The organism is Rhodanobacter soli (assembly GCF_039523495.1).
In the GTDB taxonomy this organism is placed as follows: Bacteria; Pseudomonadota; Gammaproteobacteria; order Xanthomonadales; family Rhodanobacteraceae; genus Rhodanobacter; species Rhodanobacter soli.
The window spans coordinates 2,924,587-2,966,016 of record NZ_BAAAFK010000001.1; the positions used below are offsets into that span (position 1 = coordinate 2,924,587).

Consider the following 41,430-nt stretch of genomic DNA (forward strand, 5'->3'; position numbering starts at 1 on the left):
GGCACCGGCGTGGCCACCGCGTTGCCGCGGATCATCGCCGAGGAACTCGACGCCGACTGGAAAAACGTCCGCGTGGTACCGCTCGGCCTCGGCGTGGGCAACGACAATGGCAAGCCGCGCTGGACCTACGGCCGTCAGCTCGGCGGCAGCGGCGGCTCGATCCCCGCCGCGTGGAACGACCTGCGCCAGGTCGGCGCGGTGGCGCGCTGGCTGCTGCTGCAGGCAGCGGCCCGCCGGCTCGGCGTGCCGGCCAGCCGCCTGCGTTGCGACGCCGGCACGGTGATCGCGCCGGACGGCCGCCGCTTCGGCTACGGCAGCCTGGCCGCGGACGCCAGCAAGATCGCCCTGCCCGCCAACGTGCCGCCGCTGAAGAACGCGACCGACTACAAGCTGATCGGCCAGGGCGCGGGTGACGTCGACGCGCGCGCGCTCGTCACCGGCCAGGCGCGCTACGCGATCGACCACCACTACGGCGACGCCTTGGTCGCCGTGCTGGCGCACTGCCCGTGGCCGGACGGCACGCTGGCGCACGTCGACACCACCGACACACTCGCCGTCCAGGGCGTGCTGAAAGTAGTGCAGCTGAAACCCGAGGCCGGCCAGTCGCCGGGCAACACGGTGATCGCCCCGGCCGTGGCGGTGCTGGCCGAGAACACCTGGGCCGCGTTGCAGGGTCGCGACAAGCTCAAGCTCGAATGGAAGCCCGGCGCCAGCAGCAGCGAGAACAGCGCCGCGCTGGAGCAGCAGGCGCTCGCCCTGCTCGCCGGCAAGACCGACCCCACCAGCCGCGTGCGCAACGACGGCGACGTCGACGCCGCCGGCAGGAAAGCCGCGCGCCGGCTCGACGCCACCTACATCCAGCCGTGCCTGGCGCATGCCACCGCCGAACCGATGAACTGCCTGGTGCGGCTGGACAAGGATCGCGCCAGCCTGGTCGTGCCGACCCAGGCGCCGCAGAGGGCCTGGGCCGTGGTGCAGCGCCTGACCGGCCTCGCCGCCGACCAGATCGACATCCGCGTACCACGCGTCGGCGGCGGTTACGGCCGCCGGCTCGACCACGACTACGTCGCCGAGGCGGTGATGCTGGCCAAGGCCGTCAACAAGCCGGTGCGCCTGCTGTGGACGCGCGAGCAGGACTTCGGCCACGACTACTACCGCGCCGGCAGCGTGCACCAGATCAGCGCGGTCATCGACCGCAAGCGCCAGCTGCTGGCCTGGAACCAGCGCATGGCCAGCGCCTCCGCACTGACCCATCGCGGCTTGCCGGACGACCGCCTGTGGACGTCCGAACTGCAGGCCGACCAGTTGCCCGCCGCGCTGGTGCCGAACTACCGCAGCGACTGGTACGCGCTCGAGTCGGCGATCCCGCGCGGCCCCGCGCGCGGCATGCCGCACCTCAGCAACGCGTTCGCGGTGGAAAGCTTCATCGACGAGATCGCGCACACGATGCGCGAGGACCCGCTGAAAACGCGCCTGCGCATTCTCGGCGAACCGCGCTCGTTGCCGCTGAGCGGCGGCGGCACGCTGGACACCGCCCGCCTGGCCAACGTGCTCAAGCTGGTCGCCGACCGCATTGAATGGAAGAACTGGCTGCGCACCGTCAACGGCCTCGGCATCGCCTGTTGGCACGTCAACGGCGCCTACGTGGCGCACGCAATCGAGGTGGCGATGCAGGGCGAGCAGTTGGTCATCGAGCGCGTCGTCTGCGCCGTCGACGTCGGTCGCGTGATCAACCCGCTCGGGCTGGAAGGCCAGGTGGCCGGCGCCACGCTGGATGCGTTGTCCATCGCGCTGAACGCGGCGATCACCATCAAGGGCGGCCAGGTGCAGCAGCGCAACTACAAGGATTACCCGCTGGCCAGCATGGCGCAGCTGCCGAACGACGTCGAAGTCATCACCGTCGCCGACGACCGCGCGCCGGCCGGCGCCAGCTTTCTCGCCATGCCCACCGCCGCCCCCGCGCTGGCCAATGCGGTGTTCCGCGCCAGCGCCGTGCGCGTGCGCCGGCTGCCGCTGATGAAGGAGCTGCTGCGCATGCTGTGAGCGCCGGACTCAACCGGCCTTCATGCAGCCGCCCGGCTTGTACACGCGCTCCGCCGACGGCGGGTACTTGCCGAGCAGCTCCGCCGCACGCGGCGGGCGCGGGCTGAAACCGCCGCCGCAGTTCGGGCACCTCCCGTGCAGCACCGTCTCCACGCACGACGTGCAGAACGTGCACTCGAACGAACAGATCATCGCCCCGCCGGCATCCGCCGGCAGGTCGCGGTTGCAGCACTCGCAATTCGGGCGCATCTGCAGCATGGGGTTCTCCGATATGCCTGAAAATATTCAGTCCATACGCACGAACAACTCGCGCACGTCGAGCGTGTGCCGCCTCAGGCCGGGGAGTTCACCCAAGTGCACGGCAGTGGCCTTGAATTCGTCGCTGTAGCGAGTGGTGGTTCGCGGGCCTGGCTTGGGCATGGAACACTCCTGAAATGTTAGTTCAGGGTGTCCACTAAAGCGGAGGAACTATCCCGTCCGCCTTGAACGACCTGTTAGCGCGCCGGCGGATGCTCCAAAGAAGGGCGCGGAAGGGCAAATATCTTTGCCCAGTTTGTTTGTGGATTATTAATGAAGTCCCAGAATTCTTTTGGTAGCCAGCCAGACGTGTTGATGGCGTCGGCTTCAATAACGATAAATAGGTTGTCTCCAAAATGGCTATGAAGAACCGCCGCCAATTCCGAGCAAGTTAGTCGAGAGACCAAAATCACAGAGTAAGGGAGTGGAGACAGCCAATTCTCAATAGAGTTTGAGTTGTTTAGAACGCTATACACATAAGATTGTTCGAGTACGCTTGAAAAATTTAAGAGGAAGGCTTTCACTAGACTCCTCCTTTTGACAGTTGACGGTGCAAATTAACTGACTCCAGCGTCGGCATTGGATTGCTCGGATTTGAAATGGGATCTGTGAGGTTCAATTCACTGAGCGGCACCGGTGTCGAAAGCTCTTTTGCTGCAACCACCTGAATTTTTTTCATCTCATATCGATACTCTTCTGACTGAAGTCGATCAGGGTCTGATTTCGCAAAGTTCGAGAATTGCCGAAAGTATTCGATCACCATACCCATCGGCGCTAGAACCAATATCGCGGAGATCCAAGGAGTTCCGCTGAATAGGTAGGCGCAACCAAGAAAGATAGGCACCAGGAAAAGCATCGGGACCAAAGGCCCCATCGCCGTACCTCGACGTATCAATAGATCAGACGCGTGCTGCAAGCCCTGAGACCATGCACGCGATGTCTTTTCGTGAATCATGAGCTTCCCTGTAATTGAGCTAACGCTGGAGTTAAGCGGCTCGCGGTTTTTCGCGCGTCCGCTTGGACGACTGGTTAGGCCCGCTTACGAGTACTGGCCCCAGTCGCGCCCGACGACCCAATTTGGGTTCCAAGTGACAAAGCCTGATGGATCAAATGTTTCTGGCAAGACCTCGATGCTGATCACTTGCTCGGGCAACAAACTCAAGGTATGCCGCGCAGCGTCGCTGTCATAGTCCCAGGAATGGAAGCGATCGCTCTTGTCGTGCGCCCGCGTGCTGGGACCATAGTCCATTGGCGCACACAAACGGGTAAGGGCATGGCCGTCTTCTTTTGAATGGAACGTAAGGCGGATCTTATTCTTGGAATGAATAGCACCGACAAATTCCTCTTTCATGACGAACTCCTGTGGTGGTAGTTAAGTTCCTAACGCCAAGTAGATTTCAAAGTGCAGTCTAATCCCGCAGCCTATCCGGTGGCATGGCTTTCGACCGGAACTGTCCAACCACAGGAATCAACCACTTGTCCCCTTCGACGCAGCCTAATCCGGCAACCTAATTCCACCATGTTTGCGTGGATGGCTAACGTCGCCGTCAGTCTTTCACCGGAAGGAGCCCGAGGCAAGCGACACGATGGGAATTGCCGGAGTGCGGGATTGTGCGGGGGTACGCGCGTCACTGCACCCCTACGATTTTCCTAGCGCAAGGCGACTGGGGTTTCCCGGATTGGCTTCAGTGGAACTGGTCGCTCGCCGGTACCCACGAGCTGGATGACGACGCGGGTGCGGCCGGCTTGACCGGCAGCACGATGCCTTCGCAGCCGGGCGGTGGCGGGCTGCCGGCGACGCGGGCGGCGGCGCATTCGGCGCTGTTGTCGAACTTGACCATCGGTGCCGGGCTGGCGCTGCTGGCAGCCGGTGCCGGTGTTGCCACCGGGTTGGCAGGAGCGAGATGCAGGCGTTCGTAGACTTTCGCGTCGAGCGGCTTCGCCGGCGGATCGGGATTCTTGCAACCGAGCAATGACATCGGCAGCAGCGGCATCACCGCGCACTCCACGCGTACGCCGCGCGGCAGGTGGAAGGTGTGACTGACCGTGGTTTTCTCGACGGCGCGACGCAGCGCGGTGTCGATCGAACTTTCGCCTTCGGGCGCCCAGTCCTGTTCGAAGCGGGTCGGCTTGTAGCCGATGTTCGGCGTGCCATGGCTCATGATCTCGGTGTCGCCGCTCGGCTTCAGTTGCACGTAGCCGCCCAGCGCGCCCTGCTTTTCGCCCTGCTCCGCACCGGGCTGGTTGCCACCGGGCTGACCTTCGCCCGGCTGCTTGCCGCTGCGGCCGCGATCGCTGCCCTGCCGCGCCGCGGGCTGTGCAGCGGCAGTGCTGGTGCTGGCGCTTTCCGGCGCGGCGACCACGCCTTCGGGCTTGCCGGGCGTGGCCAGGTCGCTGCCTTGCGGCGTGGCGTCAGGGGCGCGGCTGACATCGCGCCCGCGGATGGTTTCCGTCGGGCTGGGCGCAGCCTGCTCGGTCGCAGCGACTGTCGCGGGCGACGACGACTCCGCCGGCGGACTTGTTGCTGGCGAGGCCGGCGTGGCCGCGGCGGCGATGGCCGACGGCGCGCTCAACTGCGGTCGCTCGATGGACGGCTGGACGGCTGTTTGCCGCGCCGCGTCGGCGACCTCGATCTTCGCACTCGGCGCCTGCGGTTCGATTCGTGCCGGTGCCGCCGGCGCCAGCGGCACCGCCTCGAGTTCCGCCTCGGCCACGGCGACCGCCGGTGCCTGCAGCTGTGGTTTCTCGATCGATACGGTCGGCGTCGGTACGCTCAATGGCGCCTGCACGTTCACGCTCGGCGACGCCTGCGCGGGCAGCGGGATGGGTTGCAGTTCGGGTACCGGCGGCGCGGCGGGAAGCTGCGCCCGGGCCGGCGTCACGCTGGCCGGCGCGCTGGACCTGGGCACCTCGGTGTTCAGCGCGATGCTCGACACGGTGATCGGCGGCGCGGCCTGCGGCGGTACTTCCGGCAGTGCCAGCGACGGCGGTGGCGGCATCGGGCGGTTGCCTTCCAGTTGCGGCCTGCGCAGCGACTCGGGCTGGAATTTCGGCGGCACCGGCGGTTGCATGGCCGGCGTCGGCAGCGTCACGGCCGGCGGCTCGCCGGCCAGCGGAACGGGCTGCAGTTCCGGCGTCGGCGCCGGTTGCGGCAGGCTCACCGGCGCCGGTGGGGCAGCGACCGGTTTCGGTGTCGGCGCATGCGGCTTCGCGGCCTTCGCGATCACCGGCGTCGCGGCGGCAGCCGGCTTCGGCGCGATCACGGCCGTGGTGTTCGCGCTGCGCTCGCTACTCGGTGCGGGCCGGCTGCTGCGGCCCTGGTGGCGCGGGCCAAGCTCCTTCGGCGGGGTACCGCGCACCGGCGGCGGTGGCGGCGGTTCGGGCGGCTCGATCAGGCGTACCTGCAGCAATTGCAGCTTCGATTCGGGCGGCGGTTTCAGTTCATAGGCCGGGCCGAGCACGAAGGCGAACAGACAGAACAAGTGCACCAGCAACGTGCCCACCGCCGCAACCACGTGCAGGCCGCGTTCGCGCGGGCGCGGACGGGTACGCTGGTGATAAACCCGGGCCCGGGTGGCCGCCGCCAGCGGCGAATTCAGCATCACCCGCGCAGGATTGGCGGGGCGGCCGGCGGCAGGTTGATCCGGGGGTGGCAAGGGCATGCGGCCAGTGTAATGGGCGCATCTGCTCTTAGTGTTGCCTGGCGGCTCCCGCGGCGCGCTCGCGCAGTTCGGCGTCGACCGCGCGATTCGGCGTGTCGACCGGGCAGCCCCAGGCCAGCGGTTTGCCGGCACGGTACATCGCGATGCACGCCTCCTCACTCGGTTTCAGTGGCGCATACGCGTCGCCGGCCAGTGGCTTGGTCGGCGCCATGCTGAGGCGCGCGTCGCCGCCCTTGGCCGAAGGCGGTGGCGGCGGTTCGCCGCCGCAGCCGCCGGCCAGCATGGCAAGCGAGACGCCGCAGTGGATGCGCACGCCGCCGGGCAGGCGGATGGTCTTCTTCACCGTGGTCTTGTCCACCAGCTTCTGCAGCGCGCTGTCAATCGCATTGCTGTTGCTGTCCCAGTCCTTCTCGAAGCGCGTGGCCTGATAGGTGACCGGGCTGCGGTGCTGCATGATCCGCGGGTCGCCCTGCGGCAGGCGCTGCACGTAGCCGGGCGCAGGCACGCTGGCGGCGGCTGCGGGCAGCAACGGCTGGCCGTGTTCGTCATACAGGCGGGGCGTGGCGACCGGTGCCGGCGTGGGCAACTGCAAGGTCATCGCGTCCTTCGCCGGCGGCTCGTGCGGCCGGGGCGGCGTGCGCGGTTTCGGCGGCACCGGCGTGGCCGGTGGCGGCGGCGCGGCCGCGGTGTTCGGTGCGCGCGTGATGAAACGCACCTGCAGCACGTCATCCAGCTGCATGTGCACCACGGTCCGGATCGTCGGCGGCCGCATCTGCTGCCAGATCACCAGCACGAACAGCACATGCAGCAGGACGGCCAGCGCCAGCGCCAACCAGTGCTGACGATGCTCGTGCCGTGGTTCATGCCAGCGCCGTTGTCGCAGCAGCGCCCGCGCTGCCCCATCCAGCGGACTCAGGCCGCGACCCGGCTGCTCCGCGGGTTCCGGGTCCGGCGACAGTGGGCGGTGCTGGGCAAGCTGCTGCGGAGGGACGATGACGGTGCCTCGTGGACAAGGTGACGGCGGACAGGATGACCGATGATGCTTGAACCCCCGCCCAGCGCCGATTGACATCCGGCCGGACGATGGCCGCTGCAGTCACGACGTTCTTCTGGGACCGCCGCGACGCGGCGCCGGTTCCCCGCACTGCAGCTTGACCGTACCGGTGGTTCGCTCAAGGCTAGGCGGACGGCGCCACGCGCCGTCTCTCCGCCATGACCGCCCTTGCCTGGTGCACGCCACGCCCTGCACCCGTGCAAGACGACCATGACGGCCCGCCATCGTCAGCCGCCACTGCGCGGCCTCGTGCGGCGCCGTTCATGCCACGAGGCCGCGCCCTGCATGGGAGGGTCGCATCGTGACGTATTCCACGGAAAGCATCCGCAACATCGCGCTCGCCGGGCACGCCGGCGTGGGCAAGACCACGTTGTTCGAAGCGCTGCTGCTGGCCGGCGGCGTGATCCAGGCGCCGGGTACGGTCGAGCGCGGCACGACGGTGTCGGACAGCGACGCGCAGGAAAAGGCGCGCGTGCATTCCATCGACAGCTGCATCGCGCACCTCGATCACGGCGACTGCCACCTCAACCTGATCGACACCGCCGGCTACGCCGACTTCCGCGGTGGCACCTTGGCCGCGCTGTCGGCGGTGGAAAGCGTGGCGATCGTGGTCAATGCGGTCAACGGCATCGAGCACGGCACCCGCCGCATGATGATGCACGCAAAGGCACGTGGCCTGGCGCGCGTGCTGGTGATCAACAAGATCGACTACGACGGCGCCAAACTGGCCGCCTTGGTGGACGCGTTGCGCGAGGAATTCGGCAACGAATGCCTGCCGGTGAACCTGCCCGCCAACCGTGGCAACCGGGTGCTGGATTGCTTCTTTCACACCGAGGGCGCCACTGATTTTTCCTCGCTGGCGGAGGCGCATCAGCGCATCCTGGACCAGGTGGTCGAGGTCGACGAAACCGTGATGGACCGCTACCTGGATGCCGGCGAGGGCGCGCTGACGCCGCAGCAGCTGCACGACGCATTCGAGCAGTGCCTGCGCGAAGGCCACCTGGTGCCGATCTGCTTCGTCAGCGCGCGCACCGGCGCGGGCGTGTCCGAACTGCTGGACGTCTCCGCGCGCCTGCTGCCGAATCCGGCCGAGGGCAACCCGCCGCCGTTTGCACGCGGCGACGGCACGCCGCTCACGATCAGCGCCGATCCCGCGGCCCACGTGATCGCCGACGTGTTCAAGATCGTCAACGATCCGTTCGTGGGCAAGCTCGGCGTGTTCCGCGTGTGGCAGGGCACGATCCGCCGCGACAGCCAGCTGCTGGTCGACGACGGCCGCAAGCCGTTCAAGGTCGGTCACCTGTTCCGCCTGCAGGGCAGGAGCCACGTGGAGATCGAGGCGGCGATTCCCGGCGACATCGCCGCCGTGGCGAAGGTGGAGGAAATCCATTTCGACGCGGTGCTGCACGATTCGCACGACGAGGACCTGATCACGCTGGCGCCGCTGGCGTTTCCCTCGCCGATGTTCGGCCTGGCGCTGGAGCCGCGGCACAAGGGCCAGGAGCAGAAACTCTCCAGCGCACTGGCGCGGCTGGCCGAGGAAGACCCGTGCTTTCGCGTCGAGCATCACAAGGAGCTCAACGAGACGGTGGTGCGCGGCTTGTCCGACCTGCACCTGAAGGTGATGCTGGAACGCATGCGCGAGCGCTACGGCGTCGAGGTGGACTCGCACCCGCCGCGGATCGCCTACCGCGAAACCATCGCCGGCCAGGCCGAAGGTCATCACAAGCACAAGAAGCAGACCGGCGGCGCCGGCCAGTTCGGCGAGGTGTTCCTGCGCATCGAGCCGCTCGAGCGCGGCGCCGGTTTCGAGTTCGTCGACGCGGTGAAGGGCGGCGTGATCCCCGGGCAGTTCCTGCCGGCGATCGAGAAAGGCGTGCGCCAGGCGATGGAACATGGCGCCGTCGCCGGCTATCCGCTGCAGGATCTGCGGGTGACCGTGTACGACGGCAAGTACCACCCGGTCGACTCGAAGGAAGTCGCCTTCATCAGCGCGGGCAAGAAGGCGTTCCTCGACGCCGTCGGCAAGGCGAAGCCGATCGTGCTGGAGCCGATCGTCAACGTCGAGGTGGCGATTCCCGAGAACAGCGTGGGCGACGTCACCGGCGGCCTCGCCGGCAAACGCGCGCGCATCCTGGGTACCGACACCCAGCGCGGCGGCGAGCTGGTGATCAAGGCACAGGCACCGCTGGCCGAACTGATCGACTACCCCACCGAACTGAAGTCGATGACCGGCGGCCGCGGCCGCTATAGCCTCGATCTCAGCCACTACGAAGCGGTGCCGCCGACCGTGCAGAAGCAGCTCAGCGAGGCGTGGAAGCCACACGTGGAAGAGGATTGAGGCGGTGTTCTTCGCACTGGCGCCGTGTGATGTTGCAGAAAACGCAGCGCCTTCTGAAGTCGTCATTCCGGCGAAGGCAGGAATCGCTCTTGTCCTTCGCAACAATAAACATGGACGGATGGCCAGGCGTAAAGCGAATCCGGCCTTAGCCGGAATGACGACAAGGGGGAATGACGGATGATGGTGATGAGCAGCGAAGTCGATCGGAGAACGTGAAGTTTGCTACAGCCGGCTGCTGCGTTTCACGGCGAGGTAGTGCTCGATCAGCGCGCCGGACAACTCGCTGCAGCTGACGTCGAGCGTGTTCACGCCTTCGCGGCGCAGCACCTCATGCGCGCGTTCGCGCTCGGCCAGGTAGTGCATCGCGGCGGCGCTGCGGATGCCGGTTTCGAGTTCATCGCCCGGTTCGACCGCGGCGCGGTCCAGCGCGAGTTCGCGCAGGCTGACCAGCATCACCAGGTGGCGTTTGGACAACATGGTCACGGCCATGCGCAGCTCCACGTCGTCCTCGTCGCGCACGTTGGTGATCAGCACCACCAGTGCGCGGCGCCGCTGGTGCGCCTGCAATGCGCTGGCGGCGGCGAGGTAGTCGGTGGCCAGCGGCATCGCCTGCAGGTCGTAGCCGGCGCCCAGCAGCATGTCCATGCCGCCGCTGCCCTGCTGCGGCGGCAACCAGCGTTGCTGCTGGCCGGTGCAGGCCAGCAGGCCGACCGCGTCACCCTGGCGCAGCGCGATGCTGGCCAAGGCCAGCGAGGCATTCAGCACGTGGTCGAAGTGCACCAGCTGATCGTCCTGCGCCAGCATGCGGCGACCGCAGTCGAGCATCAGCACTACCTGCTGGTTGCGCTCGTCGCGGTACTCGCGCGAGATCAGCCGGCTGCTGCGCGCGGTGGCCTTCCAGTCGATCTTGCGCAGGCTGTCGCCGACGCGGTAGTCGCGCAGTTCCTGGAACTCGGTGCCCTCGCCGCGGCGCCGCTGCAGCCGCGCGCCGACGCTGCGCGAGGCCAATTCCACGCTCAGCCCGGCCAGCTCGGCCAGCGCGGCGAAATTCGGATACACCCGCACCGTCGACGCCGCGCCGAGCACGCGGCGCGAAGACCAGCAGTGCCACGGCGAACGCAGTTGCACGTGGCAGCCGTCAAAGGTGAACTGGCCGCGCGCGTCGGGGGTGACCGCGTAGTCGAGCAGCACGTCGCTGCCCGACGGCAACGACACACGGCGCGGCATGCCGCGCACCGCCCAGCCGCCCGGATGCAGGTCGTGCAGGCGCAAGTTCTGCGCTTGCGCGGTGGCGCCGCGCAAGCGCAGGCCGACCCGCGCTTCCGGACCCAGCGGCATCACCGGCGTCACCTCGCGCTGCACGCTGGGCGATGGCATGCGCCGCAGACGCCAGCTGTCGACCAGCGCCAGCGCCGCGATCGCACCGCCGCACGCCAACCATGCCGTGACCGGCAGCCGGCCGAGACTGGCCAGCACGCCGAGCACGGTCCAGCCGAGCAGCAGCCACAGCAGCGCGGGCGCGGGTCGCATCATTGGCGCGGTGCCGGCACCTTGTGCAGCAGCGCCTTGAGTACGTCGTCGGGTCGCTGGCGTTCGAGCAGCGCCTCGGGCGCCAGCAGCAGGCGATGGCGCAAGGCCGGCAGCGCCACCGCGCGCACGTCGTCGGGGGTGACGAAATCGCGTCCGTCGATCGCCGCCTGCGCGCGCGCCAGCCGCGCCAGCGCCAACCCGCCGCGCGGGCCGGCGCCGCCGATCACGCCCGGCCATTCGCGCGTGGTGCGCACGATGCGCACGGCGTAGTCGGTCACCGCCGCGTCCATGCGGATCGCCGCGACGCCCTGCTGCAGGGCCACCAGCCCGGCCTGCTCCAACACCGGTTTCACCTGCGCCACGTCGAGGTCGGCGGCGACCTTGCCGTTGACCACGCTGGCGACCATGCGGCGCTCGTCCTCCAGCGTGGGATAGCCGATCGTCACCTTGATCAGGAAGCGGTCGAGCTGCGCCTCGGGCAGCGGATAGGTGCCTTCCTGCTCGATCGGGTTCTGCGTGGCCACCACCATGAACGGCGCCGGCAACGGGAAGCGGCGGCCCTCGATGGTCACCTGCCCTTCCTGCATCGATTCGAGCAGCGCGGCCTGGGTCTTCGCCGGCGCGCGGTTGATCTCGTCGGCCAGCAGCAGGTTGGCGAACACCGGGCCGCGACGGATCTGGAAGCGCTCGGTCTTCGGGTCGTAGATCGCGTGGCCGGTGACGTCGGCCGGCATCAGGTCGGGAGTGAACTGCACGCGACCGAAACTGCAGCCGACCGACGCGGCCAGCGCACGCACCAGCAGGGTCTTGCCCAGTCCGGGCACGCCTTCGATCAGCACATGGCCGGCCGCCAGCAAGGCCAGCAGCACCTGGTCGAACACCTCGGTCTGGCCGATGAAGGCGCGCGCTACCTGCGTGCGCAGGGCGCGTGCGTGCTCGCCGAGTTCGGCGATCGAAAGCGGTGCCGGCGGCGTGGCCGGAGCGGCGAGGGTCTCGGTGGTCATGGACGGCTCCTGAGTCGGGCCAGGGTGATGATGGAAGCGCGAAACGCCGGCGCGTTCGCGGGTGACTGGAAGGCCTGGGCGATCTGCGCGGCGTCCAGCTCGCTGCGCTCGGCCAGGCGCGCGTACAAGGCATCGCCGTTGAGCATCGCGCAGGCCGGGTCGCGTCGGCGCAGGCGCGCCAGTACCGTCTGGCAGGCCAGGTTGTGCAGGCTGCGGCCGCCGTCGCGGCGATACAGGAACTCGCCGGCGGCCTGCACGTGTTCGAGCAGCGCGCGTCGATGCAGCGCCGGCGCCGGCATCAGCGGACCCAGCCGCGCGCTGCGCATCGCCATCCACGCGGCCAGCAGCACGGCCAGCGCCAGCAACGCGGGCCAGCCCTTGATCGACAGCCACGTCAGGAAGGCGGGGCCGTCCAGTGCGTAGACCAGATAGATCATCCCGTGCCCGCGGTTCGGCGCCAGCAGGCGCCAGGCGAACTGCTGGGCCGCAGCCTGTTTCAGCTGGTTGCGCGAGAGCGTGTTGAAGCTGGTCAATACGCTGACCGTGCCCTTGCCCAGCCGGGTGCGCGCGAACAGATAGCCGTCCCGCGCGTCACCGATCGCCACATCCACTGCCGCGCCGGCCGGCTTGAGCCGGAAACGCTGGCCGCAGAGTGAAACACCATCCTTGTCGTCCGCGACCGCTGCTACGCGGAGCGCGCTGCAGGCATAGTCTGCCGGGCGCGGATCGAGCAGGCCCAGCGTCTCGAACAAAGGCGTGCGTGCGGCCGCGGCGGTGGCTCCCGGCGACAGCAACAGATGGCCACCGCCATGCACCCACGCGGCGATCCGCGCAGCATCGTCCACATCGACCCGGTCCGCCTCGTCGCCAAGCAGCAGGGTGTCGCCGGGCTTCAGCGGCATCTGCTGCGGGTCCAGGGTGGTCAGCGAGCGCGTCGGCAGGTTCAGCCGGTTCAACGTCCGCTCCAGCGCGAAGAAGCGGTTGTAGCGCGCTTCGCCATGCGCGGCCACCGGCTCGGTGATGTCCTTGCGCTCGAACGTGGCGAAAAAGCCGCCGACCAGCAGCAACGCGCCCAGCACCAGCAGGCTCACCAGGAGCGTCTTGCGATTCATGTCGACGCCCCCGTCTGCGCCGGCCAGCCGCTCAGCAGTTGCTCGATCGCGGCGTCGTCCGGATAGCGTCCCGCATACGCGGCGAACTGCCAGGTGCGCACGATCGCGACGACGCGTTGCGCACGCGCGGAGTCTTCGATCGCCGCGGCCTGGCGCAACCAGTCCGCCTCGGTCGCCTCCGCCGACAGCGGCAGTTGCAACAGCTGCGCGGTGTGCTCCACGCAGCCGCGATACAGCAGCGCCAGCGCCTCGCGCCGGCGTCGCGCCTGCCACAGTGCGCGGGTCGCACCGGCCAGGTCGGCCGGCAGCGGCGCCGGTGCCTCGGCGCTCACCTGCAGGCCGTGCGACAACGCCAGTGCCGGCGCGTCCGCTGCCGGCGCCAGCAGTCCGCGCCAGCGCCAGGCGAACCACGCCAGCGCTGCGCCGGCAGCGATCAGCAGCAGCCACAGCAGCCCCTTGAACACCGCCGCCAGCACGCGAGCCAGGAGCGGGAACGGCATCTCCTGCACGCGCGTGTCGGGCTTCGGCGTGTACTTGAACATCCAGCGCCGAACCTTGCGCTCGCCGCCGAAACGCGGGTCGCGATAGACCTCCGTGGCGGCTTCGGCGAAGCGCCGGTCCTCGCTGTCTGGCGCCTGCCCGAACACCTTGTCCAGGCTGGACACGACCGGTTTCGGTGTTTCCGCAGCCGCCGCATGGACGGACAGCGGCAACGCGCCGGCGCACAGCAGCAGCACGCCGAGCACCTTGCCCAGCCCCTGCAGCCGCGCACGCAGGCGGCGGAACGCCAGGTCGATGTCCCACGCTTCAAGTTGCGTGCGCCGGTTCAGATACAGTGCGAAGCCGCAGGCCACGTACAGCGGCTCGATGGCGCTCATCGCCAGATAGGCCACGGTCGCACCCAGCAGGATCCAGCGGGTCGATGCGTCGTGTACGTCGCGGCCGAAGAAATCGGACAGCGATTCCGGCCGCCATTCGTGCGGTATCAGCAGCAAGGCCAGCAACCAGACACTGAGGAACAACACCAGCTCGAACTGCAGGCAACCGTAGGTGAGCAGGCTGGTGTCCGCCACGATGCGCCGGCGCAGCACCTTCCAGCGTGCCGAGCGCTGTTTGCGCGGTGCACCTTCGAGCAGGTCCAGCGGCAGGCGCAGCGCGCGGTTGCTGTCGATGCGCAGCCAGCTCAGCCCGGCCAGCGTGCTGCGCCAGCTCCACTGGCGCTGGCCGCGCAGGGTTTCGCGCCAGGTCGGTGCGCGATCGAAGACCGCGCGCGACAGCACGTACAGCGGCAACCGATCGAACAGCGGCTTCAGCCACCACACCAGCACCAGGCCCAGCCACGGCAGCCCCAGCAGCACGCCCAGCGCATTGCACAGCACGAACACCGGCACGGTGAACGCGAACCAGGCGGACCACACCGCCGCCGCATTCGCGCGCAGCATCGCGGCGCCCAGGTCCAGCGCCTCGCGCGGCGCGCGCGGCCGCAACACCACGCTGATCCGTTCAAGCTCCATGCGTGCCCGCCCGGCCGCCACGCCACAACCAGCCCAGCACCAGCACCCACAGCAACGCGCCGCTACCGAACTTCAGCGCATCCGGCAAGGCGGCGATCGACGACCAGTACGCCTCGATGAAAGCCGCCACCAGCAGCATCGCGAACGCGCCCAGCGCCAGTTGCGCGCCGACCCAGCCGGCCGCGACCAGCGCCGGCCCGCGGCGTTGCCGGCCCGGCGCCAGCAGGGTCAGGCCGAGCTGCAGGCCGGCGCCGCCGGCGATCACCAGCGCGCTCAGTTCGAACGCCGAATGGCCCACCACGAAGCGCCAGAACGGCCCGCCGTAGCCGATCGCGGTGAGATGCCCGGCGACGCCGCCGATCAGCACGCCGTTGGCGCCGAGTACGTAGATCGCGCCGACGCCGAAGAACAGGCCCGAGGCAAACGTGCGGAACGCGATGCTCACGTTGTTCATCACGTAGTAGCCGAACATCTGCAGGTCGGTGCCGCTGCTGCGTCCGATGTACGCGTTCGCCGGGTCGTACATCTTCTCGAACTGTGCCAACTGGGTGCTGCTGAAGAGCGTGTGCGCCAGCTCCGGGCGCAACTGCAGCAGCATCAGGATGAACAGCGCCGGCAGGTAGAACAGCGCCGCCGCCACGGCCATGCAGCGCCACTGCGCACGCACCAGCCGCGGAAATCCGGCCACCAGGAAACCGGCCACGCGATGCCAGCGCGGCGCCGGTGGCCGATACAGCACGCGATGCCCCTGCTGCACGATGCGCTGCAGCCGTTCGGTGACTTCACGGCTGTAGCCGCGCCCGCGCGCCAGTGCCAGGTGGTGGCACAGGCGGCGGTACGACGGCGCGAAATCCAGCGTCTGTTCCTGCCGCAGGGTGCGTTTCGGCTGGCGGTCCAGCGCGCTCAGCCACGACTGCAGGCTGTCCCACTCGCGGCTGTGCAGGGCGACGAAGCGCTCCTGCTTCATGCCCGCCCCAGCAGCCAGTTGGCATGTGCGACCAGCCGCCGTATCGCGGCGGTGTCGCGCTGCCCGGTCAACGGCGTGAGCAGGTTGGCCAGTTCCTCCTGCCGCTGCACGGTGAGCTGGCCGGCGCGCTCGGCAAACTCCACCAGCGCCGCCTGCTCGTCAGCCGCCAGTACCAGCGGCAGCGGCACCGCAGCCAGCGTCGGCACCTGCTGGCCGGCCGGCAGGTCCTGCGCGTGGATCACCATGGTGCCCGCCACGATGTCGCCGAGCCGGCGCGCATGCGGATCGATCAGCGTGCTGGCCAGGCCCACGCCGTACACGCCCGGCAAGGCATCCACCACGCGCAGCAGGTTGCGCACCACCGACGGCAGCCAGGTCACCGGCGTGCCGTCCGCGTTGACCACGCGCAGGCCCAGCGCGCGCTTGCCCAGGGTCTGCCCGTCCAGCCACACCTCGCACACCACCGAGTACGCCCACAGCAGCGCGAACATCAGCAGCATGGCCAGCCCGCTGCCGCCCTTGCCGAACAGCGACAGCGGAATCATCGCGATGAAGAACACCACCAGGCGCAGGAACAGGTCGACCGTCCACGCCTGCGCGCGCGGCAGTGCGCCGGCCGCACGCAGGCGCAGCGAGACGCCTTCGGGCGTCTCGATCTCGCGCACGGTGTCGATCATCAGATGTCGACGACGATGGTGTCGGCGATCAGGTCGTGCAGGCAGCGGCGGTCCTTGCCGAAGATCAGCAGCGGGTCGACCAGCGAAACCAGCCAGCCCACGTACGGAATCGCGCCAAGCAGGCCCACCGGCAGCACCCGGATGAAGATGTAGCGCAACAGTCCGATGCGGCTGCCGTCGGTGCGCACGATGGCAATGTCCAGCGCCCGCTTGCCGATGGTCTGCCCGTGCCGGTGCAGCAGCACGCAGTTGATCACGAAGATCGCCACCAGCAGCGCGAAGCCCAGCAGCATCACGCCAATCATCGGCGCGGCTGGCTTGAGCCCCTTGTTGACGTCGCCCACCATGGTGGCGCCCCAGAAAACCGGGAGAGCCCAGATCAGGTTGGCCAGGCCATCCAGCAGCGCCGCGCCGAGGCGCTTGCCGCGGCCGGCCTTGCGGTTTTCCAGATCGTACGCATCCCACGCGGCCACATCGTCGACCACGGCCGCAGGCGCGGCATATGGATTGGTTTCCATCGCTTCCTTCCCCTTGTTGCTGTCCTGGTTGCCCTCCCCCATGTCGGGCAACGTTGGCGAGTATAGAAGCGAATTTTGACCGCTGGCTACCGCTTCGGCTTGAGCAGGGTGCCGCTGCATTTCGGCGACCCGCACAGGCACTTCCACAGCTTCTTCAGGCGCGCCGTGTGCGGCACGTCGAGCACGATGCCGTAGTCGTAGGTGAGCTCCTCGCCCGGCTTGATGTTGCGGATCGCCTCGATCACCACGCGGTCCCGGCGCGGGTCACCGCTGGCGCTTTCCTCGACCAGCGCGCGGCAGTTCGGCGCGCAGCTGTGGTTGATCCAGCGCGCGCTGTTGCCGCCCTGGTTGGCGTCGATGATGTAGTCGTCGTTCAGCGTGAACAGGAAGGTGTGCCCGGTCTCGCCGCCGTCGCCGTACAGATCATCGGCCTGCGCATGGGTCAGCAGCTTGCCCTTGTATTCGATGATTTCCTCGCCCTTGGCGATCAGGGCGGTGGCGAACACGCCGTTGCCGTGGATCGGCGAGCGGCGTGCAACAAAGCGTCGTGACATGCGGTGAAACCCTGCAGGTGAAAGTGGAAGCGGCGATGATGCCCGTTTGCGGGTGACCGCGAAACCTTCGCCGGGCGCGCCGCGCGATCACGTCGGTACGGTCGAACTCCATGATGGTTTCGCCCGCGCTGTCGGCAGCCCTTCGCCACGACTGGCGCCAACCCCCTCGATCGCGGTTAGAATCAGTATTCAAACGATCGTTTGGAGAGCCGCGATGCGTCTGCTGCGCTGGATCATCCCCGTCCTGCTGCTGGGCCTAGCCGCCTGTGGCCCGGCGAAGAAGAGCGTGTACCCGCCGACCCTGAGCATCCAGCAACTGGTGGTGCTGCCGAGCGGGCAGTGGCAGCTGACCGTGCGCATCCAGAACAACAGCTACGGCGGGATGGACTTCAAGTCGCTGGACGGCCAGCTGCAGCTCGCCGAGTTGGTGCCGGTGCGGCTGCACGCCAGCTTCGACCTCGACATTCCCGAGCTTGCCGGTGACGTGATCCAGCTCAACGTGCTGCCCACCGCAGCGATGACCCAGGCCCTGCAGGCGATCGCCGCCAAGGGCAGCGCCGGCGCACTGGCCTATCGCGTCAGCGGCAGCGCCAGCGCCAAGCCCGAGCAGGAAGCCAAGCCGCGCTCGTTCGATTTCAACGGCAACGACTGGATCTCGCCGGTGCCGGGCATCCCCAACACGTATCGCTAGACATCCCCGCTTTCCACCGAAGGAATCACCATGACCGCTTACAAGGCTCCCCTCGACGACCTGCGCTTCGCCCTGTTCGACGTGCTGAACGCCGAACCGACCCTCACCGCGCTGCAGGGTGGCGAAGCGCACAGCCGCGACCTGCTCGACGCGGTGCTGGAGGAAGCCGGCCGCCTCAGCGAGCAGTTGCTGGCGCCGACCAACGCGCCCGCCGACGCGGAAGGCTGCCACTACGACAAGGCCAGCCAGACGGTGACCACGCCGAAGGGTTTCAAGGAAGCGTTCAAGGCCTTCGCCGAAGGCGGCTGGACCGGCCTGACCAACCCCGAAACCTACGGCGGCCAGGCGCTGCCCGGCGTGCTCGGCACCGCCACCACCGAGATATTCCAGTCCGGCAACCTGGCCTGGAGCCTGTACCCGCTGCTGTCCGAAGGCGCCACCCACGCGCTGGAAATCCACGGCGAGGCATGGCAGCGCGAGCGCTTCATGAAGCCGATCATCGCAGGCCGCTGGACCGGCACCATGTGCCTGACCGAGCCGCAGGCCGGCTCTGACCTCGGCCTGCTGAAGACTCGCGCCGAGCCCGGCGAAGGCAACAGCTACAAGATCACCGGAACAAAGATCTTCATCAGCGCCGGCGAGCACGACCTCACCGAGAACATCGTGCATCTGGTGCTGGCGCGCCTGCCCGACGCGCCGGAAGGCAGCCGCGGCATCTCGATGTTCATCGTGCCGAAATTCAGGGTCAACGAAGACGGTTCGCTGGGCGAACGCAACACGGTCGCCGCCGGCGCGATCGAGCACAAGATGGGCATCCATGCCTGCTCCACCTGCGTGATGAACTTCGACGGCGCCGAGGGCTACCTGATCGGCAAGCCGCACAAGGGCCTGATGGCCATGTTCACCATGATGAATGCGGCGCGCCTGTCGGTTGGCGTGCAGGGCCTGGCGCTGGCCGAGCGCGCGCTGCAGAACAGCCTCAACTACGCGCGCGAGCGGCTGCAGTCGCGCGCGCTGTCCGGCCCGAAATTCCCGAACAAGCCGGCCGACAACCTGCTGGTGCAGCCGGACGTGCGCCGCATGCTGCTGACCCAGCGCGCGTTCGTCGAGGGTTCGCGCGCGCTGGTGCTGTACACCGCGCTGCAGACCGACATCGAGCATCGCGCGACGGACGCAGCCGCCCGGCAGAAGGCCGGCGAGCTGGTCGCGTTCCTGATCCCGATCGCCAAGGGCATGACCACCGAACTGGCGCAGGAGTGCACCAAGGAAGCGCTGCAGATCTACGGCGGCCACGGCTACATCGCCGAGAACGGCATGGAGCAGTTCGTGCGCGATGCCCGCATCATCACCTTGTACGAAGGCACCACCGGGATCCAGGCCGCCGACCTGCTGGGCCGCAAGATTCTCCAGCTGCAGGGTGTGGGTGCGAAACATTTCCTGCAGGAGATCAGCGCGTTCTGCCAGCAGCACAGTGCAGATGCCGCCTTGCGCCACCTGATCGGGCCGCTGGCCATCGCCACGAAGGAATGGAGCGATCTCACCGTGAGCCTGGCCCAGCGCGCGCAGGCCAACCCGGAGGAACTCGGCGCCGCCGCCACCGACTACCTCTACTACTCCGGCTACGTCACCCTCGCCTATCTGTGGGCGCGCAGCGTGGCCGCGGCCGAAGCCGGCAATCAATCGGCTGCGTTCAAGCAGGCCAAGCGCGACACCGCGGCGTTCTACTTCGCCCGCATCCTGCCGCGCACCCTGATGCACAAGGCGGCGATTGAAGCCGGCGTGGACACCCTGCCGGCGATCATCTAAGCCATCGCCGAACCATCCGGCAAACCATAGCCCGGGCCAGCCCCGGGCTTTTCATGGGTCGACGGGCAGCCGAATGTGTCCAATCGGGTCAGCTTTTGCTCTGCAACGACAGGCGCCTCACGGGCTGCCATGGGCGCTGCTCTGCGTGTGCAGGTATTGCCTGATCCACTCCTCGTGGGTTTCGGCAACCTGCAGCAGCTCCCGCGCCAGGGCGGCCTGGGCAGCGGCAACGCCCAGCGGAACCGGTGCCGCCGGCACGGCCCTGGCCACGCGCAGCGCCGGCGCCGGCGCCGCGGCCGGTTCGCTCTCGATCAGGTAGCTGATGTCGTAGGCAAGGTCACTCATGCCCTGAACCAAGCAACAGGCTTGCCAACATGGGCCGGCACCCACCGGAACCGCCGTTGCGGTTACCCTGCACTGCGTTGTCCACCCGGGGAGCCACCATGACGTCGAGTCGATTCGTTGCCGGCCTGAGGCCTGCGCTGTTCGCCCTGCTGCTCGCGACGGGCGGCCTGCTGCAAGCCACCGGTGCACCGCAGGCGAAGTACCCGAATTACCCCAGCGAGACGCCGGCGAAGTTCGTGCCGGTCACCGACAGCTTCGACTACGTGTCACGCGACGTGATGATCCCGATGCGCGACGGCGTGAAGCTGCACACCATCATCCTGATCCCCAAAAGCATCCAGCACGCCGGCGCCCGCCACGCCGGCATCCTGCTCACCCGCACGCCGTACGACGCCAAGGCGCTGACCACGCACACCATGAGCGGTCGCCTCGGCCCGATGCTTCAGGGCTACGACAACGCCGCCGACATCATCGTCGAGGACGGCTACATCCGCGTGGTGCAGGACGTGCGCGGCAAGTACGGCTCCGAAGGCGACTACGTGATGAACCGGCCGCTGCACGGCCCGTTGAATCCCACCCCGGTGGACGACGCCACTGACACCTGGGACACCATCGACTGGCTGGTGAAGAACACCCCCGAGTCGAACGGCAAGGTCGGCATCCTGGGCATTTCTTACGACGGCTTCGAACCGCTGATGGCGCTGTTCAACCCGCATCCGGCGCTGAAGGTTTCCGTGCCGATGAACCCGATGGTGGACGGCTGGATGGGCGACGACTGGTTCCACCACGGTGCGTTCCGCCAGCAGAACCTGGCCTACATGTACGAGCAGACCGCCAGCCGCGACAACAGCATCAAGTGGTGGACCAGCTACCACGACGAGTACGACTTATTTCTGCACCACGGCTCCGCCGGCGCGCTTGCCGACGCCTACGGCATGCGCCAGCTCGGCTTCTGGAACAAGCTGCTGGCGCACCCGGCCTACGACAGTTTCTGGAGCGACCAGGCCGTCGACAAGCTGCTCGCCGCGCAGCCGCTGAAGGTGCCGGTGATGCTGGTGCACAGCCTGTGGGACCAGGAAGACATCTACGGCGCGCTGGCCGTGTATCGCGCGATCAAGCCGAAGGACGGCAGCGGCAGCATGGTCAAGCTGGTGATGGGCCCGTGGCACCACGGCCAGGAGATCGACGAAGGCAGCTCGCTCGGCGCGATCCGCTTCGGCAGCGACACTGCGAAGTATTTCCGCGAAAAAATCCTGCGCCCGTATCTCGCCCAGTACCTGAAGGACGGCGCACCGAAGGCCGACCTCGCGCCGGTCACCGCGTACCAGACCGGCAGCAACCAGTGGCAGCGGCTGCCGCGCTGGCCACTCGCCTGCGAGAACGGCTGCGCCACGAAAAGCCGGGCGCTGTATCTGCAGGCCAATCACCGACTCGGCTTCGACGCGCCGGCCGGTGACGCCGCCTACGACGAATACGTGTCCGATCCCGCGCGACCGGTGCCGTTCCGTGCGCGCCCGATCCAGCCGATCGGCTATGGCGACGGCCAGAGCTGGTCGCAATGGCTGGTCGACGACCAGCGCGAAGCCTCCGGCCGCACCGACGTGATCACCTACGTGAGCGACGTGCTCACCGCGCCGCTCACCATCAGCGGCGCGCCCGAAGTGAACCTGGTCGCCTCCACCAGCGGCACCGACAGCGACTGGGTGGTCAAGCTGATCGACGTCTACCCCGACCAGGTCGCCGAACAACCCGAGATGGGCGGCTACCAGCTCGCCGTGGCGATGGACATCTTCCGCGGCCGCTACCGCGAAGGCTTCATCGAAGCCAAGCCGATCGCCGCCAACCGGCCGCTGCCCTACCGCTTCGCCCTGCCCGCGGCCAACCACGTGTTCCTGCCCGGCCACCGCATCATGGTGCAGGTGCAATCCAGCTGGTTCCCGCTGTACGACCGCAACCCGCAGACCTTCGTGCCGAACATCTTCCTGGCCAAGCCAGCGGATTACATGAAGGCCACGCAGCGCGTGTACCACGCACCGACGCAGGCGAGCTTTGTTGCGTTGCCGGTGGTGGGGGACTGAGAGCGCGGCATTGACGGGAAGCCTCATGCGGAGAAGTTCTGATTCATGGTGGGATCCCCTGAAGGTAACCGCCTCCAATGACGGGCGCCGCCGCACAATGCAGCGACGCGACTTGATACCGCGCGCCGCTGATCATGCACCGTCAGGGAACTACGCAGCGCGGTGCGTCTGCGCCGAAGCGATCGCGCGCAGCGCAGCCGCACCGCGACATCGCCTCGGCGCGACCATCTCAACTGCGCGCGCACTCCTGGGTGCGGTTGCGCTGACGCAGCGCCCCCGTCCGCGCGCGTCAACGCAAGGACGTCTGGTTATTCGCCCTGCTCAGGACCGGGCGGCTTTGGTTTCGGCACCACCACGATCTCCACGCAGATCTTCGGTGGCGGTTTCGGCACCACGATGGTGTTGACGCTGATTTTCTCGACGTTGTCGTAGTCGCGGAGTTGGATCTCGTAGGTGCCGGGTTCGAGGGTGGAGTTGTTAGTCATGTCGTCCTCCAGGTGGGTGCCCCGTGCTCGTGCGCGGGGCGGGGGGTTCCGTGCCAGTCCCCTTGCCCGTCGCCCCCAGTGGAGACAACAGGCCCAGACGACGGAAGGTGAGATTGCTCGCGATCACCGTTTCGGGGATGCCGCCGGCACGGGCTGTTGCCAGCCGTTGGCGCGCCGGTTCGATATCGCCCAGCAGCGCCAGCGTTTCCGCGTTCACCAAGGCCACTGCACCAGGCTGGCCGGGGAGCGATTCGGCGCGCTTGACCAGCATCCGGGCACTGGCCACGTCGCCCAGCACGGCCCGGTAAAGGCCCAGCGAGGCGACCGCGAGGGCATCGTTCGGCAGGACCTTCAGGTAAGCCTCGGCGCGTACCGCGGCTTGCTCATACGCTTTGTGTACATCCGCTGCGCTGGCCTGCGGATCCGCCCGCAATGCGGCGCCCAGATTGTCCCAGGTGGTGTAATCCTGCGGATCCAGCGCGATCGCCTGGCGCTCCAGATCGACCGCCGCGGCGTAGTCGCCTGCCTGATACTTGAGCAAGCCAAGATTGACCAAGGTGACGGCTGCCGGCTCGATCGCGATCGCATGCAACAGCGCTTGCTCGGCCTCGGCATTGTTGCCCGCTGCTATGTAAATCCCGCCCAGCGTGTTCCACAGATTGGCGTCGCCCGGCCGCAGCCTCACCGCTTCGCGCAAAGAGGCCACTGCCTGCGACAGGTTGCCATCGAGATACTGCTGATAGCCGACCTGGGCCAGCACACCGGGATCGCCGGGGCTCAGTTGCAGCGCCTGCTGGAATTCCTGCACAGACAGATCGTGCTGGCCACGGGCCGCGTAGACCTGGGCGGCAACGATATGCGCTTTAACCCGCATGGCCGGTGACCGCAAACTTTTGCGGTAGTACTGCAACGCGCGCTCGGAATCACCGGCCACGCGGTACAGGTCGCCCATCGCCAGATCCACCTCGGCCAGCGTCGGATCCATCTGCGCGGCGCGCTGGCAGGCGAGCTTGGCGTTGTCGAAAGCCTCGGCGCTGTGCTTGCTTTCCAGGCGCCAGATTTCGGCCCGGCAGATTCCCGCTTGCGCCTTGGCGAACCCGCTGTCCTGCTTCAGCGCCTGGCCGAAGCGCTCGATCGCCTTGTCGGCAGCGTCGGCTGTCTGGGCCTTGTGCAGCAGATTCAGGCCCTGCAGGTAGATGTCGAACGCGGCCTCGTTGTGCGTGGGCGTCAGCCGCTTCGTCAAGGCATCGCTCTCGCCGGGAATCGCCCCCAGCAGCGCATGCACCACCTCGCCGGCAATCTCGCTCTGGGTGGCGAATACGCCGGAGAGCTCGCGATCGTAGGTATGGCTCCACAGCGTGAACCCGCTGGCGGTGTCGGACAGGCGAGCGGTGATGCGGATGCGCGGACCTTCGCGGCGAACGCTGGCATCCAGGATCGTGGCCACCCCGAGCCTGGCTCCCAGGGCCTTGGCGTCGGCGGCACCCTCCCTTGCACCCGGCGAGGTCGGTGCGGCGACCTTCAAACCCTTCACACCAGCCAGCGCATCGCGCATCTCTTCGGCCAATCCTTCGGCGAAGTAATCGTCGTTGCGATCGTTGCTGAGGCTGGTGAAAGGCATCACGGCGATCGACGCGGCGAGTCGCGGTGCCGGTGCCATGACCCGCTGGATCACAGCCCAGGTCACCAGCGCGCAAGCCAGCAGCACCATCAGTGCCAGCCAGGGGCGTTGCTTCCAGCGCCGATCGATGACCAGCCCATGCGTCGGTGTCAACTCGGGGGCGCTCCACGCCGATTCCAGATCGGCCCGCTCCTGTCGGGGCGATCCCACTTGCTCATGTCGGCTCGTCGGCAACGCCGGCGGCGCGACCTGCAACCCGGTTGCCGGAAGGTCATCGGCGCCGGTCTGGTCCGGCGCAGGCGCTGACGGAGTCCCGGTATCCGCATCGTCCTGCAGCTGTCCGATGAAGCTGTAGCCCAGGGCGTGCCGGGTCTGGATGTAGCGTGGCTGCTGGGGATCATCGCCCAGCGCGTGGCGCAACTGCGCGATCACCCGGGTCAGCACGCCCGGCGTGACATGACGATGGCCCCAGACCAGGTCGAGCAGGTCGTCGCGACCGATCAGTTCGCCGGGGTGCTGCAGCAGCGCGAGCAGCACGGCGAAGGCCTTGGGCTCCACCGGCTGGGGCACGCCCGCACGCAGCAGGCTGTGCGCGGCCGGGTCGACCACGATGTCGTCAAAGCGATAAGGCGTAGCTCCCCCGCCGCGCGCGCCCGATTCCATCCGGTTCATCGGGAAGACCTCAGGCGATCACATAAACCTCAGTGTTCGCTCATACAAGCCCTGCATGTCCATCATGACTCAAACCGCCGTGCGGTGGAATCTGATCCTGCGCCGCATTCCGTGGCGCCACCACCCGAGGATCTGCCATGAATGCCCAGATTGCCACCTTGCAACCCCTGTCAGCCGCCCTGCAGTCGCCCGCATGGACGAACCTGAACCGCCCTGCCCGGCGTCACTTCGTCGGAGGCTTCCTGCCCGAAGCCGAGGCGCTGGCCCATTTCAACCAACTGCTGGAACGTCTGCATCACTTCCCGCTCGACTGCGACCAGCTGGCCACGGCGTCGCGCGAGCTGGCAAGTCGATCGGCCGACAACCGGCGTCCGGCGAGCATCGACCAACGCCTGCAACTGGCCAGCGCGGTCGACCGGATGATCACCGACGCGACCTGGCAACCGGCCAGCGAAGCCGTCGAGCCGGCCCGTGTGGTGATGGACTACGTGCACGGTGATCACGCCCTGATTCCGGACAGCGTGCCGCTGGTCGGGCAACTCGACGACGCCATCCTGATCGATGCCGCCTGGCCGCACCTGGCCGGCGAGGTCGACTGCTACCTCGACTATTGCCGCGTGCGCGCGATCGAAGCCGAGCTGCGCGGCTGCGCAGTCGGCGAGTTTGCGTTCACGCGTGAGGACTGGCAGCAGGCCCGCCGCGCCGAAGCCGGCCTGATCGCCCATTGCCGCCGGGTGGGCGAAGAAAGCTACCTGCCTTCGTCGGCGCCGGCATACTTCCATGTGCACTGATGTGGCTTCCCTGTCGCGGGGAAGTCAGGCGGGGTTCGCTTCCGAGCCGGACGACCGGATCAAGAGCAACCCCTCGCCCGAAGGACTCCCTTCGGTCGCCCAACCCTCCCTTGCCTTGCAAGGGAGGGAGCGCGGCGAGCAACGATCGCGACGCTGTTCCTGCGCAACCGCGCCGTCTGGTTCATCGCACGCGTTTCACGACCGCTACCTTCGTGACCTTTCGTGCTCCGCCTGCACCTGCACGCCGCCCCGTCACTCCGCCAGTTCGAAACGCGTCACGCGCCTGACCGGATCGGCCTCGACCAGGCTCACCCTGACGTCGGCGCCGAGAGGAAGACTCGCGTTGCCGAATACGCTGGCCTCGATCGCCGGATCGCGCACGATGACCGTGCCCTTGCCCGGATCGTCGTGCGCGACCTCGACGATCGCGCCGTTGAAGACTTCGCCCACGCGCGGCGCCAGCACGGCGGCTTCGGCCAGATTGAGCACGGCTCTTTCGTACTGGCCGGCGCGATGGCCGGAGGCCTGCATGGTGACCGGCAGGCCCGGCAACGCAGCCAGCGCCCACTCGGGTATCGGCTGCTTCGCGCACAACGCCACGCAGATCTCGCCGGTGTAGCGATCGACCAGCCGGCGCAGCGGCGCAGTGGCGTGGGTATATTGCGCGGCCAGCGCCGAGTGCATCGGCTGCGCGGGCAGCGCGCCGTCGAATGCCGCGTAGCCGGCTCCGCGCAGCACGCTGGTACAGGCGGTCAGCATCGCCACATGCACGTCGTTCGACGGATCCAGCGAACGGATGAAGCCGGGATAATCCAGCCCGGACGGCCAGGCGATGCCGAGCGCCCGCGCGGTGACGCGCAGGCGCTCGATCGCGCGCGGATCGGCCGGCGGCAAGGTCCGCAGCAGGCCGACCTTGGCCTGCACCATCAGGTGCGCCGCGGCCATCCCGGTCAGCAGCGAGATCTGCTCGTTCCAGTCCTCGATCGGCATGCGCGCACGAAATGCCAGCGTCCAGCGGCCATCGACCACGCTGACTTCCTGCTCCGGCAGCGGCAGGCTGACGCCGCCGCGGGCGAACTCGCGCTGCCGGCGCAGCTCGCCGATCTCGCGCAACACCGCCCACATCGGCTCGGCCGCGCCGGCGTCGATGCGTTGCTGCACGCTCGCGTAGTCGAGCCGGGCGCGGCTGCTGACCTTCGCGCGCCGCACGTCGACGGCGATGCCTTCGCCGGTCCGGTCCAGGTCGAGCGTCCACAACAGCGCCGGCCGCAGCTGGCCGGGCAACAACGAGGCAGCACCTTCGGACAACACCTTCGGGTGCAGCGGGATCTTCGCGTCCGCGCCGTACAGCGTCTCGCCACGCCGGTTCGCTTCCAGATCGACCGGGTCGCCGGCGCCGACGAAGGCGGCGACGTCGGCGATCGCGTAGTACACCCGGTAGCCGCCGTCGGTGCGCTCGACATGCATCGCCTGGTCCAGGTCCATCGAGCCGGACGGGTCGATGGTCACCAGGGCGATGTCGCTGCGATCCAGCGTCGGCAGCCGCGGGTTCGCGGCCGCCCGCGCCGCGGCGGCCTCGACTTCGGGCGGGAACGCCGACGGCAGCTTCAGGTCGTCGTGGATGTCGCGCATGCCCTGCGCGAGCACCGGATCCCCGGCAGGCTGGATGTGGAGGCGGCGGGTGGTCGACATGGGCGATTTCCTTGCGTGGATGCCGTTCGGCAAGACGAGGCCGATGTATCGCCTCCGGCATTTGTCGCGCTCCGCAAAATATACACGTGCCGGCAGGGACTACCGCGACCATCATGCAAGGTGTAGAAACGGCACCGTCACCCAGCCACCGACCCGATCCCCATGACCGACATGTCCCTGCTGATCCGCCTGGCCGAAGAAGACGACGACGATTTCATCCTCGAGCAGGTGCCGCGTTTCGTGGATTTCACGCTGCCGCCGTGGCGGCGCCGCCACGAATGCATCGAGGGCATCCGCAACGACCTGCTGCGCCATCTGGAGGACCAGCCGGCGAACAGCTACCTGTTCGTGGCCGAGGATGAAGACGGTGAACGGGCCGGCTTCATCCACCTGCAGCGCACCGCGGATTTCTTCACCGGGCGCAGCAATTGCCACATCTCCGACATCGCGGTGGCGCCGCAGCACGAGGACCGTGGCGTCGGCAAGGCGCTGCTGGCGCATGCCGAGACTTGGGCCCGCGAACACCAGTGCCAGTTGGTGACGCTGGCGGTGTTTCCCGGCAACGAGCGCGCCCGCGCCCTGTACGAAGCTTCCGGCTATGCGCCCGACCTGCTGCGGCTGGCCAAGCCGGTCCGCTGAGCGCGCCAACGAAAGAAGCCGCCCGAGGGCGGCTTCCTTGTGATCAGCGGAATGAAACGATCAGTTCGTGATCGTGCCGGCAGCCGCTTCGGCCTGCTCGCGCACATCCAGCCGACGGGCCAGGCGATCGATATTGGTCAGCGACAGCAGGTGCGCATAGATCCAGCCGAACATGCCTTCGCGCAGGAACTCCTGGCAAGTCTTCTCGTCCAGCGTACGCAGCTTCTCCTCGTTGACCACGAACAGGCCACTGAGGTTGATCGACTTGCCTTGCTGGCCGTCCTTGCCTTCCTTCTGCAACTGCACGTTGCGCGGCTCCAGCAGGTCGTGCTTGTTCAGCTGCTCCATGAACCACTTGGTGCGTGCGACGTTCTGCTGGAAATCGCCGAGGAAGCCCACGGCATTGGTCAGCAGCTCGCTGTCGGTACCGTCTTCCTTGAACAGGCGCTGGCCTTCGGCCGCGTTGAATCCTTCATAGCGTTCGTCGAGGAACACGGTGAAGTCGTCGCCTTCCTGTCCTGCCGGCTTCTCGGCCAGCACGAACGGGTAGCGGCGCACGAAGGCCGGGATGTACGTATCCGCCGCCCACTGGCCACTGGCGTCGATGTACAGGTTTTCGTTCTGGCGCAGGCCCAGCAGGGCCACCGGACCGGCGTCGGTGATGCTGGTGCCGGCAAACACGATCAGCAGATCGCGCGCGGCGACGCCGAACTCCACGCCGGTCAGCGGTACCGAATGCGCGTTCATGGCGAACTTCACGTTCGGCACGGCCTTCATGCGCAGGTCTTTGTGCTCGACACGGTTGAGCGGTACCGGATGCTCGTAGAAAAGAACTTCAGCCACGTTGTCCACCTCTGCCCACCGCCGTGCCGGGTCACCACCAAGCGCCCCTACCAAACCCGGCGTCGGGTCTGCGTTGACTGGCAATGATATCAGCGCTTATCCGCAACGGCGACAGCCCCGCCCTGGGCGCCGCTGCCTCATTTGCATGCGAATTGCAACGAAATTGTTCTATGCTGGCCCCAGACAAGCACCCTGCATTGCCTGAACGCTCTTTCGAAGCCCCTGGCTGAAGGACGATTTACATGCTGATGGAAGTGCCAAGTCGGGCCGACCTCAATGCGACCCGCGTGTTGTCACTGGACGCCGCCGGCCGCATCCTCGACTGGATCAGCTGGCAGGAGGCGGTTTGCCTGTACGTCCGTGACGCGGTTGCCTGGACCCTGGGCGACCCCTGCCTCACCGTGCACGGCGGCCACAACCGTCTGCTCGGCGCGCAGAGCATGTTGCAGTTGCACCCGATCATCGCCAGCACCGGCCACTGCCGCGAGCACGCGATCGACCCGGCGCCGGCGCTGACCAACACCGCGCTGTTCGCTCGCGACCGCCACATCTGCCTGTACTGCGGCGAGCACTTCACCCGCGCCGAACTGACCCGCGACCATGTGCTGCCGATCTCCAAGCGCGGCAAGGACGAATGGGAGAACGTGGTCAGCGCCTGCCTCGCGTGCAACCTGAAGAAGAGCAACCGCACCCCGCAGGAAGCCAACATGCCGCTGCTGGCGGTGCCGTACCGGCCAAGCTGGGTCGAGCACCTGATCCTGTCCAACCGCAACATCCTGGCCGACCAGATGGAATTCCTGGTCAGCCGGCTGCCGCGCGACCGGCGCTCGATGTCCATGTCCATGTCCATGCCCACGCCCGTGGCCGCCTGAACTCGGCCGGCCGGCTCAATCGGCCAGGTCCTCCCCGCCCTCGTCGTTGTGCATGTCCTTGATCTCCTCCTCGATCGCGGACAGGCTGCCGTAGGCCTGGTGCGCCAGCTTGCAGTAGTGCCTGCGGATGCGTTCCAGGTCATCCTCGTCCAGTTCCTCCAGGTTCAACAGCGCGTTGTGCGCCTGACTGGTGCGGATCAACTCGTCCAGCTTGATCTGCAGCGCCGCGGTATCGCGGTTCTGGCTGCTCTGGATCAGGAACACCATCAGGAAGGTGATGATCGTGGTGGAGGTGTTGATCACCAGCTGCCAGGTGTCGCCGTAGTCGAACAGCGGCCCGGTCGCCGCCCACAGCAGCACCAGCGTGGCGGCCAGGACGAATGCCATCGGCTTGCCGGCCTGGCGCGAGGTAACCTCGGCAAAACGGCGGAACAGCTTGCGCATGGACATGGACATGGTGGAATTCCCTGAGTCGAAGGACCCGGCCCAGCCTTGCCGCACGAACGTGTGTGCCGCGTGGAGAACCTGCTGCAGCGCCCCTGCCACCGCTTGTTCAGATGCCTGCCCTTGCTCCGCCTCGCCGCTGGACCAACAATACGCGGATGAACGACCTTTCCCATTACCCCCACCTGGCGTCGATCGAGACGCCGGCCGACCTGCGCCGCGTACCCGATGACGAACTGCCCGCCGTCGCCGATGAGCTGCGCCAGTACCTGATCGAGGCGGTGGCCAGTTCCGGCGGTCACTTCGGTGCGGGCCTGGGCGTGGTGGAACTCACCGTGGCGCTGCACCACGAATTCGACACGCCGCACGACCGTCTGGTCTGGGACGTCGGCCACCAGTGCTACCCGCACAAGATCCTCACCGGCCGCCGCGACCGCATCACCACGATCAAGAAGAAGGATGGTCTGGCGCCGTTCCCGCGCCGCGCGGAGAGCGAATACGACACCTTCGGCGTCGGCCATTCGTCCACCTCGATCTCGGCCGCGCTGGGCATGGCGATCGCCGCGCAGCACAAGGGCGACCACCGCAAGGTCGTGGCGGTGATCGGCGACGGCGCGATGACCGCCGGCATGGCGTTCGAGGCGCTCAACCACGGCGGCGACGCCGAACCGGACATGCTGGTGGTGTTCAACGACAACGGCATGTCGATCAGCGAAAACGTGGGTGCGATGACCAAGATGATGGCCCGCGCGATGGCCAGCCGCCGCCTCAACCAGTTGCGCGAGCGGGCCAAGCGGGCGATGCCGAAGCAGTCCTTCGCCGGCCGCTGGTTCAAGCGCTGGGAGGAACACGCCAAGGGCATGTTCGTGCCCTCGACACTGTTCGAGGAACTCGGCTTCCACTACACCGGCCCGATCGACGGCCACAACATCCCGAAACTGTTGCAGGCGCTGCGCACGGTGAAGAACCTGCCCGGTCCGCAGCTGCTGCACGTGATCACCACCAAGGGCAAGGGCTACGCCCCGGCCGAACAGGCGCAGATCGAGTACCACGCGGTGGGCCCGTTCGACCCGCAGGCCGGCCTGGTGAAGAAGGCCGCACCGGCCAGGCCCACTTACACCGACATCTTCGGCGAGTGGCTGTGCGACCAGGCTGCCGCCGACGAGCGCCTGCTCGCGATCACCCCGGCCATGCGCGAAGGCTCCGGCCTGGTGCACTTCTCGAAGGTCTACCCCGAGCGCTACTTCGACGTGGCGATCGCCGAGCAGCACGCGGTGACCCTGGCCGCCGGCATGGCTTGCGAAGGCGTGAAACCCGTGGTGGCGATCTACTCCACCTTCCTGCAACGCGCCTACGACCAGGCGATTCACGACGTGGCGCTGCAGAACCTCGACGTCACCTTCGCGATCGACCGCGCCGGCGTGGTCGGCCCGGATGGCGCCACCCATTCGGGCAGCTTCGACCTCACCTTCCTGCGCTGTCTGCCGAACATGGTCATCATGGCCCCGGCCGACGAGAACGAGTGCCGCATGATGCTGTCGACCGGCTTCCATCATCACGGCCCCGCCGCCATCCGTTACCCGCGCGGCACCGGCCCCGGCGCAGCGACCCACGAGGAACTCGACACGCTGCCGATCGGCAAGGCCGAACTGCGCCGGCGCGGCCACGGCCTGGCCCTGCTCAGCTTCGGCGCGATGCTGGCACCGGCCGCCACGATCGCCGCCGAGCTCGACACCACCCTGGTCAACATGCGCTTCGTGAAGCCGCTGGATGAGGCGCTGATCGTGGAGCTGGCGCAGACCCACGATGCCTTCGTCACCCTGGAGGACAACGCGGTCGCCGGCGGCGCCGGCTCCGCCGTGGCCGAATGCCTGGCCGCGCACGGCATCACCCTGCCGATCCTGCATCTCGGTCTGCCGGACGCCTACCTCGAACACGGCAGCCGCGAGGAAGTGCTGAGCATGGCCGGACTCGACCTGCCCGGCATCCGCCACGCGATCCGCGCACGCTTCCCGCAGCTGGCCGCTGCCAGCATCGCCAGCGCGGGCTGAAATCCGCCGCCCTGCAGGCGGGCGGATCGGCGCGCGGGGGCCTACCCGAGGCGCCCGCCGCTGACCCGGTCGCGCGACTCCAGATCCTGCGCGGTGAACACCTCCACATAGCCCGCCGCGTGCAGCAGCGCGCGCGCGGCGGCACCCTGGTTCCAGCCGTGTTCGAACAGCAGCCAGGCGTCGGGGTGCAGGTGGGCGCCGGCGTCTCGCACGATGCGGCGGATGTCGTCGAGGCCATCGGGGCCGGAGGCCAGGGCGCTGGCGGGTTCGTGGCGCAGGTCGCCTTGCGCCAGGTGCGGGTCGGCGGATTCGATGTACGGGGGGTTGGAGACGATCAGGTCGAAGTGCTGGCCGGCGAGTGGCGCCAGCCAGTCACCGTGCACGAACGCGACGTTGCCGATGGCGTGGCGTTGCGCGTTGCGCTGGGCGACGGCGAGTGCGGCGGCGCTGGCATCGGTGGCGACCACCCGCGCACGCGGCCGCTCGCGCGCGATCGCCAGTGCGATCGCGCCGCTGCCGGTGCCAAGGTCGGCCACGCTGCAGACGGCGACGAGCGGCAGGCGCTGCAGCGCGAGTTCAACCAGCAATTCGGTTTCCGGGCGCGGGATCAGCGTGGCTGGGCTCACTTCCAGATCCAGCGACCAGAAGCCGCGCCGGCCGGTGATATAGGCCACCGGCTCACCCGCGGCGCGGCGTTCGACCAGGGCGGCATAAGCCGTCTGGACGTCCCTATCCGGCACGTCGCCGGCGTGGGTGAACAGCCAGCTGCGTGGCTGCTGCAGCACGTGCAGCAGCAGCAGCTCGGCGTCGACGCGCTCGCCGAGCCGCTCGGCGGCGGCGGCCAGCATGCTGCGGACATCAGGCATGCGGCAGCTCCGTCGCCGATGGCGGCAGCTGCGGCGGCGCCACGCCCGGCTTCGGCGCGGGCTTGCGCCAGTAGCCGCCGCGCGTCCACGCGTCGAACGCCCAGCGCAGCCAGTCGATCAGCGACCATGCCAGCCACAGCGCCCACGCCAGCATGGCCAGTTTATAGACCCACAGCGAGACGCTGAACACGCCGCCGCCGGGCAGCGCATTGGCGCTCTGGTCGGCGAACCAGCGCAGGTTCCACGCATTGGACGCATTGCCGGCCACGTGCATGTCCGGCAGGCCGAGCAGGCCCTTCGGTACCGCGCCGATCAGTACCACCAGCGCCAGCAGGGTGAGCAGCGCGAGGCCCAGCTGGATCAGGTTGAACTTCGTGCTGCCCAGTTGTTCCGACAGCGCGGTGCGTGCGCGCAGGCCCAGCAGGATCAGCCAGACCACCACCAGCGCGTAGGCACTCCAGGCGAACGCGGAGAAGCCCAGTCCCAGCAGCAGCCAGTGCCGGAAGCGCAGCGGCGTCGGCGCGTAACGCGCCAGCAGCCACGCGGCGAACAGCAGCACGACCAGTTGCGACCAATACAGCACCGCCGGACCGGTGGTCGGCCCCCACGTCCACAGTACCCAGCGATCCTGCGGCAGCTGCAACGCGAGGTCGACGTTCGCCACCGGCGCGTGCAGCGCGAACATCGGCGTGCGCGTGCGTGCGGCGACACCATGCGGCTCGCGCAGGCGCAGCGTGTAGTCGTGTTCGCCGGGCAGCAACGGCAGGCTCAGTTTGCCGTCGCGCACGGCCAGGTTGATCGACTCGCCGTCGCGATTCGCATCCAGCAACTCGGCCCCGGCCGGCAGGCTGATCGCGTGCTCGCCGCCACGTGTGCTGCGCGCGCGCAGGCTCAGCGTGGTTTCGGTGGCACGTTCGCCGGCCCGGCTGGTTACCTGCACGCCATCGAACGCCAGGCTGTCGCCAGCGATCGCCACCGGCTTGCTGAAGGCCAGCTGCAGGCTTTCGCCGGGCAGCGGCTGATACAGCAGCCCGTCGTCGCTGGCGCTGGTCGGCACGCCCTTCGCGTCCACGTGCCACATCGGCGCGGCGTGGATGGCCCACACCTCGGCACGCTCGCCCAGCGCCGGCGCCGTGAGCGCCAGCTTCGTCGCATGGTCGAGCCGGCTGCTCCAGCGCACCGCGCCGCTGTTCGCGTTGAAGGTGATGCTGATGCGGCCATTCTTCACCAGCACGTCGTCGCCCAGCGGATGCTCGCCCGGCAGCAGCGGCAACGTGACGCTGAAACCGCCCTCCTGCGGCGCGATGCGCTCGACCGTGTTCTCGACGGTCCAGTCGACGCCCAGTTGCAGCCGGCGGGTCAGCCGAACGTACGGCGGAAAGTTCTGCACGGGCGGCAGGTCCTTGCCGTCGGTAGCCGTGCGCACGCGCTGCAAGGCAATGCTGTCGCCCAATGGACGGCCGTCGTCGACCCCGGCCAGCGACCAGCCCTGGCCGTTGAACGCGATGCGCTGCGGGCGCAACACGAAACGCAGGTTGGCGTTGTCAGTCGCGCCGATGCGATAGCGCAGGCTGATCCGGTGCACACCACGATCCAGCCGCAGCAGCAGCTGATCGCCGCGACGGGCGAGCGGTGCATTGCCATGGCCGTCCACACTGACATCGAGCAGTTGCAGGGCGTCGTCAGCCTGCGGCAGCGGCAGCACGACCGTCGCGCCCACGTGCGCTTCCAGTGCCACGTCGAGCGTGTCGCCGCTGGCCTGCAGTTGTGCCTGCGCTACGACGGCGCAGGCCGGCGCGCATTTCGGCGCCTCGGTCAGCCGGTCGCGCAGCTGGTTCAGCAAATCCTGGCTGGGCAGATTCTGCGCGTGCACGCCGGCAGGCAACAGCGCGATGGCCAGCAAGGCGGCGCTCACCGCAGCACCGCCGCGCCAGTCGCGCCAACGGCCACGCAGAGGTGTCAGCAGCAGCGGCACCAGCTTCGCCAGCAGCAGCGCCAGCAGTCCCACCATGACCACCCGCAGCAGCCGCACCAGCCACGCCGGCGCAATCACCAGCCGCGTGCTCTGCTCCGCCGTCACCGGGCCGGACCAGCCGAGCCGGTAATCGTTGCCCTGATTCCAGCTCGGCATACCGGCGCCGGCCTGGATCACACTGCGGCTGTCGATCTGGTTGTTGCTGGTGCTCGGCATCTTCGTCCCCATGACAACGACCGAAGACGGCGCCTGATTCGAACGGCCGCTTGCCACCAGGCCGGAGTCGCCCCGTACTTGCCTGTCCTTCATCGCGTCGTCGGCCGACGGTGCGGCGGCGGCCATCTCTTCGACGGGCGGTGGCGGCGCCGCCACCTGCTGCTTCATCTCCATCTGCGCATTCGCATGGGCCTCTTCCCGTGCAGCCTGCTCGGCGTAACCCGCCGAGACAATCCGACCCTGGCCGCCGCCTTCCAGTTGCGGATGCAGCGCGTACTGCAACTGCCCCGCGGCGAACGGCAGCGTCCACAGCACCGCCAGCGCGAAGATCGCCACCGCGGCTGCGCGCGCCGCCGTGCGCAGCCGCCCTTCCGGCAAGGCGCGCAGCAGCAACGCCAGCGCCAGCGTCACGGCCAGCGTCCACAGCGGTGCCGTGTGCTCATGCTGCGCCAGCGCCAGATAGCCGGCCGCCAGCAGCGCCCACGGCCAACCGAGCAGACGGCCGGCGAGCAGCGCGATCAGGGCCACCACGAACAGATCGAGCAGGCTCCACTGGCCAACCCACGAATCGGGCGAGCGATCCACGCCGATCGCGCCAAGCAGGCGGTAGCCATGCGGCAGATGCAAGGTCGCGTCGATGCTTTCCAGCGGCAGCTGCCAGCCGGCACTGGGAATCGCGCCGCGATGCGTGGGCAGGCGCAAGCCGGCGTCGAGATCGAGCTGCTGCTCGCGCAACTCGACGCCGCTGCCGCCGCCCTCGCCCTTGCTGACCAGCAGCGGCTCGCCGTCCTGGCTGGCCCGCTGCAACTGCCACGGCGCCGCCACGTCCAGGCGCTGGTGATGACGCAGTTCGCCGCTGAGGCGGTCGGCCACGCTGAGCCCGCCACCGTCGAAGTCCAGCCACAGCTGGCGTTGCAGGTGCAGTTGGTCGCCCTTGCCGCCCTCGTCGCCGCGCGTGCCCTGCTCGATCGCCAGGCCCGCGCTGTCGTCCAGCACGAAGGCCGGCAGCTCGCGCCACTCGCCCGGCACGCCGGCCTGGGCCGCGTCGGTGGCGTTGCCTTCCACGCGGGTGTTGCGGAAGGCGGGAGCATCGTCGTAGCTCCAGATCTCCTGCCGCGGCCATGGCGCCGCCGGCAGTTTCAGTGCCACCTTGCCCAATGGGGCGACGCCGCGCGCGGCAAGCGTAACCGTCCACTGGCCCGGCCGCAGTTGCACGCGCAACTGGCCATCATTTTCCAGCCGCGCCGGCAAGTCGCCGGACAAGGCGGTGGCCACGAAACCTTCCGGAAGGACCGGGCCAAGCGACTGCTCGCGCGCGCTGCCGGTGACGTTGAACTGCAGCTGCGTTTCCAGCGTGGCGGGCAGGCCATCGGCGAGGCGGCGATAGACACGCAGCGACAGCGCATCGGCGGCGCGCTGCGCGGCGGCGGCCTCGCCCAGGGTGAGCTGTTCACCATTGCGTTCGAGGCGCGTCACCGCCGCACCATCGACGCTCAACGTCACCAGCCCGATGGTCATCGGCATGCGCAAGCGCGCCGGGCGCGCTGTCCACGGCAGGCTGCCGCGCAACTGGTAATCGCCCGGTACAAGCCACAGCATCGGTACACCGTCGCGCTCCAGCACGGTGGCCGGCTGGTTGTTCGCACTGACCTGCTGCGGCCAGCTCCGCGCGTCACCGGGCAAGGCCACCCAGCTCGGCGCATCCACGTGCACGTCCAGGCTGAAGCGACCGCCGTCCTTGCCGGCATCGAGGACCAAGCGACCGGGCCACGCGCATTGATAGCTGCCGGCACTCGGCGCCTGGGTGGCGAGAAACGGACAGTCGTGCTGCGGCACATCGTGCAGCACCCAGCCCTGCCAGTCGCGCAACGGCGGCGGTACCTCCTGTGCCGGCAACGGCGCCGCCAGCAGCCACCACAGACCCAGCAGTCCGAGCATTCGAGCAAGCATGCAGTTCTCCCTGTGTGCCGTGCGGCCAGCACAGTGTAAGTGGAACACGACAGGCACAAGCGGCGCCTGCCCCGGTTGCGATTCCGACCACTGATTCAACGCAGCCGGCGACACTACGGGGTTACATGTCGACAACGCCGGCGCCGTATAGTGGAACGCGCTTTCCCGCCACGGTGAATCGCATGACCCAGCTCAATCGCCAACTGCGCCTCAAGACCCGCCCCGAAGGCCTGGTCCGGCGCGAGGATTTCGACCTGGTCGAACAGCCCGTGCCCGCGCTGAAGGACGGCGAAGTGCTGGTGCGCGTGCTGTATATCTCGATGGACCCGACCAACCGCGTGTGGATGCGCGACATCCCGCAATACCTGCCGCCGGTGGCGATTGGCGAAGTGATGCGCGCGCTCGGCCTGGGCCGCGTGGTGCAGTCGCGCTCGGCGCAGTACCACGAAGGCGACTTGGTGCAGGGCGTCACCGGCTGGCAGGACTACCTGGTACTGCACGAAAGCGCCAAGGGCTACGTGCGCCTGCCCGCCGACCCCGGCATCCCGCTACCCACCCTGCTCGGTGCCGCCGGCATGAGCGGCGTCACCGCCTACTACGGCCTCACCGAGATCGCCCCGGTGCAACCCGGCGAAACACTGGTGGTCTCCGCCGCCGCCGGCTCGGTCGGCTCAATCGCCGGCCAGATCGGCAAGATCATGGGCGCCCGCGTGGTCGGCATCGCCGGCGGCGCCGACAAATGCCGCTACCTCACCGACCAACTCGGCTTCGACGCCGCCGTCGACTACAAAGCCGCCGACTTCAAGCAGCAACTCAAGGCCGCCACCCCCGACGGCGTGCACGTCAACTTCGAGAACGTCGGCGGCGAAGTCATGCGCGCAGTGCTTTCGCGCATGGTCATCGGCGGCCGCGTCGCGCTATGCGGCCTGATCTCCGGCTACAACAGCACCGAACGCCCCAGCGACGACTTCGGCGTGTTCGTGATGAAGCGCCTGAGCATGCGCGGGTTTCTGGTGCTCGATTACGCGAAGACGCGCGAGGCGGTGCAGGTGCTTGGTGGGTGGATTCGTGAGGGTAAGTTGAAGGCGGAGGAGACGGTGGCGGATGGGTTGGAGAACGCGCCGGAGGTGTTGAACCGGTTGTTCGCTGGGAGTCATCGGGGGAAGTTGGTGTTGCGGGTGGATGCGCAGGCGTTAAGGTGCGATTGTTCTGGACTTCCCGCTGGCGACCAAAGCGACCAGTCCTGAAACCGCGCATCTTTGAATCTTCGACCGAGAACTGCCGATAAATCCAGTGGCCAGAGGCTTGGAAGGTGAACGTGAGAACCTGCTGGATTGTAGTTATCTGGCTGCTCGTGAGCGGCGTGAGTCATGCGGCGTCCCCGGAGCTGTTTCGGCGACAAGCATTCAATGCTGCGATTATCGCCAATGCCGTCAATCACTACGTCGCCTTGGGCGAACAAGCTGCAAAGGCGGAGCTCAGTGCACTTGCGCTGGACGACTCCAATCCAGCGATGCGAACAGGCGATGGCCCACTGAGCGCGGCTGACGTAGCGTCCCGGGTTAGCTGGATGTGCCTGGTCCTTTGGCCATCAAAGCCTGGCCATTCGAGCAGGCCTCCCGCATTTGGTGCCCTTGTGGCTATCGATGGTCATATAAGGCCCGAAGATTTTCCTCTCTACCCCGTGGTGCAATCCGGTATCTCCTATTTCATCCTGGCTGATTCGTACTTAGTAGGAGGCCTGCCAGAGAAGACGGCTCACTACCTCGCCGACTGCGAAGCGAGAGGAACATTTCGCAGTCAACCAGTCGCTGTGCCCACGCGCCAGGAAGCGAAGCGCGACGCTTCCATGTTGTGGCGGTCACCGGCGTGGATGTCCGGCTGGGCTCTCGGTGCCCCGTTGAATGACTCGAAGAAGTCGGCTCGGGCATTTATCCAAGCTCAGGCCGATTCGATTCGATAGCGACAAGCGGCGTCCGCTTTGGGCTTGGGCCGCCATCATAGGTGGACGTTCGCACGCCATTGGTGTGCTCTTGACCTGGCTCTTCTGAAAAGTACGCGCAGGATGCGCGTCGCTCTACCCGGGTCCCCTCTGAAGCGGCGGGCGGGTGGAGGAAAAGCCCGCAGGGTGGTTCGCATGGATGCGAACCAGTTTGGCGTCAGGGCAGGATGCCCTGTCGACAAACCCCGTAACCCGGCCGCGAACCTTGCGGGCAGGATGCCCGCAAGGCGCGTAAGCGGGGTGGCCTTCTCTTTTGGTTACTTTTCTCTTGGCCACGCAAGAGAAAAGTGACTCGGTCGCCAAAGGCGATCGACCGCTCTGCTCTGCTTTTCGTAAACCGACAGGCCAACCCACCACTCAATCCGAAATCGCCAACACACACTCCCCCGCCCCGTAACTCCGGCAACAAACCGGAAAGATCGACAGCGTTCCCGGCGCGATGGCCGGCTCCAGCAGACCCTGCAGGAAACCGCTGAAAAAGCCGCAGCCGGATTGGCCTTCTTCCGCGCACAAGGGGCTGTCGTGGATGTGCAATTGCAAACCCTGCTGGTCGACCTCGACCAGCGCGCGCAAGGCAGGGATGCCCAGGCGCTCGACCGCCTCGCGCAGGTCCAGTCCGCCATCCAGCGCGTACTCGCGCCCGAACACCCAAGTGCCCATGCGCCGGCCTGCCAGCACGAGCGAGGGCTCGCGCGCATCCGCAGCGACCGCGCGCTGCAGCGCCAGCAGTTGCGGCAGTACCCGCGGATAGTCGTGCTCCAAATCCCGCAACGCCTTGTCGACCGCCGCCTCGTCCGGCGCCAGCGCAACCAGTTCGACGAACAGCGCCGTCTCCACGGACTTCACCGGTGCAGGCGCCCGTGGCGTGGGCTGGATGAACTCGAACTCCGGCTCGGGCGGGGATGCCTGCCGCGGCGCCGGCGGGCTCGCCACGACAGGTGTCGCCACCGGCCCGGCCACCTCGGGCTCTGCCGCCGTCGCCGCTACCGGCAACGCCACGCCAGGCGACGGAGTGGCCACCGATGCGACCGGTGTGAACACAGGCCCGACCGGCGCCGGCGGCGCCGTGACCGCTGGCCGCATGCGCTTGTGCGAGATCGCGAAATGCGGCCTCGGCTCGTCCTCGGTGTAGGGAAACACTTTGACGCTGATGAAACGATCGCAGCCATCCAGCGCCGCCTCGAGCGTGCGTCTGGCGCGGGACGGTCCCCGCACGATCACGCTGAGCAGGACGCCGTGTTCGCCTTGCACCATGCGTTGCCGCTGCAGCGCGAAGCCATTGGCCAGCGCGAGCCGCCCGACCTCCATCAGCAGCCCTTTCCGGCTTTCCGAGAGGCCCTGGATTTCCAGCTCGATCATCAAGCCCCCTGTAGGCGATGCCGGTGGAACACGTTGTGTGGAACGACGCCGCCGTGCGCAGGCCATGCACTGCAGCGGAATACGTCCGCGATACGTGGAGATTCTAGGGCCAACCAAAAGGAATGGGCGATACCGGGGCCACACTTGAGCGTCCCGAACGCCCCGTTTTTACCGTTACCCCGGCAGCTTTCAATCGCCGCCATGGCATCCCGCCAGTGAAGGACGTATCGTCCAACCTCTCCAGAATCAGGCTCCCCATGGCAACCCCGAAGCCCTTCCTCCACGCCGGCTTCCTGAGCCAGCTGGAGCACGTCAACGCATCCGCGCCCGCGACCACGCTGCCGCCATCACTCGCCCGCGTCCTTCTGATCGCGGAGAACTCCGGCCGACCGACGCCAGCCGCGACTCATCTGATCCAGTTGCTGAAGGCGCGCAAGGCCGTGCTGCAGGCGGCATTCGATACCGAGGTGGTGGCCGACGAGCTGCGCCGGTACCAGAAGTTCGCGCGGCCGGGCCAGCCATCGCCGCACATCGTCCAGTTGCGACAGCAGCAGGCTGCCGCGCGGCAGGCGTCCAACCAATCGAAGCAATCTTTCATCAAGGCCGCGGCGGCGTTCGTGCGGGAGGCCGGAATCGAAGTGCCACCGCGGGTGGCGCTCGAGGTCTTCGTCATCGGCTGGATCGAGGCCCACGTGCCGAAGGACGCCATCGCCGCGAACTGACAGCGGCCGACCGAAGGACTCTTCGGTCCACGTAAAT

Annotated in this window: 35 protein-coding genes; 11 read left to right on the plus strand and 24 right to left on the minus strand. The window is 67.8% G+C overall.

The annotated features are described in order from the left end of the window. Nucleotides 1-2,043, plus strand: a 2,043-nt coding sequence (locus ABD024_RS13335; protein WP_343853468.1) for a xanthine dehydrogenase family protein molybdopterin-binding subunit, incomplete at its 5' end; no start/stop codon positions are given. A 9-nt stretch (nt 2,044-2,052) separates the two neighbouring features. Here ABD024_RS13335 and ABD024_RS13340 read toward each other — a convergent pair. The 7 genes from ABD024_RS13340 to ABD024_RS13370 all read right to left on the minus strand — a co-directional run bounded on the left by ABD024_RS13340 (nt 2,053) and on the right by ABD024_RS13370 (nt 6,834). Then, on the minus strand, nt 2,053-2,301 hold the full coding sequence (locus ABD024_RS13340; RefSeq protein WP_343853470.1) for a DUF1272 domain-containing protein: 249 nt from the start codon (nt 2,299-2,301) through the stop codon (nt 2,053-2,055). A 27-nt stretch (nt 2,302-2,328) separates the two neighbouring features. Beyond that, on the minus strand, nt 2,329-2,463 hold the full coding sequence (locus tag ABD024_RS13345) for a hypothetical protein (RefSeq protein WP_343853472.1): 135 nt from the start codon (nt 2,461-2,463) through the stop codon (nt 2,329-2,331). 74 nt (nt 2,464-2,537) lie between these two features. Next, nucleotides 2,538-2,864: a hypothetical protein gene (locus ABD024_RS13350; RefSeq protein WP_343853474.1), complete on the minus strand. Its 327-nt coding sequence runs from the start codon at nt 2,862-2,864 to the stop codon at nt 2,538-2,540. Then, complete coding sequence (locus ABD024_RS13355) at nt 2,864-3,295, minus strand: hypothetical protein (RefSeq protein WP_343853476.1); 432 nt, start codon at nt 3,293-3,295, stop codon at nt 2,864-2,866. The genes ABD024_RS13350 and ABD024_RS13355 overlap by 1 nt, the downstream gene beginning before the upstream one ends. Nucleotides 3,296-3,379: 84 nt before the next feature. Then, nucleotides 3,380-3,691 carry a hypothetical protein gene (locus ABD024_RS13360; RefSeq protein WP_343853478.1) on the minus strand — a complete coding sequence of 104 codons (312 nt, stop codon included), beginning with the start codon at nt 3,689-3,691 and terminating at the stop codon, nt 3,380-3,382. 334 nt (nt 3,692-4,025) lie between these two features. After that, nucleotides 4,026-6,002 carry a hypothetical protein gene (locus ABD024_RS13365; protein ID WP_343853480.1) on the minus strand — a complete coding sequence of 659 codons (1,977 nt, stop codon included), beginning with the start codon at nt 6,000-6,002 and terminating at the stop codon, nt 4,026-4,028. 28 nt (nt 6,003-6,030) lie between these two features. Beyond that, complete coding sequence (locus ABD024_RS13370) at nt 6,031-6,834, minus strand: hypothetical protein (protein ID WP_343853482.1); 804 nt, start codon at nt 6,832-6,834, stop codon at nt 6,031-6,033. A gap of 523 nt (nt 6,835-7,357) precedes the next feature. Here ABD024_RS13370 and fusA point away from each other — a divergent pair. After that, complete coding sequence (gene fusA / locus ABD024_RS13375; RefSeq protein WP_343853484.1) at nt 7,358-9,397, plus strand: elongation factor G; 2,040 nt, start codon at nt 7,358-7,360, stop codon at nt 9,395-9,397. 222 nt (nt 9,398-9,619) lie between these two features. Here the strand turns inward: fusA and ABD024_RS13380 are convergent, their stop codons facing one another. The 8 genes from ABD024_RS13380 to ABD024_RS13415 are packed head-to-tail and all read right to left on the minus strand — an operon-like array spanning nt 9,620 to nt 17,273. Continuing rightward, complete coding sequence (locus ABD024_RS13380) at nt 9,620-10,927, minus strand: DUF58 domain-containing protein (RefSeq protein ID WP_343854702.1); 1,308 nt, start codon at nt 10,925-10,927, stop codon at nt 9,620-9,622. Next, nucleotides 10,927-11,931, minus strand: a complete 1,005-nt coding sequence (locus tag ABD024_RS13385) for an AAA family ATPase (protein WP_343853486.1) — start codon at nt 11,929-11,931, stop codon at nt 10,927-10,929. The genes ABD024_RS13380 and ABD024_RS13385 overlap by 1 nt, the downstream gene beginning before the upstream one ends. After that, nucleotides 11,928-13,043, minus strand: a complete 1,116-nt coding sequence (locus tag ABD024_RS13390) for a hypothetical protein (RefSeq protein ID WP_343853488.1) — start codon at nt 13,041-13,043, stop codon at nt 11,928-11,930. The genes ABD024_RS13385 and ABD024_RS13390 overlap by 4 nt, the downstream gene beginning before the upstream one ends. Beyond that, nucleotides 13,040-14,557: a DUF4129 domain-containing protein gene (locus ABD024_RS13395; protein ID WP_343853491.1), complete on the minus strand. Its 1,518-nt coding sequence runs from the start codon at nt 14,555-14,557 to the stop codon at nt 13,040-13,042. Before ABD024_RS13395 ends, ABD024_RS13390 begins: the two co-directional genes overlap by 4 nt. Then, nucleotides 14,547-15,524, minus strand: coding sequence for a stage II sporulation protein M (locus tag ABD024_RS13400; protein WP_343853493.1), 978 nt, complete (start codon nt 15,522-15,524; stop codon nt 14,547-14,549). Before ABD024_RS13400 ends, ABD024_RS13395 begins: the two co-directional genes overlap by 11 nt. Next, nucleotides 15,521-16,201, minus strand: coding sequence for an RDD family protein (locus ABD024_RS13405; protein WP_343853495.1), 681 nt, complete (start codon nt 16,199-16,201; stop codon nt 15,521-15,523). Before ABD024_RS13405 ends, ABD024_RS13400 begins: the two co-directional genes overlap by 4 nt. Further along, a complete protein-coding gene (locus ABD024_RS13410) occupies nt 16,201-16,761 on the minus strand; it encodes an RDD family protein (protein WP_343853497.1) in 561 nt (186 codons plus the stop codon). Before ABD024_RS13410 ends, ABD024_RS13405 begins: the two co-directional genes overlap by 1 nt. A gap of 44 nt (nt 16,762-16,805) precedes the next feature. After that, complete coding sequence (locus tag ABD024_RS13415) at nt 16,806-17,273, minus strand: SET domain-containing protein (RefSeq protein ID WP_343853499.1); 468 nt, start codon at nt 17,271-17,273, stop codon at nt 16,806-16,808. Nucleotides 17,274-17,487: 214 nt separating this feature from the next. Between ABD024_RS13415 and ABD024_RS13420 the strand changes: the two genes are divergently transcribed. Continuing rightward, nucleotides 17,488-17,964, plus strand: a complete 477-nt coding sequence (locus tag ABD024_RS13420; protein WP_343853501.1) for a hypothetical protein — start codon at nt 17,488-17,490, stop codon at nt 17,962-17,964. Between the two features lie 30 nt (nt 17,965-17,994). Then, nucleotides 17,995-19,770: an acyl-CoA dehydrogenase C-terminal domain-containing protein gene (locus ABD024_RS13425; protein ID WP_343853503.1), complete on the plus strand. Its 1,776-nt coding sequence runs from the start codon at nt 17,995-17,997 to the stop codon at nt 19,768-19,770. Nucleotides 19,771-19,887: 117 nt separating this feature from the next. Here the strand turns inward: ABD024_RS13425 and ABD024_RS13430 are convergent, their stop codons facing one another. Beyond that, nucleotides 19,888-20,115 carry a hypothetical protein gene (locus ABD024_RS13430; RefSeq protein ID WP_343853505.1) on the minus strand — a complete coding sequence of 76 codons (228 nt, stop codon included), beginning with the start codon at nt 20,113-20,115 and terminating at the stop codon, nt 19,888-19,890. 98 nt (nt 20,116-20,213) lie between these two features. Here ABD024_RS13430 and ABD024_RS13435 point away from each other — a divergent pair, with 98 nt between their 5' ends. Next, nucleotides 20,214-22,193 carry a CocE/NonD family hydrolase gene (locus ABD024_RS13435; protein ID WP_343853507.1) on the plus strand — a complete coding sequence of 660 codons (1,980 nt, stop codon included), beginning with the start codon at nt 20,214-20,216 and terminating at the stop codon, nt 22,191-22,193. A gap of 308 nt (nt 22,194-22,501) precedes the next feature. Here the strand turns inward: ABD024_RS13435 and ABD024_RS13440 are convergent, their stop codons facing one another. Next, nucleotides 22,502-22,678 (minus strand): hypothetical protein, encoded by a 177-nt coding sequence (locus ABD024_RS13440; protein WP_343853509.1) that lies wholly within the window; start codon nt 22,676-22,678, stop codon nt 22,502-22,504. Next, nucleotides 22,671-24,971, minus strand: a complete 2,301-nt coding sequence (locus tag ABD024_RS13445; protein WP_343853511.1) for a winged helix-turn-helix domain-containing protein — start codon at nt 24,969-24,971, stop codon at nt 22,671-22,673. Before ABD024_RS13445 ends, ABD024_RS13440 begins: the two co-directional genes overlap by 8 nt. Nucleotides 24,972-25,108: 137 nt before the next feature. On the opposite strand from ABD024_RS13445, the gene ABD024_RS13450 reads away from it, so the two are divergent. Next, nucleotides 25,109-25,762, plus strand: a complete 654-nt coding sequence (locus ABD024_RS13450; RefSeq protein WP_343853513.1) for a YkvA family protein — start codon at nt 25,109-25,111, stop codon at nt 25,760-25,762. Nucleotides 25,763-26,014: 252 nt separating this feature from the next. Here ABD024_RS13450 and ABD024_RS13455 read toward each other — a convergent pair whose 3' ends face one another. Next, nucleotides 26,015-27,454 (minus strand): RNB domain-containing ribonuclease, encoded by a 1,440-nt coding sequence (locus ABD024_RS13455; protein WP_343853515.1) that lies wholly within the window; start codon nt 27,452-27,454, stop codon nt 26,015-26,017. Nucleotides 27,455-27,616: 162 nt separating this feature from the next. On the opposite strand from ABD024_RS13455, the gene ABD024_RS13460 reads away from it, so the two are divergent. Next, nucleotides 27,617-28,093 (plus strand): GNAT family N-acetyltransferase, encoded by a 477-nt coding sequence (locus tag ABD024_RS13460; protein WP_343853517.1) that lies wholly within the window; start codon nt 27,617-27,619, stop codon nt 28,091-28,093. 60 nt (nt 28,094-28,153) lie between these two features. On the opposite strand, the gene ABD024_RS13465 is transcribed toward ABD024_RS13460, so the two are convergent. Next, nucleotides 28,154-28,936, minus strand: a complete 783-nt coding sequence (locus ABD024_RS13465) for a SapC family protein (RefSeq protein WP_343853520.1) — start codon at nt 28,934-28,936, stop codon at nt 28,154-28,156. A gap of 242 nt (nt 28,937-29,178) precedes the next feature. Here ABD024_RS13465 and ABD024_RS13470 point away from each other — a divergent pair, with 242 nt between their 5' ends. Beyond that, entirely contained in the window at nt 29,179-29,808 is a 630-nt protein-coding gene (locus tag ABD024_RS13470; RefSeq protein ID WP_343853522.1) for an HNH endonuclease, read from the plus strand. Between the two features lie 15 nt (nt 29,809-29,823). Here the strand turns inward: ABD024_RS13470 and ABD024_RS13475 are convergent, their stop codons facing one another. Continuing rightward, complete coding sequence (locus tag ABD024_RS13475; RefSeq protein ID WP_343854705.1) at nt 29,824-30,258, minus strand: low affinity iron permease family protein; 435 nt, start codon at nt 30,256-30,258, stop codon at nt 29,824-29,826. A gap of 152 nt (nt 30,259-30,410) precedes the next feature. On the opposite strand from ABD024_RS13475, the gene dxs reads away from it, so the two are divergent. Further along, on the plus strand, nt 30,411-32,303 hold the full coding sequence (gene dxs, locus ABD024_RS13480) for a 1-deoxy-D-xylulose-5-phosphate synthase (RefSeq protein WP_343853524.1): 1,893 nt from the start codon (nt 30,411-30,413) through the stop codon (nt 32,301-32,303). Nucleotides 32,304-32,344: 41 nt separating this feature from the next. Here dxs and prmC read toward each other — a convergent pair whose 3' ends face one another. Next, nucleotides 32,345-33,169, minus strand: a complete 825-nt coding sequence (gene prmC / locus ABD024_RS13485; RefSeq protein WP_343853526.1) for a peptide chain release factor N(5)-glutamine methyltransferase — start codon at nt 33,167-33,169, stop codon at nt 32,345-32,347. Beyond that, complete coding sequence (locus ABD024_RS13490; protein ID WP_343853528.1) at nt 33,162-37,310, minus strand: hypothetical protein; 4,149 nt, start codon at nt 37,308-37,310, stop codon at nt 33,162-33,164. Before ABD024_RS13490 ends, prmC begins: the two co-directional genes overlap by 8 nt. Before the next feature lie 182 nt (nt 37,311-37,492). Between ABD024_RS13490 and ABD024_RS13495 the strand changes: the two genes are divergently transcribed. Further along, nucleotides 37,493-38,557: an NADP-dependent oxidoreductase gene (locus tag ABD024_RS13495; RefSeq protein ID WP_343853530.1), complete on the plus strand. Its 1,065-nt coding sequence runs from the start codon at nt 37,493-37,495 to the stop codon at nt 38,555-38,557. A 1,112-nt stretch (nt 38,558-39,669) separates the two neighbouring features. On the opposite strand, the gene ABD024_RS13500 is transcribed toward ABD024_RS13495, so the two are convergent. Next, nucleotides 39,670-40,671: a hypothetical protein gene (locus tag ABD024_RS13500; protein WP_343853532.1), complete on the minus strand. Its 1,002-nt coding sequence runs from the start codon at nt 40,669-40,671 to the stop codon at nt 39,670-39,672. Nucleotides 40,672-40,928: 257 nt separating this feature from the next. Here ABD024_RS13500 and ABD024_RS13505 point away from each other — a divergent pair, with 257 nt between their 5' ends. Then, nucleotides 40,929-41,393 carry a hypothetical protein gene (locus tag ABD024_RS13505; protein ID WP_343853535.1) on the plus strand — a complete coding sequence of 155 codons (465 nt, stop codon included), beginning with the start codon at nt 40,929-40,931 and terminating at the stop codon, nt 41,391-41,393. Nucleotides 41,394-41,430: the final 37 nt, after the last annotated feature.

Bases quoted from the DNA above. Each gene is read 5' to 3' on its own strand.
- ABD024_RS13340 (WP_343853470.1), bottom strand. From the start codon at position 2,301: ATGCTGCAGATGCGCCCGAATTGCGAGTGCTGCAACCGCGACCTGCCG.
- ABD024_RS13345 (WP_343853472.1), bottom strand. From the start codon at position 2,463: ATGCCCAAGCCAGGCCCGCGAACCACCACTCGCTACAGCGACGAATTC.
- ABD024_RS13355 (WP_343853476.1), bottom strand. From the start codon at position 3,295: ATGATTCACGAAAAGACATCGCGTGCATGGTCTCAGGGCTTGCAGCAC.
- ABD024_RS13360 (WP_343853478.1), bottom strand. From the start codon at position 3,691: ATGAAAGAGGAATTTGTCGGTGCTATTCATTCCAAGAATAAGATCCGC.
- ABD024_RS13365 (WP_343853480.1), bottom strand. From the start codon at position 6,002: ATGCCCTTGCCACCCCCGGATCAACCTGCCGCCGGCCGCCCCGCCAAT.
- ABD024_RS13380 (WP_343854702.1), bottom strand. From the start codon at position 10,927: ATGCGACCCGCGCCCGCGCTGCTGTGGCTGCTGCTCGGCTGGACCGTG.
- ABD024_RS13385 (WP_343853486.1), bottom strand. From the start codon at position 11,931: ATGACCACCGAGACCCTCGCCGCTCCGGCCACGCCGCCGGCACCGCTT.
- ABD024_RS13390 (WP_343853488.1), bottom strand. From the start codon at position 13,043: ATGAATCGCAAGACGCTCCTGGTGAGCCTGCTGGTGCTGGGCGCGTTG.
- ABD024_RS13395 (WP_343853491.1), bottom strand. From the start codon at position 14,557: ATGGAGCTTGAACGGATCAGCGTGGTGTTGCGGCCGCGCGCGCCGCGC.
- ABD024_RS13400 (WP_343853493.1), bottom strand. From the start codon at position 15,524: ATGAAGCAGGAGCGCTTCGTCGCCCTGCACAGCCGCGAGTGGGACAGC.
- ABD024_RS13405 (WP_343853495.1), bottom strand. From the start codon at position 16,201: ATGATCGACACCGTGCGCGAGATCGAGACGCCCGAAGGCGTCTCGCTG.
- ABD024_RS13410 (WP_343853497.1), bottom strand. From the start codon at position 16,761: ATGGGGGAGGGCAACCAGGACAGCAACAAGGGGAAGGAAGCGATGGAA.
- ABD024_RS13415 (WP_343853499.1), bottom strand. From the start codon at position 17,273: ATGTCACGACGCTTTGTTGCACGCCGCTCGCCGATCCACGGCAACGGC.
- ABD024_RS13420 (WP_343853501.1), top strand. From the start codon at position 17,488: ATGCGTCTGCTGCGCTGGATCATCCCCGTCCTGCTGCTGGGCCTAGCC.
- ABD024_RS13425 (WP_343853503.1), top strand. From the start codon at position 17,995: ATGACCGCTTACAAGGCTCCCCTCGACGACCTGCGCTTCGCCCTGTTC.
- ABD024_RS13430 (WP_343853505.1), bottom strand. From the start codon at position 20,115: ATGAGTGACCTTGCCTACGACATCAGCTACCTGATCGAGAGCGAACCG.
- ABD024_RS13435 (WP_343853507.1), top strand. From the start codon at position 20,214: ATGACGTCGAGTCGATTCGTTGCCGGCCTGAGGCCTGCGCTGTTCGCC.
- ABD024_RS13440 (WP_343853509.1), bottom strand. From the start codon at position 22,678: ATGACTAACAACTCCACCCTCGAACCCGGCACCTACGAGATCCAACTC.
- ABD024_RS13445 (WP_343853511.1), bottom strand. From the start codon at position 24,971: ATGAACCGGATGGAATCGGGCGCGCGCGGCGGGGGAGCTACGCCTTAT.
- ABD024_RS13450 (WP_343853513.1), top strand. From the start codon at position 25,109: ATGAATGCCCAGATTGCCACCTTGCAACCCCTGTCAGCCGCCCTGCAG.
- ABD024_RS13455 (WP_343853515.1), bottom strand. From the start codon at position 27,454: ATGTCGACCACCCGCCGCCTCCACATCCAGCCTGCCGGGGATCCGGTG.
- ABD024_RS13460 (WP_343853517.1), top strand. From the start codon at position 27,617: ATGACCGACATGTCCCTGCTGATCCGCCTGGCCGAAGAAGACGACGAC.
- ABD024_RS13470 (WP_343853522.1), top strand. From the start codon at position 29,179: ATGCTGATGGAAGTGCCAAGTCGGGCCGACCTCAATGCGACCCGCGTG.
- ABD024_RS13475 (WP_343854705.1), bottom strand. From the start codon at position 30,258: ATGTCCATGCGCAAGCTGTTCCGCCGTTTTGCCGAGGTTACCTCGCGC.
- dxs (WP_343853524.1), top strand. From the start codon at position 30,411: ATGAACGACCTTTCCCATTACCCCCACCTGGCGTCGATCGAGACGCCG.
- prmC (WP_343853526.1), bottom strand. From the start codon at position 33,169: ATGCCTGATGTCCGCAGCATGCTGGCCGCCGCCGCCGAGCGGCTCGGC.
- ABD024_RS13490 (WP_343853528.1), bottom strand. From the start codon at position 37,310: ATGCTTGCTCGAATGCTCGGACTGCTGGGTCTGTGGTGGCTGCTGGCG.
- ABD024_RS13495 (WP_343853530.1), top strand. From the start codon at position 37,493: ATGACCCAGCTCAATCGCCAACTGCGCCTCAAGACCCGCCCCGAAGGC.
- ABD024_RS13500 (WP_343853532.1), bottom strand. From the start codon at position 40,671: ATGATCGAGCTGGAAATCCAGGGCCTCTCGGAAAGCCGGAAAGGGCTG.
- ABD024_RS13505 (WP_343853535.1), top strand. From the start codon at position 40,929: ATGGCAACCCCGAAGCCCTTCCTCCACGCCGGCTTCCTGAGCCAGCTG.